The organism is Bradyrhizobium sp. HKCCYLS3077 (assembly GCF_051167555.1).
Classification (GTDB): domain Bacteria; phylum Pseudomonadota; class Alphaproteobacteria; order Rhizobiales; family Xanthobacteraceae; genus Bradyrhizobium.
Genome location: NZ_JBNPTH010000009.1, coordinates 172,638 through 230,157, shown reverse-complemented (window position 1 = coordinate 230,157; position 57,520 = coordinate 172,638). Strand labels below are relative to the sequence as shown.

Genomic DNA, 57,520 nt, shown 5'->3' with positions numbered 1-57,520 from the left:
GGCGGCTTCTCCAACCACAACTGTCATGTCCGCCGCCCACGGGTCTCGCCTTCGGCGAGCCCGAGGACAGGCTCCGGCGGGGCATCCAGTACGCCGCGGCCTCTCGGTTCAATCACGACTGTCTCGGCGTACTGGATCGTCCGCTTTCGCAGACGATGACAGCAGAGGTCGAGGCGGGCTGCTTGCCTCATACTCCGTCATTGCGAGCGTAGCGAAGCAATCCAGGGTGGTGGGCGGGACTCTGGATTGCTTCGCTACGCTCGCAATGACGCCGTCTTCCGGCAATCAGTCGTGATGCCCGGGTTTATCAAGCCTGCGCGGCGAAGGCCCGGGCATCCATGTCGTGCGTCGCCCTCGGCTCGCGGATGGCCGGGTCAAGCCCGGCCGTGACGGAGGAGAGAGTGGGCCTCGAACTTAGTCGGACGTTGATCGATGGCGGCCGTATAGGCCGCCATCGAAGCGGCAACCTTGCTCACGCCGCCGTTTTCGCCTTGCCGTCCTGGATCGCGCGCCAGATCTTTTCGGCCGTCAGCGGCATGTCCAAATGCTTCACGCCGTAGTCCGACAGCGCGTCGATCACTGCGTTGATGACTGATGCCATCGACCCCGCGCAGCCGGCTTCGCCGCAGCCCTTGGTGCCCAGCGGATTGCTCTTCGCCGGCACCGGGTGATTGTCGACCGTCATCATCGGCACGTCGGAGGCGCGCGGCAAAGCGTAGTCCATCAGCGATCCCGTGATCGGCTGGCCGCTCTCGTCGTAGCGCAGGTGCTCCATCATCGCCTGGCCGATGCCCTGGGCGACGCCGCCATGCAGCTGGCCGGCGACGATCATCGGGTTGATCACCGTGCCGAAGTCGTTGATCGCGGTGTAGCCGACGATGTGCGCCACGCCGGTGTCCGGCTCGATCTCGACCTCGCAGACATGGCAGCCGTTCGGGAAGGTCGACTCCGTCGCCGTCGAATTGTGGTCGACGTCGAGCGAGGCGGGCACGCCGTCGGGCATCTTGCCCTCGCGCATCCGCCGCGCCAGCTCCATGATGTCGATGCTGCGGTCGGTGCCGGCGATGGTGAATTGGCCGCCCGCGAACTCGATGTCGGCCTCGGAGGCCTCGAGCAGATGCGCGGCCGCCTGCTTGCCCTTGGCAATCACGAGCTGCGAGGATTCGACGATGGCCTGTCCCGTCGCGGTGATCGAGCGCGAGCCGCCGGTGCCGTTGCCGAAGCGGACGAGATCGGAGTCGCTCTGCTCCAGCCGGATCTTCTCGAACGGCACGCCGAGCTGCTCCGACAGCACCTGGGAGAACGGCGTCGCATGGCCCTGGCCGTAATCGAGCGTGCCGGTGGTGAGCGTCACGCCGCCATCGGCATCGAAGGTGATCTTGCTGAGCTCGCCCGACGGCGGCGCGGTGACCTCGAGATACGAGCCGACGGCGATCCCGCGCAGCTTGCCGGCCTTGCGGCTCTCGCGCTTGCGCTTGGCGAAGCCCGCATAATCCGAGACTTCGAGCGCCTTCTCGAACACGGCGGCGAAATCGCCGGAATCGTAGGTCACGCCCGACGCCGCCGGGAACGGCATCTGGCTCGGCTTGATGAAGTTGCGCTTGCGGATGGTGAGGCGGTCGATGCCCATCTCGCGCGCGGCCGTGTCGATCAGCCGCTCCATGAAGTAGTTGGCCTCGGGCCGGCCGGCGCCGCGATAGGCGCCCATGAGCGTGACGTTGGTCAGCACCGTCTTGATGTCGACGCCGAGCAGCGGCGTCTTGTAGACGCTGGCGAGGTTCTTGCCGGTGTTGAGCGACAGCGGCAGCGGCGCGACGCCCATGATGTAGGCGCCGAGATTGCCGTAGCCGGAGAGTCTCACGGCGAGGAACTTGCCGTCGGCGTCGAGCGCGAGCTCGCCATGGATGATCTGGTCGCGGCCCTGGCTGTCGGACAGGAAGGCGGTGGTCCGCTCGTCGCGCCACTTCACCGGCTTCCCGAGCTCCCTGGCAGCGTGCAGGATGCAGACATACTCGGGATAGGAGACGTTCTTCATCCCGAAGGAGCCGCCGACGTTCGTTGTCAGGATGCGGACCTTCTCCGGCGCGACGTTGAGGATCTTGGCCAGCGTCGCCTTGTTGCCGGACACGCCCTGGGTCGGCACCTGCAGGGTGAAGCGCTCGCTCTTGCCGTCGAACGCGGCGAGCGCCACGCGCGGCTCCATCGACACCACCGCGACGCGGGTGTTGACGATGTCGAGCTTGGTGATGTGCGCTGCCTTGGCGAACGCCTCGTCGATCTTGGCGGTGTCGCCATAATGGTAATCGAGCGCGACATTGTTCGGGATGTGGTCGTAGAGCTGCGGCGCGCCGGGCCGGGTGGCTTCCTCGGCATTGGTGACCGCGGGGAGTGGCTCGATATCGACCTCGACCGCCTCGGCCGCGTCGCGGGCCTGTGCGGCGGTCTCCGCGACCACGAACGCGATGGGGTCGCCGACGAAGCGCACCTTGTCGGTGACGAGCGCCGGGCGGTTGGTCTGCAGCAGTGGCGAGCCGTCCCGGCCCTTCAGCGGCAATCCGCAGGTGAACGGGCCATAATTGGCCGCGGCCAGGTCCGCGCCGGTCCACACGCCGAGCACGCCCGGCATGGCCTTGGCAGCCGTGGTGTCGATGCCCTTGATGATCCCGTGAGCGTGGCTGGAGCGGACGATCCAGGCATGCGCCTGTCCGGGCAGGTTGAAATCGTCGGTATATTTGCCGTGCCCGCGCACCAGCGTGTCGTCCTCCTTGCGCCGGACCGGCTGCCCGACGCCGAATTTCTGCAGCGCAATCGCGTTTTCGAGGGAGGCCGGGGCGGTGTGATCTTGCATGGAAGGGAATCCGGAGAGCTGGATGGAGCGCAAAACGGGCTGTTCCCAGATAGTGCAGCGCCCGCGGCCGGACAACGGTTGATTAGGAATGGTGCATCACGCCTGACGGAGGGGCTGTTGCGCCGGCGCACTCCACTGATAATGTCTCGGCAAAGAGAACTTCCATCTGGGCCGGCTCGGCCAGCGGAAAGACATTTGAATGATCAATGACACGCGGCTGCGGGAGAGTCCGACGCCGCGCGGGAACCTGGAGCCCGGCTTGCATCCGGGTCTGGACGTCGCGACACCGGCCTGCGCCAGCAACGGCAGCAGCGTGTACGCGGCCCTGGATCTCGGAACCAACAATTGCCGGCTCCTGATCGCCTGTCCCTCAGGCGACAGTTTTCGCGTGGTCGACTCGTTCTCGCGCATTGTCCGGCTGGGCGAGGGCATCTCGACCACCGGCTGCATCAGCGACGCGGCGATGGACCGGGCCATCGCGGCGCTCTCCATCTGCCGGGACAAGATCCAGTCGAAGAAGGCGCGGCGGCTGCGCCTGATCGCGACCGAGGCCTGCCGCGCGGCGGCCAACGCCGAGGGGTTCCGGACCCGGGTGGCAGCGGAAACCGGCATCGAGCTCGAGGTCATCGACCGAGAGACCGAGGCGGCGCTGGCGGTTAAGGGCTGCGCGCCGCTGCTCGACCCCGGCGGGCGCGGCGCGATCCTGTTCGACATCGGCGGGGGGTCCAGCGAGCTGGTGCGGATCGAGCGTGATCCGGCGGACCGGAATGCGGAACCACGGATCAAGGCCTGGATGTCGATCCCGCTGGGCGTGGTCACCCTGGCCGAGCGGTTCGGCGGCCGCGACGTGACGCCGGAGATCTATGCCGCCATGGTCGAGGCCGTGGCCGAGCATGTCGGCCCTTTTGCAGCCGAGAATGGCGGCGATCTCGACGGCATGCATCTGCTCGGCACCTCCGGCACGGTGACGACGCTCGCGGGCATTCATCTCAATCTCGCGCGCTACGATCGCCGTCGGGTCGACGGCATCTGGATCAATGATGCCGACATCACGGCGACGATCGGCAAGCTGCTGGCGATGAGCTACCAGGAGCGCGCCGAGAACAACTGCATCAGCATCGACCGCGCGGATCTCGTGCTGGCCGGCTGCGCGATCCTGGATGCCATCCGGCAATCGTTCCCGCTGCCGCGCCTGCGCGTCGCCGACCGCGGCCTACGCGAGGGCATGCTGGTCGAGATGATGCGCGAGGACGGTGCACTCAGGACGGCGTGAGTTCTTCACCCTCCCCTGAAGGGGGAGGGTCGGCTCCCATGAGCGCAGCGAATGGGAGTCGGGGTGGGGTGAGCCCAACGGGCAGTCTTTCTGTGGCTCACCCCACCCCGATCGCTCGCTTCGCTCCCGATCGACCCTCCCCCTCCAGGGGAGGGTGACGCTCGCAACGGCTGTTGTTGTTTGAGTAGCAAGCGATCCATCGACAATGGGTCGCAGGACCACCACAGAGACCCACATGGCAAAAGACACCACCGGCCGCATGCATGTGCAGGTCAAGACCGGGGGCAAGCGCAAGCTGTCCTCGAAACTCTGGCTGGAGCGCCAGCTCAACGATCCCTATGTCGCGCAGGCCAAGCGCGACGGCTATCGCTCGCGTGCGACCTACAAGCTGATCGAAATCGACGACAAATATCACATGCTCAAGCCCGGCATGACCGTGGTCGATCTCGGCGCCGCGCCCGGCGGCTGGAGCCAGATCGCGGCGCGGCGGGTCGGCGCCGAGGCGGGCAAAGGCAAGGTGGTCGCGATCGACCTGCTGGAGATGGGCGAGATCCCGGGCGTGACCTTTGCCCAGCTCGATTTCCACGCCCAGGATGCGCCGGAAAAGCTCCGCGCCATGATGGGCGGGCGCGCCGACGTGGTCATGTCGGACATGGCGGCCAACACGACAGGTCATCGCAAGACCGACCAGTTGCGCATCGTCGGCCTCGTCGAGCTCGCCGCGCATTTCGCCAGCGAGGTGCTCAAGCCCGGCGGCAGCTTCCTCGCCAAGACGTTCCAGAGCGGCGCCGACGCCGAACTCCTGGCCCAGCTCAAGCGCGATTACGCCACCGTGCGTCACGTCAAGCCGGCCGCGAGCCGGCAGGATTCGTCGGAGCGCTACGTGCTGGCGATGGGGTTCCGCGGCGGAGAGCCGACGGACCTGTTGTAATGGCGTCATTGCGACGGCCACGCCCTGGGGATACAGAGCAGGTGCAATGTCTGGTCTCGGGAATCGGCTTTGGGCCGGCGAGACCGATTCCGGAGATCCTGCATGCGTGTCCTGAACTGGAGCGTCCTCGCGCTGGGTTTGATGGTCGGGGGCGCCGTGTCGGACGCCGCGCAAGCCCAGGCGTACGATCCGCGCTATCCCGTGTGCATGAAGGTCTATGAAGGCGGCCGGTTCGGCGGCGGCGAGTGGATCGACTGCAGCTATACGTCGTTGCCGCAATGTCGCGCGACGGCCTCCGGCCGCTCGGCAATGTGCGACCTCAATCCGTTCTACGCGCCGCCGCCGCGTCGCGCGCACCGGCGTCATCATTGAAATCTTCGGTGACGCAACGGCCATTGCCGTGCCGTGATCGCGTCGAATAGTTGAGACACACCATCCAGCAGGCTGCCGCCATGTCGTACCGTTCCATCCTCGCGATCGCGACGCTCCTGCTGCTGGTGCCCACGATCGCGTTCGCCGCACCGTCGCACAAGCGCAAGGCGCAGCGCTGGCAGGGCTATGGCTTCCTGCCCGGCTACAGGCAGCCGCCCAACAACAGCCTCCCGCTCTACGCGGACAAGGAGGCGATGCGCAACGGGCCGCCGCGTGGCAGCCGCCGGAACTGGTACATCGACGGCACGCCGAAATACATGCTGTACAACGGCGAATGGCACTATTTCGGCCGTCCCGGCTTCTACCGCGGCCAATACAATGGCGGCAGCTTCGGGCCGTGCTGGACGCGAACGCCGATCGGCATGATCTGGACCTGCGGCTAGCGTCACAAGGGCAGCCCTTACGTGCGCTTCGCTGCAGGCGCACAAGCGGGGGCGAGCCGGTGCCGACATGCGCGCCGACCGATCCTGTCTGGACAGGGGCGGCTTTTCCCGCTGATATGCCGCGCATGAGAGGCAAGAGAAGAAACGCGAGCCGCTGGTTCGGCCCATCCCGGAGGACTGCTTTGACATCGTTCCGTACGCGCCTGTTCGGCGCCGCCGTCGCGCTGATGACCCTTGCCGGTGCGCCGGTCTCCGCCCAGCAACTCGAACTCAAGGTGATGGCGCCGGCCGCCCCCGGCGGCGGCTGGGACCAGACCGCGCGGGCGATGCAGCAGGCCTTCGTCGCGTCGGGCGTGGCGCGCAGCGTTCAGGTGACCAACGTGGCGGGTGCGGGCGGCACGGTCGGCATCGCGCAGTTCGTCAACGGCGCCAAGGGTGACGGCAACCAGCTGATGGTCAACGGCTTCGTCATGGTCGGCGCGCTCGCCATGAACAAGTCGCCGGTGACCCTGGAGCAGGTGACGCCGATCGCGCGGCTGACCGAGGAGATCCAGGTCATCGTCGTGCCCGCGAACTCGCCGATCAAGACCGCGCAGGATCTCGCGGCGGCGCTGAAGGCCGACATTGCCAAGGTCACCTTCGCCGGGGGCTCGGCCGGCGGCGTCGATCATGTGATGGCGGCGCTGTTCGCCGGCACCGTCGGGGCCGATGCCAAGAAGGTCAACTACATCCCGTTCTCCGGCGGCGGCGAATCGCTCGCGGCGATCCTCGGCGGCAAGGTCACCGCCGGTATCTCGGGTCTGTCCGAGTATGACGGGCAGATCAAGAGCGGCAAGCTGCGTGCGATCGGCGTGTCCTCGGAGAACCGCATTCCCGGCGTCGACATCCCGACCTTCAAGGAGCAGGGCATCGACCTCGTGCTCGCCAATTGGCGCTCGGTGGTGGCGGCGCCCGGTATCACGCCGGAGCAGAAGAAGACGCTGAGCGAGGCCGTCGAGAAGATGGTCAAGTCGGATGCGTGGAAGGACATCCTGAAGCAGAAGGGCTGGGATGACGCCTATCTCGCGGGTGACGCCTTCGCCGACTTCCTGAAGAAGGAGAATGTCCGCGTCACCGACGTGCTGAAGTCGGTCGGCCTCGTCAAGTCATGACGGACAGCGCCGGAACGGAGACGTCCCCGCGAGATGTCGACAAGTCTGGCATCGAAAAGGCCGGCATCGACAAGGCCGGCATCGTCATTGCGGCCTTGCTGGCCGCCGTCGCGCTGGTGCTGGTCTACGACGCCAACCAGATCCCGGCGACGACGATGTACGGCATGGGGCCGCAGGTCATGCCGGTCGTGATCGCGATCGGGCTCGGCATTCTCGCGCTGGCCAATCTGATCGACGCCATCAGGGGCAACCTGCCGCCGCGCGAGAGCGCGGATCCGGTCGCGGTGCTGCTGATCCTCGTCGGTCTCGCTCTGCTGATTGCCATCATCGGTTTCGGCGGCGGCTTCATCCTCGCCACGACGGCGCTGTTCGTCACGACATCGGCGGCGTTCGGCCGCCGCGCCTTTATCACTGATCTCGTCATCGGCGCGCTGCTGACGACCTTGATCTACATGGCCTTCGATCGTCTGCTCACCCTGAGCCTCCCCGCCGGTCCGCTCGAAAGACTGCTCTGATGGACACCTTCGCCGCGCTCGCGCATGGGATGGCGATCGCCGTCCAGCCCATGAACCTGCTCTATGCGCTGATCGGCGTCTTCCTCGGCACCGCCGTCGGCGTGCTGCCGGGCATCGGCCCGGCGCTCACCGTCGCGCTGCTGTTGCCGGTCACCTACAAGCTCGATCCCGGCGGTTCACTGATCATGTTCGCCGGCATCTATTACGGCGGCATGTATGGCGGCTCGACCACCGCGATCCTGATCAACACCCCCGGCGAGAGCGCCTCGATGGCGACCGCGCTCGAGGGCAACAAGATGGCCAAGGCGGGTCGCGGCGGCCCGGCGCTGGCGACCTCGGCGATCGGCTCCTTTGTCGCGGGCACGATCGCGACCATCGGCTTGGCTTTCCTGTCGCCCTATCTCGTCGACATCGCCGTGCGCTTCGGCCCCGAGGATTACTTCGCGCTGATGTGCGTCGCCTTCATCACGGTCTCTGCGACCTTCGGCGATTCACCGATCCGCGGCCTGACCAGCCTGTTCATCGGCCTGACGCTTGGCCTCGTCGGCATCGACAAGCTGACGGGACAGGCGCGGCTCGCCTTCGGCGTGCCCGAGCTGCTGGATGGCGTCGAGGTGACGACCTTGGCGGTCGGCCTGTTCGCGGTCGGCGAGGCGCTCTACGTCGCTTCGCGGCGGCATCACACCGAGGAGAAGATCGAGGCCGTCAAAGGCTCGCTGTGGATGACGCGCGAGGACTGGAAGCGCTCCTGGAAGCCGTGGCTGCGCGGCACGGCGTTCGGCTTCCCGATCGGGGCGCTGCCGGCCGGCGGGGCTGAAATTCCGACCTTCCTGTCGTATTCGACCGAGCGGCGTTTGACCAAATATCCTGATGAGTTCGGCAAGGGCGCGATCGAAGGCGTCGCCGGTCCGGAGGCTGCGAACAACGCCTCCGCCGCCGGCACGCTGGTGCCATTGCTGACGCTCGGCCTGCCGACATCCGCGACGGCGGCGATGATGCTCGCCGGCTTCCAGCAATACGGCCTCAACCCGGGACCGCTGCTGTTCGCCGAACGGCCCGATCTCGTCTGGGGCCTGATCGCGAGTCTGTTCATCGCCAACACGATGCTGCTAGTTTTGAATCTGCCGCTGGTCGGCCTGTGGGTGCGGCTCCTCAAGATCCCGACGCCCTGGCTGTACGCCGGCATCCTCGTATTCGCGACCATGGGCACCATCGCGGCGAAGCCGTCGGTAGTGGAGTTGTCGATGCTGGCGGGCTTCGGCGTGCTCGGTTTCCTGATGCGCCGCTTCGATTTTCCGATCGCGCCTGTCGTGGTCGGCCTGATCTTAGGCCCGATCGCCGAGAGCCAGTTGCGCCGCGCGCTGGCGATCAGCCTCGGCGATCCCATGACCCTGCTGCAATCTCCGATCTCCGCGACGTTGTTAGTTGTCGCGCTGATCGCACTCGTCGCGCCGTTCATCTTGAAGGGACTCGGACGCTTCAAGGCGAATGAGGATTGAGTGTGGCGCGGCCAGCAGGAACCGCGCCATTGCAGTGCAACATAACGTGACCGGGAGAAGGGACGAACATCGGATCCGGCTTGAAACGATGTCCGCGTGATCTGGTTTGCGCTTCAACCATCGAGACCGAGGCTTGGAACCTCGGATCAACTGGAGGAGGCGTCTTTCGGGGCGTGTCACCCCAAACCGAAAGAGACCCGATGACCGATCGCTTCGATGACGGTTTCAAGCCGGCCGCCGCACCTCCTCGATCCGCGCCGACGACACCGGCGCGTCCGCCGCGGCACCCTGTGATCCTGCGTGCCTCCGCCATCGGCGTCGCCGGCATCCTGTCGGCGCTGATGCTGACGGCGGTGGTGCCGCCGATCGTTGCCGACCAGTCCGACCGGGCCGTCGTCAACGCCCCCGTCATGCTGCTGACCTCGCCAATCGCGGGCCAGGTCGAGACGCTCACCGCGAAGCAGGGCGGCGAGGTGAACGCCGGGGATCGCTTGGCCGAGATCACCAATCCGCGGCTCGACCGCACCACGCTGATCTCGCTGGAGGAGAAGGCGGGAGACGCGCGCCAGAAGCTCGACGCCACCCGTGCGAAACATCAATCCGACATCAGCTATGTCGGCTCGCTCGACCAGGAGATCGCGAGCCAGGCCGAGCAGTTGAAGGCGCAGTTGCAGTCGCAGATCGAGGAACTCCGCGCACGCGTGGCGCAGTCCAACGCGCAGAGCAGCGAGAAGAAGGCGATCGTCGACCGGCAGAACCGCATGGTCGCGCGCGACGCCGCCAGCCTCGACATGGTCAAGCCGACCGAGCAGCAATATGCGGCGGCGCTGCACGACACCGACGCGCAGAATGCGAAACTGAACCAGAAGCTGACGCAGCTGAAGGCGCTGAACGCCGGCATCTATGTCGGCGAGGATCTGGTCGCGCTCAACATGCTTGCGCAGAAGCGCCGCGACATCGATCTCGATGCCCGGCGCATGGAGATCGAGGAGAAGCAGCAATCCGCCGTGCTCGGCGACCTCGAAGGCCTGATCAAGTCCGAGCGCGCGCGGCTGGCAAGGCTCGCGTCCGCCGACGTATTGTCGCCCGGTCCCGGCAAGGTGCTGGCGGTCGGGGCCGACACGGGACGCCACGTCAGTGCGGGCGATACGATCGCTTCCGTCGTCGATTGCGACAAGCGCTTCGTCGTCGCGATCTTCTCCTATCGGCAGGGTGAAGCGATGAAGCCGGGCACCAAGGTGCGGATCGACGGCGGCGGCTTTCATAGCGGCACCGTCAGTGCCGTGCTGCCGAAGACCAGCGACAAGGTCGACGAGCGCTTCGCCGTGCCGTTTCCGCAGACCGAGCGGCGCGAGCTCTATGTGATGATCACGCCGGATGCGGCCGAGGACATGCCTGCAGCGCAGCCGGCTTCCGCCGCGACGCCGGCCTGCACGGTCGGGCAGTGGGTGACCGTGACCCGCGACAACGGCATCGTACCGTCGATGTCGGTGACCTGGCGGCGGCTCGGCCACCTGGTGGCCTCGCTTACCGATCTTGATCCGTCCGAGCCGGATGAAGCCATACGGCGGGCCGGCGTCACCAAGCTCGACTCCGCCTTGCGGTCGCAACCGGTTCAACCGCCTGAGCTGGACGAGCACTGGCTTCCGGCGGCGCATGCGGGGTCTGCGCAATGAGGCTCGCATCCATGGTCATCATCGCGACGGCGCTGCTCGGCAGCGTCATGCCGCTGCGCGCCGAAACGCCTTTATGCGCAGGACTTGCACAGGCCGTGGGGCCAAAGCTCGCCGGTCATGATGCGGCATTCATCCGCTCCTACGAGCCGGGTGCCGATGAGGAGGGGCTGCCGCTCGGCCTCTCGACGACGGCCTTCACCTATGACAACGCGCTGGCGGCGATCGCGCTCGTCGCGTGCGGGCACGTCAACGAAGCTCGCGTGATCGGCAATGCGCTGGTGCACGCGGCCGGCAACGATCGCAGCTTCCAGGACGGCCGTCTCCGCAACGCCTATCGCGCCGGTCCCGTCGGCGCCGGCGCCGCGCTGCTGCCGGGGTGGTGGGATCACCAGAACAACATCTGGGGCGAGGACCCCGCGCAGGACGGCACCGCGACCGGCAATGTCGCCTGGGCGGCGCTGGCGCTGCTGACGCTGCATGAGGCGACCGGTGAGGCGGCCTATCTGTCGAGCGCGCGTCGGCTGATGGACTGGATCATCGTCAACGCGAGCCACGGAACAGACGGTTTCAGCGGCGGCTTCCACGGCTACGATCCGCAGCAGGTGCGCCTCACCTGGATGTCGACCGAGCACAATGCCGACGTCTACGCGGTCGCGTCATGGCTGCATCGTCTCACGTCCGAGCCGCGCTATCAGGACGCCGCGCTGACGGCGCGACGGCTGCTCGATCGCAGCTTCCGCGGCGATCACTTCCTGCTCGGCACCAAGCCCGACGGCGGCCTTGCCGATGCCAATCTGCTGGCGCTCGACGTGCAGCTCTGGCCGTGGATGGCGGTGCCCGATGCGCCCGCCTGGCGCAAGGCGCTCGGGTTCGCCGAAAGCAAGCTCGCGGTGGATGGCGGTTTCGACTTCAACGGCGATCGCGACGGCGTCTGGGTCGAGGGCACCGCACAGGCCGCACTGGCTTATCGCATGGTCGGAAACGCCGCGTCGAGCGAGCGGCTTGTCGCGGGATTCCGAGCCGACCGGACGGCGACGGGACTGCTGAACGCGACGCGCAACGCGCGTCTCACCACCGGGCTGTCGATCGATCCGACGGGCGCGACCACCATCCAGGACTTCTTCTATTACAAGCGGCCGCATCTCGGCGCCAGCGCCTGGGCCGTGCTCGCCGAGACCGGCTGGAATCCGTTCACCGGCGCGAAGGTGCCCTGATGTTTCCGACCGCCAGCAATGCACCGTCGGTCCTTTCGACCGACCTCGGCGTCCTGCTCGGGCTCCTCGTCACGGCCCGGCTGCTCGACCCGACGCGGCTCCGCGACCGCGTCCTGTTCGGCGCCACCACGGCCGCGTTCCTGCTGATCTACACGCTGTGGCGCTGGCACGACACGCTGCCGGCGTTCGATCTGACCTTGCAGGCGCTGTGGCCGCGATTGTTCATCACGCTGGAGATCATTGCGATCACCTATACGCTGATGTCGATCCTGATCCTCACCCGCAGCGTCGACCGCTCGGGGCAGGCCGATGCCGCGCGGCGCGCGCTGGCAGAGCGGGGCGAGCAGCCGGCCGTCGACATCTTCATCTGCACCTATGACGAGCCGATGGAGATCGTGGAGCGCTCGATCCTCGCCGCGCTGGCGCTCGACTACGCCAGCAAAACGGTCTGGGTGCTCGACGACACCCGCCGCGACTGGCTGCGCGCGTTCTGCGACGAGGTCGGCGCGTGTCATCTGACCCGGCCGAACAACAAGGGCGCCAAGGCCGGCAATCTCAACAACGCGCTCGCAGCCACAGGGCAGGAGTCGAACGCGCCTGTCATTCTCGTGCTCGACGCCGACTTCGCGCCGCGCCGCGATTTCCTGCAGCGCACGGTGGGCCTGCTGCTGTCCGAGCCGGACATCGCCGTCGTGCAGACGCCGCAGTTCTACTACAACCCCGATCCGATCCAGCACAATCTGCTGGCATCGGGCCATTGGGTCGACGACCAGCGCTTCTTCTTCGACGTGTTCCAGCCGGCCAAGGATGCGTGGGGCTGCGCGTTCTGCGTCGGCACGTCTTTCGTCGTGCGCCGCGAGCGGCTCGTGGAGATCGGCGGCTTCCCGCATGCGGCGATCTCCGAGGATCTCAATCTCACCTACACGCTGCTCAAGCGTGGCTTCCGTACGGTCTGGCTCAACGAGCCGCTCAGCTTCGGCCTGTCGGCGGAAGGCGTGCCAGAATACATCACCCAGCGCGCGCGCTGGTGCCTGGGCACGATCCAGGTCGCGCTGCTGCGCGACGGTCCGATGCGCAGCCGCGGCTACAGCTTCACCCAGCGCTGGCACTTCCTGCATGGCGTGCTCAACTGGCTGTGCAAGCCGTTCATGGTGCTGCTCCTGATCGCGCCGCCGATCTATTGGTTCGCAGGGTTGCCGGCGTTCGAGGCCGACTATCTCTCGTTCCTGCGCTACGGCGTGCCCGCGCTGCTCGGCACCATCATCTACATGGGCTGGATCTCGCGGTCCAAGACGTTGCCGCTGTTCATGGAGGCGACGCATGCGGTGACGTGTTTCGCCATCACGGCGACCCTGGTCAGCGCGGCGATCCGGCCGTTCGGCCGCCCGTTCAAGGTCACCGACAAGGGTGGCGACCGCTCCCAGCCGCGCGTGCATGGCAAGCTCGCCGCGATCTTCGGGCTGATTGCCGCGAGCTCGGCGGCGGCCATCGTCTGGGCCTTCGTATCGCCGAATGCCGCGAGCGAGATCTCGTCGATCGACTATTTCAACCTGCTGTGGGCCGGCATTGCGATGCTCATTTCCTTCATCGCGTTCCTGGTCTGCTTCGAGCTGCCGCGGGCTGAAGATCTGTTTCCGACGGACGAGGCAGGGTGGCTGGCACGCGGTGGCGAGGTCGTACCGTGTCGCGTCGAGGCGCTCGCGCTGTCGTCTGCGCGCGTGACTGGCTCGCGCCGTTGCAGTCCGGGAAGCGCGATGCCCGTCCATCTCGACGGTCTCGGCTGGATCGATGCCTCCGTCGAGGCTGTGTCGAAGACGTTGACGCACCTTCGCCTGCAGCCAACCGAAGCGCAGCGACGCCAGCTCGTGGTTCGCCTGTTCAGCTCCTCCTGCGGAGTCATCAGCGGTCGCGCCCGCCTGCGCGGCGCCCTCGCAGGTCTCGCCCGCCGTGGCTTCTTGGGACGGTGATAAGGCCGCACCTCGCTCACGTGCATCCGCTGCCGTAGGGGGGCAAAGCAGCCGCCGCAGGCGGCGGCGTGCCCACCGTCGATCCGCGCAGGCCGAGGGAGTCGGTGGGCACGGCGCCACCGCGAGCTCACATCAAGGACACAGCACGGCAGCGCCTTTGCCCACCCTACGCGCTACACGCCGCGGAATCATAGCGGGAGAGTACGCAATCTCTTCTCTGGTCATTCCGGGGGGCGCGTAGCGCCAGCCCGGAATCCATAACCACAGGCCGTCATGTGACGAGGATCAGGGCCACAGCGATCTCATGACCAGCCGTGGTTATGGATTCCGGGCTCGTGCTCCACGTGAGGCCGACGAGCGTCGGCCTCACGCTCCGCCCGCCCCGGAATGACGGTGGAGAGAGACGAGCGTATAAACTCAGCGCAGAGCTCTCGGACGCGTATCACCGTTGCGCTTCCTCGATCTTGTCGAGCACGCGTTCCGGCGCGATGTCCTTGGACGCGTCGCGCAGCTCGGGCTTGGCGTCCGGCTCGATGCCCATCTGCTTCGCCATCTGGTTCAAGAGCGTCACGACCTGCGTCAGCTCGTGCTCCGTCAGCAGGCTGATCTGCAGATCGAGGTCGGCGCGCTTGTCGGCTTCGCCGGCCATCCGGTTCTGCGAGATCAGCACGAAGGTCGAGAGGAAGATCGCCTCGACCGAGGCGATCATCGCCAGCACGACGAAGCTTTCGTCCCAGGCGGGCACGCCGGGCACCAGATGCAGGTTGGCGACGATCCAGAAGCCGAAGCCGAACAGATGCAGGTACACGAAGGTCATCGACCCCGTGAACCGCGTGATGGCGTCGGCAACCTTCTGCTGCGCGGTCGCCTCGGTCCGCTCGCGCTTGCGGCGGTCGACCAGCGCCTGAATGTTGCGTTCGAGGGCGGGAGTAAGCCCCGGGCCGGGTGCGGGATCGGGTGCGAGTTCTCGGGTCATGGCGGGGCAACGAGGCGCGCCCAGGACCGTTCCCGCAAGGAACGCCCCGCTTCGTGAGGCAACTTGGCCGGCCCGAGCGGATGGCCCGTCTCGCGCTCTCAGGAATGGGCGAACAGCGGCTTATGATTGATTAAGACTAACATTCGAATGCGCCACGTCTCGGCTGGAAGTGACGGCACAGCAAAGCCCGGTGCGGTATGTAACGACAAGACGGAATACCGCGCGGGCGTCGCAGGGATGATGGACCGGACGCGCTGCGCGAGGGCAGGGCCTGTCGGGCATGGATGCTGGAACGCAGAGGGCGTCGGCTGACACCACGCGCATGGTGTGGATCGATTACGCGCGCGGCATCGGCGTGATCCTGGTCGTCTACGGTCATGTGCTCGGCGGCCTGGTACGCCCAGGCATCTTTCCGGACGGCGCGCTGGCGCGCTGGATGGACTACACGCTCTACACGTTCCACATGCCGCTGTTCGTTTTCCTGGCCGGCCTGAATGTGCAGCACAGCCTGCGGAAGGGCGCGCGCTCCTTCCTCGAATCCAAGCTCTGGACCATCGCCTATCCCTACGTGCTGTGGTCGCTGATCCAGGGCGGGACCACGATGCTGCTGGCGCGGGATGCCAACATTCCGATCCATCCCGGCGATCTCGCTGCGATCTGGTATCGCCCGATCGCGCAGTTCTGGTTTCTCTACGCACTGATGCTCTGCCATTTGATCGCGGTGCTCGTCCCGTCACGGACGGTGCTGGTTTCACTGGCGGTCGCAGGTTTCGCGATTTTCCTCATGCTTCCTGTCCGGCCGGATCTCGCGCTGACCTTGCATCACCTGCCGTTCTATGTCGCTGGCCTGTACGGCGCCCGCCTGATGGCGGAATGGCGCCCGCGGGGCTGGCCGCTGCTGATCATGATCACCGCAGCGTTCGCCGCCGCGGTGGCGCTCGGCGGGGAGCTGTCCGGCATGGACGCCAACAGCCTTGCCTCGCTGCCCGCCTGCGTGCTCGGAATCGCCGGCATGGTCGTGCTGTGCCGGCTGCTCGACCCCACGCGTCACCGCTGGCTCGCCGCCGTCGGCGTCACGTCGATGACGATCTATGTGCTGCACATCCTCGCCGGCTCGGGCATGCGCATCATCATGCTCAAGGCGCACATCCCGACGTGGCCCTGGCTCTATCTGTTGGCCGGAACCGCGGCGGGTGTCGTGCTTCCTCTGATCGCCCATGTGGTCCTGCAGCGATTGCATCTGCTCGCGCTGGTTGGACTTGCGGCGCCTGCCAAGCGCAAGGCGCGATCTGCGGCGATCGCGCCGCGTGTCGCGTCCGATCAGGCCCCGGTCTGATGCTGCTGTCGGCCGACGGCGGGCTGGGACTGGCCGGCCGTCTGGTCGCTCGGGCAGGCCATCGCGACCAGCATCCAGAACAGCGCCGACACTTCGCCCGAGGAGATGCTGGTGAGCGGCAGCTGGATCAAGAGCGCGCTGATGGCGAGCGCGCCGAGCACGACGCCCTCGCGCGTTGGCAGCCGCCAGGCGGCACTGGTGGCCGTGAGACCAACCCAGATGTAGGCCGCGAGGCAGATCAGCCCGACCGGGATGCCCATCGTCACCCAGCTTGCGATGATCTGCCCGTCGATCGGCATCGTGCCGGCGACGCCGACGTCCAGGATGGTGAAGCCCGATCCCAGAACCATGCTGTTCGGTGCATTCCACAGCGTCACGAACTCTTCGAGCCGCTCGCTGCCGCTGCTGTCCTGCGACACGCTGCCGAGCGACTCCAGACGGGAGGTGATGACGTCCGCGAACGGCGTGAACAGCACGGTCACGACCACCGCGGCCAGCAGTCCGAGCGTCAGCGACGCGGAGCGCATTCGCGTGGCGGGAAAGAACAGGCAGAACAGGACGCCCACGGCGAGCGTGATCCAGCTGGTGCGATAGAGCGACAGCAGCAGGCCGAGCGCCGCCGGCGCCATCACGGCCATGGCCAGCCATCCCGGCCGCAGGAAGCCGACCAGCAGCAGGCCGGTGGCCGTGAAGGTCGCATAGCTGGCAGGACCGTTCATCGTGCTGAATACGCGCACCATATAGGGCAGCGGATAGCCGGCCGAGGTGATGCTGGCATTCACCATCCAGAACCGGTCCCAGTCCTGCGGATCGACATACTGCCAGATGCCGTAGAGTCCGGTGAGCGGCAGGACCAGCATGAACGCGCGCGTGATCGCGTCGATCAGGACGGTGTCGGATCTTGCCTGCTGCTGCAGCGCGATCGCATAGAGCACCGGCGCGGCCCATTTCATTCCGCCATTGGCGGCGTTGAACCAGTCGTTCTGGAACATCGACAGCGCGCCGCCGTAGAGGATGCAGGCCAGGATGATGAGCGGCGGCACCAGCCACGGATTGCGCGAAGCGGCCTTGTCCGCCGGCGAGAGGACGAGGCTCGGGATCGGCGCGAGGATGAACAGCAGGGGACCGCTCAGCATGATGCCCGAGGAGTCGAAGCCCGCGGAGACGTCGACCAGGCGACGCACGAACGGGGCGAAGGCAAACATGAGGATCGCCGACTGGACGTGAGCCGCGGCGTTGCGGCGCCATGCAAACCAACCCGTGAGGGCGCAGCCGAGGATGAAGACCGGTCGCACCAATCCGCCGAGGGCAGGGACAGCGAGGATCGTTCCCGCCAGCAGAAGCGCGGTCGGCCAGCAATCCATTGCCATGGCGGCGAGCGGCCGCGCGTCGATTCGGCTTTCCTTCATGGCAGCGGACTATAATGGAAAAGCCTGTTTGCGACCTGTCTCCGCGAGCGAGCGCGTCCAATGGTCCTGCGTCACAACCCCCGTCATTCCGGGGCAAGGCCGCCGGCCTTGAACCCGAAATCTCGAGATTGTCTTGCGTCCACCATGTCGAGATTCCCGGTTCAATCCTCAACGCGCAGCCGCGTCGCGGCTGCGCATTGAGAATTGCCCCGGAACGATGGTGGACGACGTGATCGTCCAATTCCTTGTTACAGAGCCAAACTCTCCTCGTTGATGGGCTGGAGCCGATGCGAAGCGTATCGATGTCAATCGTTGCCGGTCTGTGGTTGCTCTGCTGGGCCGTCCCAGCCGACGCCGCGGAAGTGCTGCCGCCGCGCGATCTCTGCCTGCCGACCACCTCGGCCAAGTCGCGCGACGGCAACTGCGTATCCTGCGCCGTGGGCGCGATCTCGACACGACCGAGCTTTCAGGCCCTGGTGGCGCAGGTGCGTGCGCGTGCCGCAGTCTTCGACGACATCGATCGCCGGATCGACGGTGCGAGCGACGATCCCGAGGTGCAGAACCTGCTGAAGGGGCGCAATCTCGCGCAGGTGCTCTACGGGTCGGACGCGGATTTCATCGCGGGCGGAAATGCATCGCGCTGTCTGCTGCCGGACAATGAGGAGGCGCGCAGCCAGGCCACGCCGGTTCCCTGCGAATCCATTCCGCGCGACGGGCTGGTGGTGCTGCTGACCGCAGGGCAATCGAACATCGCCAACAACGGTGCGCCGGATCGGAGCGGCAAGCTCTATCAGCCGCGTCACCGGTTCTATAATTTCGACCGCTTCGACGGCCGCTGCTACGTGGCGCGCAACCCGTTGCTCGGGACCACGAGCGACGGAGAGAACGTCGCCACCCGGCTCGGGGACGAACTGATTGACCGCGGGCTTGCGAAGACCGTCGTGATTGCGCCTGCCGCGATCGGCGGCACCTATGTGGAGGAATGGCGCGCCCGCGGCGGCAAATATTTCGAGGTGCTGCTGTCGACCCTTGCAGGGCTGCGCGACGTGGGTCTCGAGCCGAGCGCGGTGCTCTGGCATCAGGGCGAAGGTAATGCCTTTGCGTTCGCGACCAACGGGGCGGAGGACGGCACGCACTTGCAGGTGACCGCGAAGATGAAGGAGGCGGCACGGCTGTCCTACCTGCGCAATGATCTCGAGATCATTGCGGGCCTGCGCGCCGCCGACGTGACCGCGCCGATCTTCGTGGCCAAGGCGACGCTCTGCGGCACCATTCCTGACGAGATCATCCGGTCCGCGCAGGCCGCCGTGCCGAACCCCTCGCTCGGGGTCTATCCCGGTCCGGACACCGACCAGATCGGGCTGCCGCTGCGCCACGACCGCTGTCATATGAGCCGCGCCGGCACCGAGCAGCACGCAAAGATGTGGGCCGATCGCCTGGCCGACTACTGGAAGTCCGCGCCGCGGAAGCCCTGAGCCGCGGCACTCAGCCGAGCTTCTGATCCCGCGCGTCGTGCGTGGTTTCGCTGGCCGATTTCGTCGCGGCCTTCTCGGCGCCTTTCTCTGCGCCCTTGCGACTCGCGATCGCCGCGACCTTGCGGCCCGAGATCTCGCTGCCGGCGTCATCCGGCATCTGCCAGAAGAAGAACGACGACAGCGCCGAGGTGATCGCGACGACGATGAAGGCCGGCGCGAAGGAGGTGGCGGTCAGCTCGCTCGCGCCATGCGCCCACATCGTGGTCTCCACCGAGAACGCGCCGACGGCGACGCCGGCGGAGATCGCGAGCTGCTGGTTGACGCTGGTGAGCGTGGTGGCGCGGCTCATCTGCGCGGTCTCGACCTCGGCATAGGCCACCGTGTTGATCGCGGTGAATTGCAGCGAGCGGAAGAAGCCGCCGACGAACAGGATGATGACGATCAGCAAGAGCGGCGTCGCCGGCGTGAACAGCGCGCAGGCGGCGAGGAAGACCGAGCTGACGACGGCGTTGACGGTCATCAAATGGCGGAAGCCGAAGGCCTTGATCAGCCGCGCCGCCAGCGCCTTCATGCCCATCGCGCCGGCCGAGGAGCCGAACGTCACGAGGCCGGACTGGAACGGCGACAGGCCAAAGCCGAGCTGCATCAGGAGCGGCAGCAGGAAGGGCAGGGCGCCAATGCCGAGCCGGAACATGAAGCCGCCGACGATCGAGGCCCGCAAGGTGGGCAGCCGCAGCAGCGAGAAGTCGAGCACCGGCGAATTGGTGCGCCAGGAGTGCCGGACATAGAGCGTCATCGAGATCGCGCCGATCGCGACGAGACTGCCGACCACCGACCACGGCAGCAGGTTGAGGCCGGCGACTGAGAGGCCGAAGGCGAGGCCGGCGAGGCCAATGCCGGCGAGCACCATGCCATAGAGATCGAACGGCTCTGGATTGTCGCTCTTGATCGGATCGATGAAGCGCAGCGCCATGATGATGCCGACGATGCCGATCGGGATGTTGATCAGGAAGATCCAGTGCCAGGAGAAATAGGTGGTGATGAAGCCGCCGACCGGCGGCCCGATCACGGGCCCGATCAGCGCGGGGATCGTCACCCAGGCCATCGCGCCGACCAGCGCGCTCTTGTCGACGGAGCGCAGCAGGACGAGACGGCCGACCGGGGTCATCATCGCGCCGCCCATGCCCTGCAGGATGCGCGCGAACACGAAATTCTCGACGGAGTTGGCGAGCGCGCAGCCGATCGAGCCGATCATGAACACCGCGACCGCGATGGAGAACACGCGCCGCGCGCCGAACCGGTCGGCGGTCCAGCCGCTCGCCGGGATGAACACCGCGAGCGACAGCAGATAGGAGGTGATCGCGAGCTTCAAGGTCAGCGGGCTGGTGCCGATATCCCTGGCGATCGCCGGCAGCGAGGTCGCGATGACCGTGGAGTCCATGTTCTCCATGAACAGGGCGGTGGCGACGATCAGCGGAATGATTCGTTGCTTGTTCATCGAATCCTGGGGAGGGCAAGGAGGCGGAGCCGGCGCCGGGGCTTTAACACCCTGCGACGAACGGGGCCATTGCGCTGCTGGCATGGCCCCCCAAATGCAGCGCGACGCTGTCGCGTCCTGTGTTTTTGGGAGATGTGCCGATGATCTACCTGCTCGCCGCGTTGGTGCCGCCGCTGGGTCTGCTGCTCAACGGGCAGCTGTTCGCGGCCATCTTCAACCTGCTGCTGTGTGTGGTCTGCCTGGTGCTCGGCCTGTTCTTCCACGTGCTGCTGCTGGTGCCCTCGGCGCACGCCCTGATCGCCGTGCACATGCGGCGGGAGGACCGGCGCCACCGCGAGGTGGTCGACGCCATCCGCCGCTACGGGCCGCCGCCGGGCGCCTGGCGCTAGCGGCGGAACTTCTGCCCCGGAATCGGGGCTTTGGCGACGTTTTGTTGCGCATCTGGGGCCGATCCGGGCCGTCTTTCGCAATCGCGGGAGGAGGGCGGATCGGCCCTTTGATTCGTCACAGGCCCATGCTATCGACCCGCGTCAACCCCACCGATGGGCTCCGATTCGACGGCGAGGCATGGTCTCGACGGCGGCGCCGCTCATCCTTAGATCCCATCGCGGCCGGTGAGGCCGCAGACAAGGAGTTGACGATGGCGACCGTGCAGACACTTCGCGAAGCCTTCACCTTCGACGACGTGCTCTTGAAGCCGGGCCTGTCCGATGTGCTTCCCTCCGAGGTCGACATCCGCTCGCGCGTGACGCGCGAGATCCCGCTGAACATTCCGATCATGGCGTCCGCCATGGATACCGTCACCGAGGCGCGCATGGCCATCGCCATGGCGCAGGCCGGCGGTGTCGGGGTGATCCATCGCAATTTCGATCCCGAGGGCCAGGCCGCCCAGGTGCGCCAGGTCAAGAAGTTCGAATCCGGCATGGTGGTGAACCCGCTGACGATCTCGCCGGACGCGACGCTCGCCGACGCGCTGGCGCTGATGAAGGATTACGGCTTCTCCGGCATCCCCGTGGTGACCGGCGGCAGCAAAGGCATCCCCGGCAAGCTGGTCGGCATCCTCACCAACCGCGACGTGCGCTTCGCCACCGATCCGCGGCAGAAGATCTCCGAGCTGATGACGCATGAGAACCTCGTCACCGTGCGCGAGGGCGTCGGCCAGGACGAGGCCAAGAAGATCCTGCACAAGCACCGCATCGAGAAGCTGCTCGTCGTCGACGATCAGTATCGCTGCGTCGGCCTGATCACTGTCAAGGACATGGAGAAGGCGGTCGCGCATCCGCTCGCCTGCAAGGACGCGCAGGGGCGGCTCCGTGTCGCCGCCGCGACCACAGTGGGCGAGGGCGGTTTCGAGCGCACCGAGAAGCTGATCGAGGCCGGTGTCGACCTCGTCGTGGTCGATACCGCGCATGGCCATTCCTCGCGCGTGCTGGAAGCGGTCAACCGTATCAAGCGCATCTCCAACGCAGTGCAGGTGATCGCCGGCAACATCGCCACCCGCGACGGCGCCCAGGCGCTGATCGATGCCGGCGCTGACGCCGTCAAGGTCGGCATCGGCCCGGGCTCGATCTGCACCACCCGCATCGTCGCCGGCGTCGGCGTGCCGCAGCTCACCGCGATCATGGATGCGGTCGAGGCCGCCAAGAAGGCCGACGTGCCGGTCATCGCCGATGGCGGCATCAAGTTCTCCGGCGACCTCGCCAAGGCGCTCGCCGCCGGCGCCGATGTCGCCATGGTCGGCTCGCTGCTCGCCGGCACTGACGAGACCCCCGGCGAAGTGTTCCTATGGCAGGGCCGCTCCTACAAGGCCTATCGCGGCATGGGCTCGGTCGGCGCGATGGCGCGCGGCTCGGCCGACCGCTACTTCCAGCAGGACATCAAGGACACCTTGAAGCTCGTGCCGGAGGGCATCGAGGGCCAGGTGCCCTACAAGGGCCCGGTCGGCAACGTCATGCATCAGCTCGCCGGCGGTCTCCGTGCCGCCATGGGCTATGTCGGCGCCAAGACGCTGGAGGACTTCCACGCCAAGGCCGAGTTCGTCCGCATCACCGGCGCAGGCCTGCGCGAAAGCCACGTCCACGACGTGACGATCACGCGCGAGAGCCCGAACTATCCGGGCGGGGCGTAGGCTCGACGGAGTTCGCGGCCGTCCTTCGAGACGCGCGCCCAAGTGGGCGCGCTCCTCAGGACGAGGAGTCTTGGCGCAGCGAAGCTTTCAACCCTCATGGTGAGGAGCGCCGCCTCTTGCGGCGCGTCTCGAACCATGAGGCCACCAAATCTGCCGATTACAACCAACAAAGAAGAGGAAACACCATGTCCCAAGCCAAGCGCATCGTTCTCGCCGCGCGTCCCGTCGGCGAGCCCAAGCCGTCCGATTTCCGCCTCGAGGATTTTGCCGTGCCGACGCCCGGCGCCGGCGAGGTGCTGCTGCGCACGATCTGGCTGTCGCTCGATCCCTACATGCGCGGGCGCATGAGCGACGGGCCGTCCTATGCCCAGCCGGTGCCGGTCGGCGGCGTGATGGAGGCGGGGACCGTGTGCGAGGTCGTGGCCTCCAACAATCCCGGCTTCAAGCCCGGCGACATCGTGCTGGCGCGCGCCGGCTGGCAGACGCATGCGATCTCCGACGGCAAGGGCTTGTCCAAGGTCGACCCGAGCCTCGCGCCGATCTCGACCGCCGTGGGCGTGCTTGGCATGCCCGGCATGACCGCCTACACGGGCCTCCTGGACATCGGCCAGCCCAAGGCGGGTGAGACCGTCGTCGTTGCCGCCGCCTCCGGCGCGGTCGGCTCGGCCGTGGGCCAGATCGCCAAGATCAAGGGCGCCCGCGCCATCGGCATCGCCGGCGGCAAGGACAAATGCGACTACGTTCGATCCGAATTCGGCTTCGACGACTGCCTCGACCATCGCGATCCCGATCTCGCCGCCAAGCTGAAAGAGGCGTGCCCGAAGGGCATCGACGTCTATTTCGAGAATGTCGGCGGCCCGGTGTTCGAGGCGGTGTTCCCGCTGTTCAACGCCTTCGCCCGCATGCCCGTCTGCGGCCTGATCGCGCATTACAACGACACCCAGTCGGCCTCGCCGAAATGGGCCGGCGCGCTGATGCGCAACGTGCTGACCAAGCGGCTCCTGATCCGCGGCTTCATCGTCTCCGACTTCGCCTCGCGCCATGGCGACTTCCTCAAGGACATGTCGTCCTGGGTCCGCGACGGCAAGGTCAAGTACAAGGAGCACGTCACCGAGGGCCTGGAGAACGCGCCGGAGGCGTTCATGGGCCTGCTAAAGGGGGCAAACTTCGGCAAGCAGCTGGTGCGGGTTGGGCCGGATAAAGCCTGAGCCACACTTGATGTGATTCTTCAGCGCGACCGCAAAATCACGGGAACCACAGCCCCTTATCGGGAGTCCTGAGGGAACCGGTTCATCAGAGGGCCCGGCAATCATGCCGGGCCTTCGTCATTCCAAAGGGGGATTTTCGATGTCGCTGCCCATGGTGCTGCTGCCCGTCTTCGTCGAGGTCGCGCTCACCTTCGTGCTCCTGTTCTGGAATAAGAGGCGCGGCCAAGCCACGGACGCCGCCGACGAATTCGGCCTGCCGACCCTGTTCTATGCCCTGATCGCGATTGCGCTGCCGCTGCGGCATGCCGATCTGGTGATCGTGCTCCTGTCCTGGGTGTTCGTCGTCACCCGCTTCGTCAATGCCGGCTTTGTGCGCGGGGCAGACAAGCGCGGGCTCGCCTGGACCGCCTCGGCGCTGGTGCTGCTGGCGATGTGGCTGTATTTCGCCCTGAAGATGCTTCTCCTGATCTAGAACGGAATACCGTAATGACCCCCGCCGCCCGGCTGTCCGCCGCCATCGACATCATCGAATCCATCGAGGCCAACAGGGCACCGGCGGCCAAGGCGCTGAAGGATTGGGGCACCAGCCACCGCTTCGCCGGCTCCGGCGACCGCGCCGCCATCGCGGGGCTGGTCTGGGACGTGCTCCGCCGCCGCGCCTCCAGCGCCTTTGTGATGGAGGACGACACCGCGCGGGCGCGGGTGCTCGGCATGCTCAAGCTCGAGCGCGGGCTGGACGTGCCCACCATCGCCGCGATGTGCGACGGCAGCCGCTTCGCGCCGCCGCCTCTCACCGCCGCCGAGGAGAAGGCGCTGGCCTCGCGCACCACCGAGGGCGCGCCGCCGCCGGTCGCCGGCGACTATCCCGACTGGCTCGACCCGTATCTCGCCGCCGTGTTCGGCGACGACCGCATCGCGGAGGCCATGGCGATGGCCAGCCGCGCGCCGCTCGATTTGCGCGTCAACGCGCTGAAGGCCAAGCGCGAGAAGGTGCAGGCCTCTCTGAAGCATCTCGGCGCCCAGCCGACGCCGTGGTCGCCGCTCGGCCTGCGCATCACGCTCGGGGCCGACGCGCGCAATCCCGGCGTTCATGCCGAGGAGGATTTCATCAAGGGCGCCATCGAGGTCCAGGACGAGGGCTCGCAGCTCGCAGCACTCTTCACTGCGGCCAAGCCCGGCGAGCAGGTCATCGACCTCTGCGCCGGCGCCGGCGGCAAGACCTTGGCGCTCGCGGCAATGATGGGTGGCAAGGGCCGCCTGATCGCCACCGACGCCGACAAGCGCCAGCTCGCCCCCATCCACGAGCGGCTGTCGCGCGCCGGCGTCCACAACGCCGAGATCCGCACGCCCAAGGGACCTATTAAGGGCGACGCCGACCCGCTCGCCGACATCAAGGCCTCCGCTGATCTGGTCGTCATCGACGCCCCCTGCACGGGCGCCGGCACCTGGCGCCGCAACCCCGACGCCAAATGGCGCATGCGCCCCGGCGCCCTGGAGATCCGCCGCAAGGACCAGGCCGAGGTGCTGGAGCGCGCCGCGGGCCTGGTCAAGCCCGGCGGCCGCATCGCCTACATCACCTGCTCGGTGCTGCAGCCGGAGAACGGCGACCAGGTGCGCGCCTTCGTCTCCCGCCACCCCGAATTCACCATCCAGCCCCCCGACCAGACCGCCACCGTGCTCTGGGACAAGGCCGAGGCGTTCGCCGAGGCCGCGCTGAAGTCGGACGAAGGCTGGCTGATGACCCCCCGCCGCACAGGGACGGACGGGTTTTTCGTATCGGTGTTGAAGAAGGCCTAAGCCCATCCGCCGTCCGCCGGTCCCTCCGCGGTCAAGCTCTCTCCGCCGTCATTGCGAGCGTAGCGAAGCAATCCAGGGGCTCGGGTGGGACTCTGGATTGCTTCGCTTCGCTCGCAATGACGGGCGGGGCGACCGTGCCCCCACCGCGGCGCCGCTGAATCTGATCTGCGTCTGAGCCGAGCGGGCGCCCCACGCACACTGCGCTCCCTTCCCCCTTGTGGGGGAGGGTTGGGGAGGGGGGTACCCAGCATAGACTGCCGCCGGGGACCCCCACCCCCAACCCCTCCCCGCCTAGCGAAGCTTCGCTTCGCGCGGGGGGAGGGGAGCCTACTGCGCCCGGCGCAATGGCGTTGCCGCCCGCTGCCAAGGACGTCGTCATTCCCTGGGAATCACGGCCTCACACGCCCGTTCCAAGGGTTGCGGGACTCGTGCTCTCGGCGTAATTCCTTGCCATGACAGCCCCAGCCAACAACACCCCGACCGCCGCCGCCACCGACACCTCCGTGGCCGCGCTCCACGACAAGATCCTGATCGTCGATTTCGGCAGCCAGGTCACGCAGCTGATCGCGCGCCGGGTGCGCGAGGACGGCGTGTATTGCGAGATCGTGCCGTTCCAGAAGGCGGAGGCCGCCTTCCGGCAGATGAACCCGAAGGCCGTGATCCTCTCCGGCGGCCCCGAATCCGTCCACGAGGCAGGCTCGCCGCGCGCCCCGCAGCTGATCTTCGATTCCGGCGTCCCCGTAATGGGCATCTGCTACGGCCAGATGACCATGGCAGCCCAGCTCGGCGGCACCGTCGAGGGCGGCCACCACCGCGAGTTCGGCCGCGCCGACGTCGAGGTCAAGACCAACAGCCTGCTGTTCGACGGCGTCTGGCAGCCGGGCGAGCAGCACCAGGTGTGGATGAGCCATGGCGACCGCATCACGCAGATGCCGCCGGGCTTCTCGGTCGCCGGCGTCTCGCCGAACGCGCCCTTCGCCGTGATCCAGGACGAGACGCGCAAGTATTACGGCCTGATGTTCCATCCCGAAGTGGTGCACACGCCTGACGGCGCCAAGCTGATCCGCAACTTCGTCCGCAACATCGCCGGCCTCGGCGGCGACTGGACCATGCACGCCTTCCGCGAGGAGGAGATCAAGAAGATCCGCGCGCAAGTCGGCAAGGGCAAGGTGATCTGCGGCCTCTCCGGCGGCGTCGACTCCGCCGTCGCCGCGGTGCTGATCCACGAGGCGATCGGCGACCAGCTCACCTGCGTGTTCGTCGATCACGGTCTGCTGCGCCTCAACGAGGCCGAGACCGTCGTCGATCTGTTCCGGCACCACTACAACATCCCGCTGGTGCATGTGGACGCCTCACAACTTTTCCTCGGCGAGCTCGCCGGCGTCACCGATCCGGAGCAGAAGCGAAAGACCATCGGAAAACTCTTCATCGACGTGTTCGAGGCCGAGGCCAAGAAGATCGGCGGCGCCGATTTCCTGGCGCAGGGCACGCTCTATCCCGACGTGATCGAGAGCGTCTCCTTCACAGGCGGCCCCTCGGTGACGATCAAGTCGCACCACAATGTCGGCGGCCTGCCGGCGCGCATGAACATGAAGCTGGTCGAGCCCTTGCGCGAATTGTTCAAGGACGAGGTCCGCGTGCTCGGCCGCGAGCTCGGCCTGCCCGACGTCTTCGTCGGCCGCCACCCGTTCCCGGGCCCCGGCCTCGCCATCCGCTGCCCCGGCGAGATCACGGTCGACAAGCTCGATATCCTGCGCAAGGCCGACGCCATCTACATCGACGAGATCCGCAAAGCCGGCCTCTACGACACCATCTGGCAGGCTTTTGCGGTGCTGCTCCCCGTCAAGACCGTCGGCGTCATGGGCGACGGCCGCACCTACGACTACGTCGTGGGCTTGCGTGCCGTCACTTCGACGGACGGCATGACCGCGGATTTCTATCCGTTTGATATGAAGTTCCTGGGCAATACCGCGACGCGCATCATCAACGAGGTGAAGGGCGTGAATAGGGTGGTGTATGACGTGACCAGCAAGCCGCCGGGGACGATTGAGTGGGAGTGATAAGCTTATATCTGGTCCCGCATAAGCGGAACTGATTGACCCGATAAAGTACGGGACTTGAGGCTATTGGCTCGCCCCAGCCCCAAGAGTGAGTGGAGGAGAGTGCACGTTCCGGTAGTGTAATTCTTGTATTTCATCGTGATATCGGTAAGTCTTCCTCAAAAGGGGGGGCAAGTTGGGCAACGGGAGCAATCAGTTCACTGCTGCTGCATCCGCGGTCGGGTACCTTTATCAGGCTCGGCTAGCACTTTTATTATGTATTCCGCATGTGAATAGTGGTGTGCAAGTCGAGGTTTCGATAGAGCGCCTTGATGATGTGTCCTTCGAGACAGGCGGTACGCCTTTCGAACTGCTTCAAACCAAGCATCATATTCATAGCGTTGCTAATCTAAGTAACGCGAGTCCTGATCTATGGAAGACGCTGCGGGTTTGGGCGCAGGCGGCGAAAGATGATCCATCTTTGCCGTCTCGCACAAGACTCGTGCTCATAACAACAGCAACCATCCCCCCACAATCGGCAGCCGCCTTACTTCGTGCACCGGGAGCCTATCCGTCAGGAGAAAAGCGTGATCCGAAATTGGCAAACGAAATACTGACTGAAATCGCGCAAAAGTCAGAAAACGCGGCGCTGGCGCCAGCATTCGCGGCATTCCTCGCGTTGGCGGATCCGATGCGATCGTCACTGTTGAGCGCGGTGGAGGTTCTCGACAGCCAGCCGATAATTAGCGAGCTAACTGGCGAACTAGAGCGCAGTCTCAGATTGGTCGCCCCCTCCGGTAAAGCGGCCGCGGCGCGCGAAGCTCTCGAGGGATGGTGGTGGCCTACGATATGCGCCGCGCTGACGAAGAGCCCCTCTCAGCCGATTCCGATCGGCTTAGTCGAGGCTAAGCTTGACGATATTCGGGATTCATTGAAGCGGGATGCCTTGATCGCAGACTTCGAGAATGCCGAGCCTGATGAAGCGGATTACGCGGAGTACGACGGCTTTGCTTTCGTGCATCAATTGCAGATTATTGGCCTTGGTGGAAATCGTCTGCGTTTCGCGAAGCGCGACTTTTATAGAGCGTTTGCTCAGCGTTCTAAATGGACTCGTGAGCACGTGGTGCTAGACGATGAGGTAAAGCAGTTTGAACAAAGGTTGGTCGAGGAGTGGCAGCCTCGATTTGAAGCTATGTGCGATGAGTATAGTGGGGCATCGCCAAAAGAACGATCGCTAAAGCAGGACGGACAGGCGCTCTACCAATGGGTTGAAAACGAAGCTCGTTTTCCATTTCGCTCCTTGACAGCACGCTTTCTGAATGTCGGATCTTATCATATTCTAGCCAACGTTCTTCGAGTTGGCTGGCATCGGGATTACATCTCACTGTGCGGCGGGGAGGAGTGAGGTGGTCGGGCGCACGAGCTTTGAACTAGCTTGGCGGGATAGGCCGCAAGAGGAGGCAGCTCATTTTAATCCGGCATTTTGCGGGGAGCTGCTCTTTAGAGCCGTCAATGAATTTCGTCAGCGCTCTGATCTATCCATGCCGCTTCCGTACACATTCGTTATCTTGCCGTTGGTCCTTCATCCCGTTACCCGGAGGGCGCTTCCCGGTCGAGCTGATACTGCCTTCGCTTCCTGGGCCGCTGAAAATGAAACTACGCTAAGTGTGCTTCCGGATCGGATACTGCGCCTAAGGCCCGTAACGAGAGAGTCGCTCCTTTTCTTGTCCCAGCACGAGGCAATAGGGATCGGCCCAGACGGAGTAATAGTTGGAGCGCGACCTATTAGGTTGAGTGCGAAGCCTTCATCGACAACAGATGAAGTTCATGAGATCCGGAGGGCCGCCGGGCTTTTGGGGCGTTGGCTTAGCAATCAAGGTGGCCCTGCTGCAGTCTTGCAAACATTCGGGGTGCGAGTTTGAGCTTTCAAATCAGAGCCATTGCAATCTACTCCAACGACGGTGAACGCCGGGATGTGCGTTTCAATCTCGGTGCGCTAAATATTGTCACGGGTGCGTCAAAGACGGGGAAGTCGGCTCTATTGGATATTGTCGATTATTGTTGGGGGCGCTCAGAATGCACGATCGCCGAGGGTGAAATCCGGCGGAGCGTTTCCTGGTTTGCCGTTCTTTTCGATCGCGACGGCGAGGGTATTCTAGTTGCAAGGAAGAATCCCGGCCCTGCGGGTAAGGCCAGCGATGAAATTTACTTTGAGCGCAACGCGGATGACTTGCCGGAAACCAGTGCTTCGCTAGTAAAAAATTCTACTGCAGAAGGTGTGCGGCAAAGGCTTTCGGCTATCCTGGGCATAGCAGAAAACTTGTACGTTCCTCAGCCTGGAATGACGAGGCTTCCTCTTGAGGCATCAGCCAGTCAGGCGATATTTTTCTGTCTTCAGAATCAAGACGAAATTGCAAACCGCCGCTTGTTGTTCCACCGGCAGGGCGAGGAGCGCATTCCGCAAGCAATTAAGGACACCCTACCGTACTTCGTCGGAGCGATGGGGGAGGACCATTATTTGAAGCAAAAGCGGTATGAGGACGCTCGCCGCCGACTGAGGAGCTTGGAGCGTCAGTTTGTTGATGCGCGAATGATTGCCGACGAAGCGTCTGGAACTGCCCGCAATCTTTTGCAGGAAGCTAAACGGGTTGGTTTGCTGCCGCTCGACGCCTCATCAGAATCGCTTGCTGGAATCCGGAGCCTCTTGAGCGAAGCGGCTGAGCCGCGATCCCTTGGATATGCGACGATGGATGATCCGTCATCTGACTTGACGGACTTGGAGCAGCGGCGTCGTCGCATTCGATCTGAACTGCAGGAGCTGCGGGACGAAATTAAGGATTTGCAGCGATTGGCTCGAGAGGCGACCGAATTCGAGGTTGAAGCTCGCGAGCAGCACGCGCGGCTGGCTTCTATCGGGCTGGTTGGGCACGGAGCGGATGGAAGCGGGATCTGTCCTCTGTGCGAAAGTCAACTGGATGTTCCCGTCCCCTCCGTGGAGGAAGTTAAGCGTTCGCTCCATCGGTTAGATCAGCAGCTTAGCAGTGTACGCCGTGACAATCCCCGCCTTCAGGGGCGTATTGCAGAACTTGAAGCGAGACGAACAACATTGGAGGAAGAGTTGTTCGCCGTCCAACGAGATATAACGACGCGAATTGCCGACAATGAGCGTCTTCGTATTGAGCAAGACCAATTCACGGAACAGGCGCGCGTGGCAGGACGCATCGGATATTATCTTGAGAACGCACTTACGTTGTCTGACGGCGAGGGGCTGCGCCTGCAGATTGCGAGGGTAAGGGCTGAGGTGGTTGAGTTAGAGGCTGCGTTGGATCAGGAGGCCATGGAGGAGCGGCTAACTACCGCGCTTGTTTTGGTAGGCCGCGATATCACCGCTTACGCTGGCCGGCTCCAGCTGGAGCACGGTGAAAACAGTCTTCGATTGGATAGAAAGAATCTTACGGTCGTTGCTGATACCGTGCACGGACCTCTATCGCTGCCTCAAATCGGTAGTGGAGAGAATTGGGTTGGTTATCATGTGGCGGCACATCTGGCTTTGCATAAGTACTTTCGTGCCCTAGATCGGCCAATCCCAGCCTTCCTCATGCTGGATCAACCCTCTCAAGCGCACTATCCAAAAGAGAAAGACTTGGGCGAGGTGTCGGGCATTGAGGATGAAGATCAAGTTGCGGTAACGCGATTGTATAGGTTGATGTTCGAGTACTGTATGTCTTTGGCCCCTAAAATGCAGATCATTGTCGCAGACCATGTCGATCTCTTGCAGGATTGGTTTCGTGAGTCGACGGTTCAACGTTGGCGCGACGGCATCAAGCTAGTGCCAATGACTTGGTTGCGATAAGTCTGTATTCCCATCGATTTCGCTATTTGAGAATAGCTATCTTGACAAAAACGCCTTCATCGTTCAGCTGACCATCCGCCCGACGGGCAATCCCCGCATGCCCCGCATGCATCAACTGCCCGTCGTGCCAGTTTGTCGCGCACTTCTCCCTTGTCACGTCGGGCAAATCACCTTCACATTCTCCCGCATCCCGGCTCGCTGAAGAGGGACGTTTCGCGATCGTCATGAAGCGTCGAGCCGGAGATGCGACGGGCGCGTTGCTCTGCAGCCGGGTGTCGCAGCCCGTGCCGACGAACGGAGCGAGGCGACGGCGAAGTGGTGTGGTCCTGGTCTCCCGACGCTGAGACCAAGCCGGTGGTGATGATCCGCTGGCGACGGGGGCAAGACAGCCGGTCCCCGGGGAGAGCGCCTATAACCCGCAAAACCGTCGCGCAGGGAAGGCCGGATATTGGGCTGAACCTGTGGTTCTACCGCGTGCTTATTTGCTGCACGCGGACCGCGGGTATCAGTCGGTACCCGGTCTTCCCTGCGCCTCTTCTTTGTTGGGAGAGGTCGATCGATCGCACAACTCGGGCGCATGCGGCCGCGAGACGGCTCCGCCATGCCTGCTGTTTGACACGTGGAGAAAGCTGGCCGTGACGATGCCCCGTGCCGGCATTGCACGAGAGTGCCGAACGGCGATGACGAGGCCATCTTGCTCCGAGGGAAACGCCGAAAGGCTCCCGCGGCAAGACGCGACCGTTGGTCGTTAGCGACAATTGTCGGGCCGGGTGCCAACGGTGATGAGCTCTGGTCGTGTTCGAGGGAAGCTGACGTCATTTCTCGCTCAAGGCCGCGACCGGCTGCCACGCGGTGTCGCCGGCATCGGCGAGCATGCGCCTGCTGCGCTCCAGCATCACGGTCGCGGGGCCGTCGTGGGGACGGTCCATCAGCACCTGCGCAAATCCGGCCACGGCGCCGGCGAAGTCGCGAACGCGATAGCGCGCCAGAGCGCGCTCATATTGGACGATCCAGGGCGGATGCTGGCCAGTCGGTGCATCGGCTGCGGGCGCGACCAGCTCATAGGCCGCCAATCCCTGCTCGCGGCCATAGACGCCGATGCGGTCGACCTCGCGGACGATGATCGATCGGCCGACGCTGTTCGCGGTGGCCTCTCCCATCAGCGCCGTCGTGCCGTAGGCCTTGTTGGCGCCTTCCAGCCGGCTGGCGACATTCACGGCGTCGCCGATCACGGTGTAGTTCAGCCGCAGCTCGGAGCCGATATTGCCGACCAGCATCCGGCCGGTGTTGATGCCGATGCGGATCCGCAACGCCTGTCCGAGATCGTCGACGAGACCGGCCTCGGCGATGGCGCGCTGGCAGGCGAGCGCCGCGAGACAACATCGCAAGGCGTGATCGGACTGCGGCTGTGGCGCGCCCCAGAAGGCCATCACGGCGTCGCCGATGAACTTGTCGATCGTGCCGCCATGCGCGACGACGACCTCGGAGACCAGGTCGAGATAGCGCGACAGCAGCCCGACGATGCCATCGCCCATGCGCTCCGACAGGCCGGTGAACCCGGCGATGTCGATGAACATCACACTGAGCTCCTGCAGCGTTCCGCCGGGCTTCGCCTCGACGCCCTGGCGCAGCAGTCCGCGGACCAGATCGGTCGGAATGAACTTGCGGAACGCCGAGAGGCCCGACGCCATTTCGGCGATGGCGCCCGACAGGCTGCCGATCTCGCGCAGCCGCGATGGATGGCGGCGCACCGCTTCGAGCGCGAACGCCTCGACGTGGCGCAATTCGCCGACGACCCGTGCGAGCGGGACGGCGATCATGGAGCGCACCAGGATCGCCGAGGCGATGGCCGCGAGCGCGGCGCCCGCCACCAGCATGAGGATCAGCCGGTGCAGGGTGGCCTGTACGGGCCCGAGAAACTCGGCTTCGGGAAGCACCGTCGCCAGCCGCCAGCCCGGGAACGGCAGCGGCGTCACCGTGGTCTCATAGGCCTCGGCCGCATCGACGAGACGGCTGCGCCAGGCCTCGTCCATCTTCTGCGCGATGGCCATGCCAACCGCCTGACGCGCCAGAGGCAGCAGCGCCGGCTGCTCAGCCTGCGCGGGGTTGATCTCGTCAGCCTTCGCGTCGGGCGACGCCACCAGCGCACCGCTGCCGTCGAAGATGAAGGCGGCTCCGGTACGGCCGACCTCCAGCTGAGAAAGGAAGCGCGACAGCCGCGTATACTCGATGATGATCGCCAGCACGCCCTGCCGTTCCTGGTACACGTCGATCGGCCCGGCGAACGCAATCGCCGCGCGCTCGCCGGTCGGATGCTCCGCGATCTTGAACCAGGACGGACCGTCGGCCGCGATCGCGGCCTTGAACCAGGCCTGGTCCGTGACGCGGAAGCCGGTCGGTACGAAGCGGCGGCTGGCGAATTCGATGTCGCCGGGCACGACATCATACTCATCGATACGGCGCTCGCCCGCATGATCGGTCAGCGAGATTTCCATCATCTCCAGCCGGCGATCGCCGAGCTTGTGCGCGGCGAAGAACGAGCCGTCGGGCCAGCCGAACGCCGCCCAGGAGATCGTCGGATGCGACTGCAGCTGCGAGAGAAACACGAACTCGCGCTTGTCGGCCTCGCGGGTCTCGAGCACATTCTGCAGAAACAGGGTGCGGATCGCGGTGTGCGCCGCGTGCGCCTGGTCGACGATCGATGCGACCTCCTTGCGGACGGCGGCAACGATCTGGTCGTTGATGGTCGAGGCCAGCTGGCGGCTGGTCGCGTCGGCCGTGCGCCACCACACCAGGCTGCACGCGACCGCGGTGAGCAGGATGGCGGCCAGCACCATCGCCGAGACCACCACGCGAATGCTGACGGTAACTCCGTAGGCGGTGGACCGAGCTTTCCGATGCGACGTGTGCGGAGCCATCGTCCATCCTCCATGCCCGGCCGACATGCCTTGATCGCCTTACGTCCCGACGGCTCCGCCCGTTACGTCAGGTCTCTGCACGCTCTGCGCCGAGCAGGCCAATGCGCATTGGCTCCCGCGGCCATAGACACAAGGCATTGGCGCACGGCCATCGGCTCCGGACTAATCCATACCGGCGCAGCACGACGCGGGCGCATATCGAATGTCTCACGGATCTGTGATCGGACCGTTGCTAACGGCGGTCGCGATCGCTCCGAAGGAGACAGTGCAATTCGCCGGTCCGGGCGAAGCAAACCGAGAGGAGACTTGAATGTCCACGAAGACCACCATCACGTCGCTCGCGCTGGCGGGCGCCGTCTCGACCGCACTTGCCACGCTCGCTGCCGCCGGGCCGCTGACGAAGGCCGAGGTCGATGCCGCCGTCGCCGCGAAGAAGGAGAAATGTTTCGGCGTCGCCTTGAAGGGCCAGAACGACTGCGCTGCCGGCCCGGGCACGACCTGCCAGGGCACCTCGACGACAGACTACCAGGGCAACGCCTGGAAGTTCGTCGCCGGCGGCACTTGCGCCAACATCGAGCTGCCCAACGGCAAGCGCGGATCGCTGAAGCCGATCTGAGCTGGTGACCAACAGGGGCAGGGGAGAACAGCATGACAGATGCGGTCGCGTTGCCGGAATCTATCCCCATGCCCCTGTGCTTCCCTCCGCCGCTCGGGGGTGTGGCAGGGACCTGCTTCAAGCATGAGCATCTCCCCGCCATTCTCGGAGAGCCGCCGCAGCGCGGCTTCTTCGAGGTCCATGCCGAGAACTACATGGGCGCCGGCGGCCCGCCGCATCGTGCGCTGGAGCATATCCGCCGCGATCATGCGCTGTCGCTGCATGGTGTCTGCATGTCGATCGGCGGTCCGTCCCCGATCGATCGCGACCATCTCGCCCGGTTTCGCGCGCTCGTCGCGCGGTATCAGCCGACGCTCGTCTCCGAACATCTGGCATGGTCGACGCACGCCAGCAGCTTCTTCAACGACCTGCTGCCGTTGCCCTACACCGCGGCAACGCTGGCGCGGGTCTGCGACCATGTCGACGAGGTCCAGGAGGCGATCCGGCGGCCGATCCTGCTGGAGAATCCCGCCACCTACGTCACCTTCACTGATTCCACGATCAGCGAAACCGATTTCCTTCGCAGCGTGGCGCAGCGCACCGGCTGCGGCCTGCTGCTCGACGTCAACAATGTCTTCGTCTCCGCGACCAACCACGGCTTCGCGGCACTGGACTATTTGAATGATTTTCCGCTCGCGATGGTCGGCGAGATCCACCTCGCCGGCCATGCCGAGCAGCGCGACGACGATGGCGATGTGCTGCTGATCGACAGCCATGACGGACCGGTGGCCGATGCCGTCTGGAAGCTGTTCGAGCTCTTGATCGCCCGGAGCGGACCGCTGCCGACCCTGGTCGAGTGGGACAGCAACATCCCGGAATGGCAGGTGCTCAAGGCCGAGGCGGCCGCAGCGCAGCGCATTCTCGATCGAGCCGCCGAGGGCACGCGCCATGCAGCCTGACGCATCGTTCGACTACGCGGGGGCATTTGCCGCGGGCCTGCTCGCACCGGGCGCGGCGGCGCCGGCCGGCGTCACCGGGCCGGGCGGAAGGCCGGCAGGCCGCCGCTATGACGTGTACCGCAACAACGTCACCGTGAGCCTGGTCAATGCGCTGGCTGCGATCTATCCGGCGGTGCAGCGGATCACGGGCGAGGCGTTCTTTCGCGAGATGGCGCGCAGTCATCTGCGGCAGACCCCGCCGACATCACCGCTGCTGTTCGCGTATGGCCGAGACTTCCCGCGCTTCATCGAGGCCTATCCGCATGCGGCGGAGCTGCCGTGGCTCGCCGATGTCGCGCGGATCGAGCGTACCTGGCTGGACGCCTATCATGCCGCCGACGCCGCGCCGCTGGCGCCGGCAATGCTGTCGATGATCCCGCCGGATCGGCTCGCCGACGCCGTGTTCATTCCGCATCCCTCCACGCGGCTCGTCCGCTCGACCTTTTCCGCAGTCACGATCTTTGCCGCGAACCGGACGGCCGAGCCGACAGGGCGCATCGATGCGTCGAGCGCCGAGGACGCTCTCGTCGTCCGTCCGGAATTCGACGTCGAGGTCCGGCGGCTGCCGGCTGGCGGCGCGATCTTCGTCGCCAACCTGATCGACGGCCGGCCGCTCGGCGAAGCTGCTGCGCTGGCTTTCGAGGCCGATCCGCGGTTCGACCTCGCCGCCAACATCGCAGGCCTGATCGAGGCCGGCGCCTTCACATCCGTCACGTCGGGACATCCATGATGACTACAGAGCAGCGGTTTGCAGCCGGTTCGAACCTTCCGTCACTCGGCGCGCTCGCCGACCGAGCGAAGCAGCTCGTGCAGATGATCGCGCCGCCTTCCGTGGCGCAACTGGTGCTGCGGGTCGCGCTGGCGGTGCCGTTCTGGCGATCGGGGATTCTGAAATGGGACGGCTTTCTCAAGCTGAGCGATACCGCCGTGACCCTGTTCACCGACGAGTTCATGCTGCATCTGCCCGGCGGTCCCTATCATTTTCCGGCGCCAGGCGTGATGGCCTTCATGTCCGGCTGCGGCGAGGTCACGTTGCCGGTGCTGCTCGTGCTCGGTCTGGGGACGCGGTTCGCGGCACTGGGCCTGCTGTTCATGACCGCGATCGTCGAGCTCACGGTGCCGGACGGCTGGCCGCTGCATATCACCTGGGCGGCCATGGCGCTTGCGCTCATGGCCCATGGCGGCGGGCGCGTCTCGCTCGATCATCTCATCTGCGCCTGGCGCAGCCGATCCTGATCGAAGCCAGGCTGGCGCTGCTCTTTGCCGTCGCGACGGCGCGCGGAGGAGTCGTCACTCCGCCGCGATCGGCATCTCGTCCATGTGCTCGTGCAGGACCACGCCCGAGAGCGCGTCGAACTCGCCGACCCACGGCTTCCGCTGCAGAACGGATTGGGTATGGGCGTAGCCGGCGTCCCAGCGCTGCATGATGCCGGAGGGGCTGAAGTCGATGTCCTTGGTATGGGTCTCGTGGTCGAGCTGCGGCGCGAGCAGGCGGACCACATGCATCCGCGTCGAACAGCCGTAGCTCACGAGCTCACGGACACCCGGATCGTTGCGTTCGCTCTCCGGCAGACGCGCCGCGAGCTGATTGATGACATGGCGGAGGCGGTGTGCCTGTTGCTGCCGCGCAATCTGGCTCACGATGCGGCTGGAGTATTGCACGTCCTTGTGACGGTTCAGCACCTCGGCCATCGTCGTCGGCTCGGCGCCGACCGGATTCCAGAGATGGACGGCGAAGATCAACGAGTTCCTGCGCGGATTGTCGTCGAACACGGCTTCGGTCGGCGTGTTCGAAAGAATGCCGCCGTCCCAGTAAAGTTCGCCGTCGATGCGGATGGCGGGGAATGCCGGCGGCAACGCGCCCGAGGCCATGATGTGCTTCACCGTGAGCTCGCCGTCGCGGCTGTCGAAATAGCGCATCTGGCTGCTGCGGACATGCGCCGCGCCGACGGTCAGGCGAGGCGCGCAGCGATTCAGCAGATCGACATCGACCAGATCGGTCAATGTCGTCTCCAGCGGGGCCGTCGAATAGAAGCCGGCATAGTCGGCGCCGAGCGGATAGGAGAAGCCGGCATGGGCGAGCGGGTTGGGACGAAAGAAGCCGGGAATGCCGCTGGTGATCGTCGACCAGTAGGACAGGCGTTCGTTGAACCCCGGAAAAGCGGAACGCAGAGTCCAGACAGGATTTTGCTCCATTCGCTTCCAGAATTCGCGCAGCCGCGACAGCCGCCGGTCCGGCGCATTGCCGGCGATCAGGCTGGCATTGATGGCGCCGATCGAGGTGCCGATGATCCAGTCCGGCTCGATGCCTGCTTCATGCAGCGCCTGGTAGACGCCTGCTTGGTAGGAGCCGAGGGCACCGCCGCCCTGCAGAACCAGCACGGTCTGGCTCGGCTCGTTGTTGGCCGCGTTTGCAGCGTGTACGGCTTTCATGTGCAGCTCCCTCGCCATGTCTGATTTAGGTTCTGAGACCATGGGACGTCTCAATGCGCGGTCCATCCGCCGTCGACCGGCAACGCTATTCCCGTGATCGAGGCCGCGGCTGTGCTCGACAGGAACACAGCGACGCTGCCGATTTCATCGACCGTCGCGAAACGTTTGTTCGGCTGCTGGGCCAGCAGCACGTCGCGGATCACCTGGTCGCGCGAGATGCCGTGGGCCTTGGCCTGTCCGTCGATCTGCGCCTCGACCAGCGGCGTGGAGACATAGCCGGGACAGATCGCGTTGCAGGTGATGCCCGCTTCGGCCGTCTCCAGCGCCGTCACCTTGGTCAGGCCGAGGATGCCGTGCTTGGCCGCGATATACGCGGCCTTGAACGGCGAGCCGACCAGGCCATGAGCCGAGGCGACATTGATGATCCGTCCGAAGCCGTTCCGGCGCATCGCCGGCAGCGCCAGGCGCGTGGTGTGAAACGCCGACGACAGGTTGATCGCGAGGATCTGATCCCATTTCTGCGGCGGAAACTGTTCGAGCGGCGCGACATGCTGGATGCCGGCATTGTTGACGAGAATGTCCAGCCGGCCGAAGCGAGCGGTGGTCGTTTCGATCATCTCGGCGATGGAGTCGGGGGCCGTCATGTCGGCCGGGGAGTAGGTCACTTCGACCCCGCATGCGGCCGCGATCTGCTCCCGGGTCGTTTCGATCTCCGTCGCATCGCCAAAGCCGTTCAGCACGATGTCGGCGCCAGCCCCAGCGAGCGCGCGTGCGATGCCGAGCCCGATGCCCCTGGTCGAGCCGGTGACCAGCGCTACCCTGCCGGCCAGGGTGCCGGTGGTAACCGGTGACGGCATTTGCGCAGTAACGTTCATGGCCGATCCCTCGTAGATGTCGGGGTGTCCGATGTCGCTCACAGTCTGAGGGGCCGGCGGATGAGATGGAAATGCTGCATGGCTTCCGAAACGATACGCGAGCGCTATTGCGGCCCGGATGTCCTTCAGCCCGGTTTTTGCTATTCAGTCACGAGACACAGGAGCAGGGAGGCGATCGATGGAAATGCACCAGGTCCGCTACTTCCTCGCCGTCGCACGGCTGCTCAACTTCACGCGGGCCGCCGAGGAGTGCAACGTCACGCAGCCCTCGCTGACGCGCGCGATCAAGCAGCTCGAGGCGGAGCTCGGCGGCGACCTGTTCCGGCGCGAACGGCCGTGCGCCCAGCTGACCGAGCTTGGCCAGCGCATGCACCCACTGCTGCAACAGTGCTATGAGGCCGCGCTCGGCGCCCGGTCGCTGGCGTCCTCGTTCAAGAGCGGCGAGGTCGGGGCGCTGCAGATCGCGCTCACGCATTCGATCGATCTGGCGTTGTTGATCCCGCATCTCGAACAGATCAAGCGGCAGTTCAACCGGCTGGAGTTTCGCTTCCTTCGCGGCGACAGCCGCGAGGTCGCGGACTATCTGAAGAAGGGCGAGGCCGAACTCGGTCTTGCCGCCGAGATCGACGAGAGCTGGGATCGGCTCGATGTCTGGCCGCTGTTCACCGAGCATTTCGAACTCGTCGTGCGGACGGATCATCCTCTCGCCGGCCGCAACCCGGTCGAGATCGATGATTTGCGGGCCGAGCAGCTGTTGAGCCGGACCTATTGCGAGCACCGCAACCGGATTTCCGACAGTCTGCGCGAGCACGGCCTCGACATCGACCGCAGCCATGAGATCAGCTCGGAGCGCGACCTCATCGCGCTCGTCCAGGCCGACATCGGCATTGCGATGATGCCCCACACCTCGCTGGTGCCAGATACGCTGAAGCGCACCGCGATCGCAGGTCTCGATGCACGGCGGACAGTGAATCTCTACGGCGTCGCCGGCCGTCAGCGCACGGCTGTGGCCTCGGCCGTCATGCGGATGCTTCGCGGCGCCGACTGGCGCGGCATTGCGGGCTGAGACGAGCGCTCAGCTTGCCCTGCTTAGCGCCGCGACGAGGTCCTCGACATCCATGCGCCGGCGGAAATCGGGATCGACGAAGCGCGACGCCACCGTGCCGTCGCGGCCGACCACGAACACGGCGGGGATCGGGAGCATCCAGCTATCATTGCCGTGAAACCTTGCGAGGTCCTGGTGCGACAGCAGCTGCTGGATCTCGTGGCCGAGCCAGATCGCGAGGTTCAGCGACAGCGCATAGCCGTTGTCGAGATCGGTCAGCACCGGAAAGCCCGCGCCGCAATCGGACTTGAACCTGACCGTGTACTCCTGGGTCTCCGGCATGATGGCGACCAGCTGTGCGCCCATGGCTGCGATCCGCGGCTGGGCCTCGATCACGGCGCGGACGTTGAGCCGGCAATACGGACACCAATGGCCGCGGAAGAACATCACCGCCACCGGGCCCTGGGCCAGCAGGGATGAGAGCGCCACGAGGCGTCCGTGCTCGTCGGGCAGGATGAAAGGGGGCATCGCTTCGCCGGGCCTTGGCGCATTGGCGCCGCCGCCGTTCTCCCCGAGCCGCTCGACCAGCCGGTCCACGGCCGCAGCATAGGCGGGGAAGATCTCCCGCCCTGCGTCGGCATAGGCGCGCAGCTGTTCGTTCAGAGGGCCATCCATCTCGCGGCAGCGCTCAAACGCGAGCTTGAGCCGTTCGGCATCGGCGGGAGAGAGAGCGGTCATGGTCGGCTCCGGCAAGAGCTGCAGAATAGGGCGGCCGCGCCGTTCCTGAAAGGGCGCCGACGCGCTCCGTGCGGCAAACCACGCTAGCGATCGACTTCGGCGGTCGGAAATGCCGATGTCCAATCAGTTCGATAGCCGCTGCCAATCGCGATCGAAGCTCGGAGCGGCGCGTTCGTCCCGATACGGATAGCTCCACGCTATCGTCCCGGAACACACTCGGCATTTCAGGAAACCTCGGCCCGCGATGACAATGCCATCACTGCCTTCCAGGCACCATCAACCGAGGAGACTCCCGATGTTCCAGCACGTCCCCCTTACGCGCGCATTGTCGCTCGGCCTCGCCGTCTTCGGCGCGGCCGTCCTGATCGCGCAGCCCTCGTTTGCCGGCGAATGTCCGGCGGACAAGATGAAGCCGAATGCGCGCACCATGGTCGATGATAAGCCCGTCGGCGTGACCGACGTGACGCTGGGATCGATCGATCTGGAGAAGCAGCCCGCCAACATCAAGGGCCGCGAACTGCGTTTCCGCAAGCTGACCATCGCGCCCGGCGGCATCGTGCCCTGGCACAGCCATGACGACCGGCCGGCCCTGATTTTCGTGCAGCAGGGCGAGATCGTCGAATACGCCTCCAACTGCGTCGATCCGATCGTGCACAAGGCCGGCGACATCCGTCCCGAGGTGCATGGCACCTCGCACTGGTGGAAGAACCTCGGCACGGAGACCGTCATTCTCTATGTCGGCGACGTGCGCCGCGATCCGCACGATCACAACATGTGACGACCTGGACGCAACGCATTCGTCTCGTCGAACGGCTCGTTGCCCGACGTGACGTCCCGGCACCGCGTGCGGGGCGTCACATTGTCCCCTTCGTTCAGGAGCGCCTCCCATGATGACGGACATGTCCGCGGCATCGATGACGCGAGCCGCACGAGCTGTGGTCGGTCATCCGCCCAACGCTGTACGGCGCTCGCTCATCATTGGACTGACCGCCTTTCTCACCGTGGTCGATCTGTTCGCGACCCAGGCGATCCTGCCGGTGCTGACGCGCCATTACGGCGTGACGCCCGCGGCGATGGGCTTTGCCGTCAACGCCTGCACGATCGGCATGGCCGTCGCGAGTTTCGTCGTCGGCCTCTTCAGCCCGTGGATCAATCGCCGCGCCGGCATTCTGCTGAGCCTCATCCTGCTTGCCGTGCCGACCAGCCTGCTGGCGGTGGCTCCGGGCCTGACGACCTTCACGGCACTCCGTGTCATGCAGGGTCTGTGCATGGCCTCTGCCTTCGCGCTGACGCTGGCCCATCTCGGCGAGCAATGCAGCACAGCCGATGCCGGCAGCGCCTTTGCGGCCTACATCACCGGCAATGTCGCGAGCAATCTCGTCGGCCGCATGATTGCTGCGGCGGGGGTCGATCACCTCGGGCTGGCCTGGAACTTCCTGCTGTTCGCCGCCCTCAACCTGGCCGGCGCCGTGCTGGTGTCTGCGACGATCCACGGCGTTGCGCCGATCAGCGAGGCCAAGACCGGCGAAAGCCCCTGGAGGGCTCTCGCTGCACACTGGCGCCATCCGCGTCTGCGCGCGGCGTTCGGCATCGGCTTCTGCATCCTGTTTGCTTTCATCGGCACGTTCACCTTCGTCAACTTCGTCCTGGTGCAGCCGCCGCTCGCGCTCGGCATGATGACGCTCGGCGTCGTCTACTTCGTGTTCGCGCCCTCGGTGGTCACGACGCTGCTGGCGGGCCCGGTCGCGGCCCGGTTCGGCACCCGCGTCACGCTCTGGGCAGCGCTGGCCCTGGCCGCGTCCGGCCTGCCGCTGCTGCTCACCGCGCACCTCGCCCTCGTGCTGGGCGGCATGGTGCTGGTGGCCGTCGGCACCTTCTTCGCGCAGGCGGCCGTGACCGGCTTCGTCGGGCGAGCAGCGAGCGAGAATCGCGGCATCGCCAGCGGCAGCTATCTCGCCTGCTATTTCTTCGGTGGCCTCGCGGGCAGCGCGCTGCTCGGCCAGCTGTTCGACCGCCACGGCTGGACCGCCTGCGTCGCTGGAATAGCGCTTGCGCTCGGCGTGGCCGCCGCGCTGGTGTCTTGGCTCAAGGAGTAGCTGGACCTGCGATCCCCGGCCATTCCCGGGTGAGGACCCCCGCCTCGCATCCTGTGTCGTTCGGGCAGAAGCGGGGGTCCAGGCGTTCGGATCGGGCTGACTTGGCGCGGACGATCTCAGCCGAAGCTCGCCTTGATCTCGGCGGCGACCGTGGCGGCGTTCTCGTCGAGGACGAAATGGCCGGCATCGAGCCAGACGAGGCGGGCGTCGGGCAGGTCGGCGAGATAGGCCTCGGCGCCGGCGGGAACGAAGAACGGATCGTTCTTGCCCCAGACGATCAACGTCTTCGGGCGATAGGCGCGGAAGGCCTGGTGCCAGCTGTCATACAGCGCGACGTTGGTCTTGTAGTCCTCGAGCAGGTTCAGATGCGCCGCATCATGGCCGGGGCGATCGAGCAGCGCCTGATCATGCGTCCAATTGTCGGGGCTGATGGCCTCCACATTGCGGGCGCCGACCTGATACTGGTACTTCGTCGTCTCGGCGGCAAGCAGCCTGCGGGCGGGGGCCTCGCTGGCCGCATCGCGCTTCTCCCACAGCGGCAGGAAGACTTGCGCTGGCATCTCGCCCACACCGGCCATATAGGCATTGGTGTTCTGGATCACGAAGCCGGTGACGGCCTTGGGGTTGCGCGTGAACAGCCGGAAGCCGACGGGGCCGCCATAGTCCTGCATGTAGAGGATGTAGGAGCTCAGTCCGAGCTGCTCGATCAGCCCGGCGACATGTGCGGTCAAATTCTCGAAGCTGTAGTCGAACGCGGCAACCGATGGCGCATCCGACTGGCCGAAGCCGATGTAGTCGGGAGCGATCACGTGAAACCGGTCCGCCAGCAGCGGGATCAGGTCTCGGAACATGAAGCTGCTGGTGGGAAAGCCGTGCAGCAGGAGGATGGCCGGATGTGTCGGATCGCCGGCTTCGCGATAGAACATTTGGCGATCATGGACGGTGGCGAACTTGTAGAGAGTCACGGGGGAAGCTCCGATGAAGGGGTGACAGGCGCTTGGCGCGTGAGGACAGCCGGGACCGTCCTCACGCCTTTGGGGGGCCCTTGGGGGTCAGGCGGCCTTGCTGGCTTCGACGACCGGGAAGTCGATCTCGGTCTTGAACACTTCGTTGAAGAAGTTGGTCCAGCTGTTCAGAGCGACGTGCTGCACGATCTCGATGACCTCTGCGTCGGTGTAGCCCGCGAGCTTCACGGCAGCAAAATCGGCATCGGTGACATGACCACGATTCTGCGCGACCTGCGCCGCGAAGCGAACGGCTGCGTCGGCCCTCGGATCCTTGGACGCGCCGTTGCGGTTGGCGGTGATCTCCGCGTCGTCCAGCCCGGCGAGGTTGCGGCCGAGATAGGTGTGGGCCGAGAGGCAGTAGCTGCAGCCGTTGATTTCGGCCACCGCCAGGGCGATCCGCTCACGCGTCGCAGCGGGCAGCGAGCCCTTGCCGAGCGCGCCGGACAAAGCGAGATAGCCTGAGAGCGCCTGCGGGCTGAGCGCGATGGCGCGGAACATGTTCGGCGTGCTGCCGAGCTGCTTGGCGACGCCTTCAAGCAGCGGACGCGAGGCTTCGGGCGCGTCGGCGATGGTGGCGGGGGTCGGGATGCGGGTCATCTGGTGGTCCTTTCGTGGCAGCCGTGCTGGCTGATGACCCCCATCTACGTTCTTCCATTTTTGAGCAGTAGACGCTAATTTCGAGAGCCGAGGTTTCAATTATTGGAAGAATGATGGACCGCTTCGAAGCGATGCGGACGCTGGTGGCGGCGGTGGATGGCGGCAGCCTCTCGGCGGCATCCCGTGCGCTCGGCGTGCCCCTGCCGACGGTCAGTCGCTGGATGTCCGAACTGGAGGCGCATCTCGGCGCGCGGCTCTTGGTGCGGACCAGCCGCAAGCTGATCCTGACCGAGGCCGGCGAAGCCTTCGCGGCCGTGGCGCGGCGCCTGCTCGACGACCTGGCCGAGGCGGAGCGCGCGGCCAGCGGCGAGTATCGCGAACCGCGCGGCGAGTTGCTGGTGACGGCGCCGATCATGTTCGGCAAGCTTCATGTCGCGCCGCTGGTCCATGCGTTTCTCGCCGCCTATCCGCCGGTCAGCGTGCGGCTGATCCTGTCGGACCACGTCATCGATCTCGTCGACGCGCATGTCGACGTCGCGGTCCGCATCGGCCGCATGCCCGACAGCCAACTCATCAGCCGCCAGGTCGGCCATGTGCGCTGGATCCTCAGCGCCAGTCCGGATTACCTCGCCCGCCGCGGCGAGCCCGACGACCTCGAGGCGCTGCGCGATCATGATTGCATCGCCTTCGAAGGATTGCAGACCTACCGGAGCTGGACGTTCGGCAGTGGCGCCAGCGAACGCACGGTGCCGATCAAGCCGCGGTTTTCGGTCAACACGGCCGACGCCGTGGTGGAGGCAGCGGCGGCCGGCCTCGGTGTCGCGCGCCTGATGTCCTACCAGGTCGCGCCGGCGATCGCCGACGGCCGGCTGGTGCAGATCCTGCACCGTCAAGACGATCGCCCGACGCCGGTCAATCTCGTGCACCAGCCGCAGCCGGTCCAACCGCTCAAGCGCCGGGCTTTTCTGGACTATGTTGCGCCGAGGCTGAGCCTTGCGCTGGAGAAGATCGAAGAATCCCTTGGGAAGGCATGAGCCCAACTGGGCGCTGCGATGCGGTGGTCTGTATGGAACTAACAAACGACTTGTTGCTGTGCCGGCAACAGCATCCGATAGTTGATGAACAGAAGATCGGCATGACCCCGCAAAATATTTCTGTGAAATCAAGACCAAAGGAATTCGTCGGTCTTGCGCTGCAAGGGCCGCGAGGAGCTCATGGTCTTCCGGGCAGGCGCCTAGGCGCCCAACGGCTTGCCGCGGCGGGTCTTCCGCCCTACAATGACTACTGTAGTCATATCTAAAAGTGGGAGAACCATGCGCGAGATTCAGCTTCGGGATGCCAAGGCCAACCTCTCCGCCGTGGTCGATGAGGCGATGGAGGGCAAGCCGTCGGTCATCACGCGTCACGGCAAGCGCGAGGCAGTCGTTTTGAGCTATGAGGAGTGGGAACGCCTATCTCACGTGCCGAGCTTTGGACGGCTGTTGATGGCGGCGCCGCTAGCGGCGGTTGATGGGCCGGAGCGCAATCCGTCTCCGGCACGAACCGCCGATTTCTGACGTCGTGTATCTCGCCGATACCAACGTCATTTCGGCGGCGGCGCCAGGACACCCTGTCCCTGCCGCGCTGGTCGATTGGATGGATGCGCAATCGGCGTCGCTGTTCATATCGGTCGTGACGGTCGCGGAGATCGAGGACGGGATCGCGAAGCTGCGGCGGTACGGCGCCACGCGCAAGAGTGCCGACATCGCCGCGTGGTTGGAGACGGTCGTACATCTCTACGCTGACCGCATTCTTCCTTTCGACATCGAGGCTGCCCGGATCGCCGGCGCCTTGACGGATCGGGCGCGGGGGCTCGGTCATGCGCCGGGATTTGCCGACATCATCATCGCCGCGACCGCGCGCCGGCATCAACTGACCATCCTATCCCGCAACCTCCGCCATTTCGAGCCGCTGGGTGTCGCTGTGCGCGATCCGTTCGCGGCGTTGCCGTGAACGTGGCGGGATGAGGTCGTTGCTACAACAGTGCATGTAACTTGCTCCTCGACCCGCATGTCCGGACGTCGGCAGTTCAGGACTCGCGCGAGGTCATTGCTGCGTCTTTCGCGCGAGATAACGGACGCATTTGGTGCGTTCCTGACCGCCCGGACGACTTTCAACCCTCACCCTGAGGAGCACGCCGCAGGCGGGCGTCTCGAAGGGCGAGGCCCCGGCTGTGGCCTCATGGTTCGATACGCGCCGCCACGAGCAATCGTCGCGGGGCAGGCTGCGGAGAACGGCGCTCCTCACCATGAGGGGAGAGTACCGAAATCTACGCAGCACGTGGGCCCCGAGCAGCGTGTTCATGGAGAGAGCGAACGCTAGGTAGCGCTGCGTTGACGTCGGGTGGTGTCGCTGATCGGCTGACTAATCATCCACCCGACGGGCAATCCTCGCATAGCCCACATGCACCAACTGCCCGTCGTGCCAGTTTGTCGCGCACTTCTCCCTTGTCACGTCGGGCAAATCACGCCCACATTCTCGTACATCCCGGCTCGCTGAAGAGGGACGTTTCGCGATCGTCATGAAGCGTCGAGCCGGAGAGGCGGCGGGCGCGTTGCTCTGCAGCCGGGTGTCAAAAGCCCGTGCCGACGAACGGAGCGAGGCGACGGCGAAGTGGCGTGGTCCTGGTCTCCCGACGCTGAGACCAAGCCGGTGGTGATGATGATCCGCTGGCGACGGGGGCAAGACAGCCGGTCCCCGGGGAGAGTGCCTATAACCCGCAAAACCGTCGCGCAGGGAAGGCCGGATATTGGGCTGAACCTGTGGTTCTACTGCGTGCTTGTTTGCTGCACGCGGACCGCGGGTGTCAGTCGATACCGGGTCTTCCCTGCGCCTCTTCTTCGGAAGGAGAGGTCCATCGATCGCAAAGCTCGGGCGCATCTCGCCGCGGGAGTGCTGAGCCATGCCTGCCGTTTGAAACTTATAACGCGCATCCGTGCGATCTCGCCTGCGAGGCGGGCCATCGCACAGGTGATCTGAAGCCCCTCCGCGGCGTGGGCGAAGGTCAGTCATGCCGCACTGTTCAACGGCACCGCTTCGCTCCGGAACAGCTCCGCATGGGTTCCACCCCGGGGAGAATCGTCGGGTTCCCGCGAAGACACCGAACAAAAACTGCATGCTTCTGATCTTCCGTTGCCTGGTACACGACGTGCAATTTACAAGCATTCCGAGTCGAGCGCGATCGCCGCGATCGTGGACCTTTGCAAGACGTGGTTGACAACATGGCGCGAATGCCAGCGACGGGCCCATCAACGTCCCGCGATTTCTGTTTTCACGAGCGACGATGTGTGCCTTCGTGGCGCGCCGCGCTGCTGGCGAGCGCAAGCTGGCTCATCATCGACACCAGCGCCGGCTACGCTCAGACCTACATCACGAACTATCAGACGATCTCCAGCCCCAACCAGTTTGGTTCACCGATCTACCTGCAGGGCGGACAGCTGAGCGCGGTCTCCTCGCTCGCGAGCATTGCAGCCTATATCAGCGTCGACGACAACCAGTCCGGCACGCTTTCCGTCCAGAACGGCGGCTCCGTGACCGTCTTTCTGGGACGGCTGGGCACTAACGCCTCGTTTCACTTGGGCTCCGCGAGCGAGCAAGGCACGATCGTCGTCAACTCCATATCCAACTACGGGCAGCCCACGGTGCATATTGACGGGGGCTATGTGCTGTCCGGATGGCAATTCGCCGTTGCGCTCGGCGGCTTCGCGAGCACCACAGTGGCCGCAACCGCCTCGCTCGACTTCAATGGCAATGCAGGTCAGGTCCGCAACCTGCAAGGGAGCGGCAACATCGGCAACCTCGGCGCCCCGATCACCGTGGACGGCGGCAACTATGCCGGCAGCATCACGGGCGCAAGCCTGCTCACATTTCTGCACACCACCACTTGGACGGGGACGGCAGGTTCCATCCAGGCCTATCTGGTCGACAGCGGCGCAACACTGACAACGTCGGGCGGCGCGACGATGAGCGCCACGGCTCCGCTGACGGTCGACGGAACATATAATCTGAACACCAGCGAAACCGTCGGCTCGCTTGCGGGGGCGGGCAATTTGGTGATCGCCGCTGGGCAGACGCTGACCGCGGGCGACGACAACACCAGCACCACCTTTTCCGGCGTCATAGACGGCGCGGGCGGCCTGACCAAGAATGGCACCGGCACCCTCACCCTGAGCGGCACCAATAGCTACAGCGGCAATACGACGCTGAACGGCGGCACGCTGCGGATGGGCACGGCGAACGCCATCGCCGCGACGAGCGCGCTCATCGTTTGGGGCGGCACGTACGATCTGAATCATTTCGGCCAGAGTGTCGGCGGCATCAACGGCAACGGCGGGACCACCGTTGCCCTGGGCACGGCAACGCTGACGCTCGGAGGGGCCAACAACAATACTGGCTATTTCGGCAACATCACCGGTAGCGGCGGCCTGGTCAAGACAGGGACGGGCGTCCAGGATCTCTACGGCATCAACAGCTATTCCGGCGCAACTGTCGTGGACGGGGGCGTTCTGCGCGTCACCAGTAGCGGCACCCTGCTGAATACGCCGACGATCGACGTTTACAACAGCGGCACCTTCAGCCTCGGGACCGCCAATGGGCTGTCAAACTCTGTCGGGATCACCCTGCATGATGCCGGCTCGAGTCTAGCGCTCGGCGTCGATCAGACCATCGGGTCCCTGGCCGGTGGCGCCGGATCCTTCGTTCATCTGAGTTCAGGAAGCCTGACTACGGGGACCAACAATGGCAGCGGCGTGTTCGCCGGCGAGATCGACGGCAACGGCGCGCTGACCAAGGTCGGCACCGGCGCACTCACGCTTTCCGGGAGCAACAGCTACACCGGTGCGACCACCGTCAGCGCGGGCTCGCTGTATGTCAACGGTTCAATCGCCAATTCCTCGGGCGTTACTGTCGCCGCGGGCGCACTGCTTGGCGGCTCCGGAACGGTGTCGTCGACCGTGGTGAACGGGACGCTGTCGGCCGGCAACTCGCCGGGCACGCTGAGCGTCGCGGGAGATCTCACGCTTCATTCGGGAGCGACCTCGATCTTCGAGCTGAACACGCCAGGCGTGGTCGGTGGCAGCAATCCAGCGACCGGCAACGACCTCGTCAATGTGAGCAACAACCTCACGCTCGGCGGCACCCTCGACGCACGGATTGCCGCGGCCGGCTTCTATCGCCTGTTCACCTATGGCGGCACGCTGTCTGGCGATTTCGCGGCCAAGGTGCTGACGTCGACCACCTCAGGCTTCACGATCGCCACCGCGCAGCTTGAGACCACGATTCCCGGCCAGGTCAATCTGTCAGTGCTCGGCATCGGACAGAACCTGCAGTTCTGGGACGGCGCCGACAGCACCGGCAATGGCACCGTCAACGGCGGTGCGGGCAGCTGGAGCGCCACCGGCACCAACTGGACCGGCAGTCCCGGACAGGCGGCGATCAACGGCCTCTGGGGCGGATCGGTCGGCGTGTTCGCTGGCGCAACGGGCGGCGTGGTGACGGTCGCCGGCCGTCAGAGCTTCGACACGCTGCAATTCTCCACCAACGGCTACACGCTGAGCGGCGGCTCGCTGGCAATCGCGCCCGCCAGCGGCAATGCCAGCGTCTTCAATGTCGACAACAACATCTCCGCCACGATCGCATCGACGGTCGTCGATGGCAGCGGCACCGCGTTGAGCAAGGCCGGTGGCGGCACGCTGGTGCTCACCGGCAGCAACAGCTACAGCGGCGGTACGTTTCTCACCGGCGGCACCGTGTCGGTCTCGTCGGACACCAATCTGGGCCTTGCCAGCGGCGCACTGACATTCAGCGGCGGAACCTTGCAGGTCACCGGAACGTCGTTTTCGGGGACCTCCCGTGCGATCACGCTCGCAGCCGGCGGCGGCGGGTTCGACATCGCCGACGTGGCGAACACGTTCATGCTCAACCAGGCGCTCTCCGGGGCCGGTGGCCTGACGAAATCCGGCGCAGGCACGCTGGTGCTCGCGGGCGCCAATACTTATCAGGGCGGCACCACTATCAAGGGTGGCGTGCTCCAGGTCTCCGCGGACAACAATCTCGGCGCCGCCGGCAGCGCCATCAGCTTCGGCGGCGGCGCGCTGAGCACGCTGAGCAGCTTCACCAGCGCGCGCGGCCTGGCTTTCACGGGCGCAGGCGCGATCGACACCGCAGCCGGCACGGTCGTCGGTTTCGACGGCGTGATCAGTGGCAGCGGCTCGTTCACCAAGAGCGGCGACGGAAAGCTCACACTCGGCGGCGACGGCAGCGGGTTCAGCGGCGCGACCACGGTTGCCGCCGGCACGCTGGCGGTGAATGGCGTGCTCGGCGGCACGCTCGCGGTGGACGCCGGGGCGCGGCTGCAAGGCAATGGCACGGTCGGACCGGTGACGCTCGCCGCGGGTGCAACCATTGCGCCGGGCAACTCGATCGGTACGCTCAATGCCGCAGGCAGTCTCGTCTTTTCGCCCGGCTCGATCTACGAGGTCGAGGTCAACGCCGGTGGACAACACGACACCATCGTGGCGAGCGGACTGGCGACCTTGTCCGGCGCCCACGTCAATGTCCTCGCCGGAAGCGGCAATTACGGGCTGCACACCAACTACACGATCCTCACCGCAGCGGGCGGGCTCTCCGGCACCTTCGCGGATGTCAGCTCCAACTTGGCCTTCCTGACGCCGAGCCTCAGCTACGATGCGCAGAGCGTGACCCTGACGCTGACCCGCAACAGCACGGATTTTGCTGCTGTCGGAGACACGCCGAACCAGCGCGCCATCGGCGCGGCCATCGACCACCTCGGCAGCGGCAACGCCGTATGGAGCGCCGTGCTGCAGACGGACGAAGCCACAGCGCGTCACGCCTTCGACCAGTTGTCCGGCGAGATCCATGCCTCGAACCGCGCCGTGCTCCTGCAGGACAGCCACATCGTGCGCGACGGAGTGATGGACCGCCTGCGCAGCGCGTTCGCGACCGCAGGCGCACCGTCCCTGCCGATGATGGCCTATGCGGCTGCCGACGCCGCGCAGCCGGCGGGTACGCCCACTCACGACGTCGTGCTCTGGGGCCAGGCGCTCGGCGCGTGGGGTCATCTCCACAGTGACGGCAATGCCTCGCGCGTGAGCCGCTCCACCGGCGGCGTGCTTGCGGGCGCCGATGCCCGCGTCGGCGACAGCGACTGGCGCGTCGGATTCGTCGGAGGCTACAGCCAGACGCGACTTGACGTGACAGCGCTCGGAGCCTCGGGCACGAGCGACAACGCCCATGTCGGTCTCTATGCGGGGACCGAATGGAGCGCACTGGCGCTCCGCGCGGGCTTGGCTAGCAGCCGGCAGAACCTGGCTGCGAGCCGGACCATCGCGCTGCCCAATTTCGCCGATCGGCTGACCTCTTCGTACGGCACCTGGACCACGCAGGTGTTTGGTGAGCTGGGCTATCGCATGCAGATGGGTCGCTTCGATCTCGAACCGTTCGCCGGCGCTGCCTACGTCAATATCGCGAGCGATGCCTTTCGCGAGGCGGGCGGCGCTGCTGCGCTGACTGGACATAATCCAACGGCACAGACGACATTCACCACACTCGGCACGCATGCCGCGACCGGCTTCGATTTCGCCGGCGTCTCCACCACGGCCCGTGCGACCGTCGGATGGCGCCACGCGTTCGGCACCGTCGCACCAATCACGATGGTCAGTTTCGGGGACGCCGTTCCCGTCGCCATCACTGGAACGCCGCTTGCCCGCAACACCGCCGTGGTCGAGGCCGGGCTCGACGCGCGGATATCGGCGCAGGCGACGGTCAATCTCTCCTACACCACACAGGTGTCGCAGTCTCTCCGCGACCAGTCGTTCCGCGCCGGGCTCAATCTGAAGTTCTAGTCGGATGAAGGGTGCGCGGGCTGTTGAAATGTTCGGCGTCAATCAAACGAATCTCCGCTATTTCACCTGGGCTACGCTTAGTTCGGTCCGGACAGAGTCGCCCTCTCGACCAGCGTAAAATCTGAGCGAGCCTTTGGCATTGCCGGTTTTAACTACAACGTGCTGCTTCTTCTGATCGCGATCGAAGACAATTTCCGCCATTGAGGTGCTGACCGTCGCCCCGCGCAGCGCAGGCGGACAGCACGCGTCGGTTCAGCTTGATCTCGGTATCGGTCAGCGGCCGACGGGCAACGCGCGCATGTCCGGCATGCCCCGCATGCGCTAACTGCCCGTCGTGCCAGTTTGTCGCGCACTTATCACTTGTCACGTCGGGCAAATCACCTGCACATTATCGCGCATCCCGGCTCGCTGAAGAGGGACGTTTCGCGATCGTCATGAAGCGTCGAGCCGGAGAGGCGGTGGGCGCGTTGCTCCGCAGCCGGGTGTCAAAAGCCCGTGCCGACGAACGGAGCGAGGCGACGGCGAAGTGGCGTGGTCCGGGTCTCCCGACGCTGAGACCAAGCCGGTGGTGATGATCCGCTGGTGACGGGGGCAAGACAGCCGGTCCCCGGGGAGAGCGCCTATAAGCCGCAAAACCGTCGCGCAGGGAAGGCCGGATATTGGGCTGAACCTGTGGTTCTGCCGCGTGCTTATCTGCTGCACGCGGACCGCGGGTATCAGTCGATACCCGGTCTTCCCTGCGCCTCTTCGTTGGAGGAAGAGGTCGATCGATGACAAAGCTCGGGCGGATCTCGCCGCGAGACGGCGAAACCATGCCTGCTGTTTGACACGTGGAGACATGCGGCGGGAGGGAGCGCGAGAGGATCGCGGGCGCTCCGATTGAGAAGGCCGCGGGGCAGACGGGAGCGATATGACAGCCGTGCCTTCGCTCCTCGCCGGAGCGCTACGACGACATCCGCAGCAGATGGCGCACGGCGGTTCGATCCCGTCGCAGCCGTCGCGTACGAACCGGAACAATCCGAAGCTCGTTTGCAAGCGGAGTCATCGCTGAATTGAGCAGGGGCTCGGCCCATAAAGTCGACCTCGTTGGAAGGGAGGGGATTGTCGATCTGGCGCACCATCATCGAAGGCCACAGCGCCGGGAACCCGGGCTTCGATCACGACGGACCCCGCGCTACGGTGGGCGTTCGCCTTGCCGCGCAAGGGCGGCAAGAGGGGGCGCGGCGATTGCGACCCATATCTTGATATGATGGGCTCCGGCGGGGGAAGCCGTCATACCATGATGGGCTGGGCACGCGGATGCGGCAGGAGACAAGATTGGCGCAGGCAATGACCATCTGCATCGTGGACGACGATGATGACGTGCGGGAAAGCATCTCCAGCTTCCTCCGCTCGGTCGGGCTGCGGGTCGCCGGTTTTGCCAATGCCGAGATGTTCCTGTCGTCCGCGACCATCGCTGACGCTGCCTGCTTGATCACGGATCTGCACATGCCCGGGATGACCGGGCTGGGGCTGCATCGCGAGCTGTTGCGCCGCGGCATCCGGATGCCGGTGATCGTGATGACGGCCTATTCGACGCCGGAGGCCCGCGCGGAAGCCGATCATCTCGGCGCGGCCGGGTTCGTCGAGAAGCCGGTCGATCCCGAACTCCTGCTGCAGGACGTCGAGGCGATCCTGCGGCAGGCCACGGCCGGCGAGGACCGGCCGGATCCATCGGGCCCGGCGTCATGACGCGGCCGCCGAACGGGCAGGAGCTGCCGCTGATCTGCGTCGTCGACGACGACGAAGACGTTCGCAATTCCCTCAGCAGCCTGCTGCGCTCGGCCGGCTACCGGGTGAGCGTGTTCGCCGGGCCGGCCGAATTTCTCGCCTCCGATGCCGGCGACGCCGCATCCTGCCTGATCCTCGATATCCGGCTCGGTGAAGCCGATGGCCTCGAATTCCAGCAGGAGCTGGTCGCCAGCGACGCGGCGATCCCGATCATCCTGATCTCCGGGCATGGCGACATTCCCATGACCGTCAGGGCGATGAAGGCGGGCGCGGTCAACTTCCTGCCGAAACCGTTCGACGACACCGCGCTGCTGGACTCCGTCGGCGAGGCCGTCTCGCGGGCACGGGAGCGCCGCAGCGAGGCCGATCGCGAGAACAGCGTCCGCGTGCGCTGGGACGCGCTGACCTCGCGCGAGCGCGAGGTCATGCAGCTCGTCACCGCCGGGCTGATGAACAAGCAGGTGGCCTGGGAGCTGTCGCTCAGCGAGATCACCGTCAAGATCCACCGCGGCAACATGATGCGCAAGATGCAGGCGAAGTCGCTCGCCGAGCTGGTGCGCATGGCGGACCTGCTCGGTGTTCGCGCGGAGCGCCGCGAGGCCTGAGGCCATCACGCCGATCGTGGATTGCGACGCCGCCGGCGTGCGTTTGCGCAAACGTCCGTGCGGATCGGATACGGCCGCGCCGTGCTCATGCCTAGATCGACGGGAGCGCCGCGCGTGCCGCCCCGCCGATCTCCATCATGAAGGACCTGAAGTCATGCCATCGCCCGTCCGCCCCGACCTCGCCAGCCCGACCGACCTGTCGTCCGATGCGACGCGCGACATCACCGCGGCGCTGCGCGCGCTGCTGGCCGATGTTTTCGCGATCTACCTCAAGACCAAGAATTTTCACTGGCACATGTCCGGTCCGCATTTCCGCGACTATCATCTGATGCTCGACGAGCAGTCGGACCAGATCTTCGCCATGACCGATCCGCTTGCCGAGCGCGCGCGGAAGCTCGGCGGGATGGCGCTTCGCTCGATCGGACAGATCGTCCGCAGCCAGCGCATCGCCGACAATGACGCCGATTACGTCGATCCGCTGGACATGCTGGCCGAGCTGCGCAGCGACAATCAGCAGCTGACGCGCGAGCTGCGCCGCGTGCACGAGCTCTGCGATGAGCATGGCGACGTCGCGACCGCGAGCCTGATCGAGAACTGGATCGACGACGCCGAGCGCCGCGTCTGGTTCCTCTACGAAGCCGGCCGCACCGGCCACAATTCGCGGGGGTGACTGAGATCGAACACGTTGCCTTCAACGCCTTGCGGGCAAGCCGTTCAATCCGCCGATCCGAGCTCGAACGACAGCGTGCTGCCGCCCCCGGGCTCGGATTGCGCGATCAGCTGCCCGCCATGCGCCTCGACGATCGCGCGCGCGATCGTCAGGCCGAGGCCGGTCCGGTCGGGCCGGGTGGAAAACAACGGATCGAACGCGGCGTCGCGCACCTCCGCGGCCATCCCCGCGCCGCTGTCGGCGATGCTGCAGCGGACGGTGTCGCCAAGGTCGGAGATCGCGATCGTGAGCACCCGGTCGCCGGCCGCATCGGCCATCGCGTCGATGGCGTTGGCGACGAGGCTGAGCAGAACCTGCTGCAACTGCTCGCGATCGGCGCGCACATGTTTCGGCGTCGCAGGGACTCCGCGGTCGACCACGATCCGGTGCCGCGCGAGATCCTTGGCGACGCTCCGCAAGACCGCGTCCAGCGCATCCTCGATCAGCACGGCAGCCAGTGCGGGACTCTCGTGAGCGGCGACCGTTCGCAGCGAGCGGGCGATTCGCGTCGCGCGCAGCGCGGAGTCGCGGATGCGTTCCAGGCCGCGGATCGCCTCGGCAATGTCGGCCTGGGGACGCCTGAGCCAGCGCAGCGCAGCCTCGGCGTCGAACACCAGGCTGGTCAGGGGATGCTGGAGCTCACGCGAGATATGAGCGGCGTAGTGGTGCAGGGCCGCGGTCGCATCGGTCGCACCGGCCCGGCGCTCGCCGTCGCGCGCATCATCGGAGCGGCGGTCAGCCGTCGGCGCGCATGGGCCGGGCGGGTTCGTGCCGTCGGACCAGCGCCCGGACAGCCCGCTGGGCATCTGCCGGGCGGAAATGGGCGCGTCTCGCATCCATGGGCTCCTTTTCTGCTTGAGGGGCGAGGCTCCGGCTCAGCCGCTCACCCATCCTCGGCGATGACGATGGCCCGCCCTGAGGTCCTGCGTCTTGAACGAATTGCCGATTGCTGGACTGAAATCGGAGCGGTTTGGCCGGCGGGGTCAGCGCCGCAATTGATCCCGCCAGGCTCTCGGCGTCGCGCCGGTTTCGCGCGAGAACACGCGGGTGAAATGGCTCTGGTCGGCAAAGCCGCAGGCCATCGCCACATCCGCCAGCGACAGCCGCCCCTCGGCCATCAGCTGCTTGGCCTGCTCGACCCGCATCTTGAGCAGCCAGCGATGCGGCGTCGTGCCGGTCGCCTCGGCGAACTGACGCGCGAAATAGCTCGGCGTCAGTCCGCATTCGGCCGCGATCTCCGCGATCGAGATGTCGCCGTTCAGGCGGCTCGCGATCAAATCCTTGGCCCGCCGCAGGCGCCATCCCGCAAGTCCCTTGGCGACCGCCCGGGGCTCGATCGCGACCCCATAGGTGCCCGCGATGTGGCTGCACAGCGCGATCATGGTGTGATCGAGGAACAGCTGGTTGACCTCCGCCGGCCGGTCGAGCGCGGGCAGCATCGCCAGCCCCAGATGCATCAGGACCGGATCGAAGAAGCCGTGGCCGCTCTCGACGCGCAATTCGTCGGCCGCCGACATGCCGCCGGCGGCGGCGAGGTCTGCGAAATAGCGTCGCGGAATATGAAAGTGAACGAAGTCGAACGGATCCTCCAGCTTGGCGTCGACGCCGTTCCGGAGATCGAAGAA

General features: G+C 65.7%; 48 protein-coding genes (1 of these 48 running past the window's edge). 35 read left to right on the top strand and 13 right to left on the bottom strand.

The features are described 5' to 3' along the window. Positions 1-472: 472 nt before the first annotated feature. Entirely contained in the window at positions 473-2,848 is a 2,376-nt protein-coding gene (locus tag ACQR0Z_RS31180) for a xanthine dehydrogenase family protein molybdopterin-binding subunit (protein WP_434921186.1), read from the bottom strand. Positions 2,849-3,047: 199 nt separating this feature from the next. Here ACQR0Z_RS31180 and ACQR0Z_RS31175 point away from each other — a divergent pair, with 199 nt between their 5' ends. From ACQR0Z_RS31175 to ACQR0Z_RS31130, 10 genes are all read left to right on the top strand, one after another. After that, on the top strand, positions 3,048-4,121 hold the full coding sequence (locus ACQR0Z_RS31175) for a Ppx/GppA phosphatase family protein (protein ID WP_434876839.1): 1,074 nt from the start codon (positions 3,048-3,050) through the stop codon (positions 4,119-4,121). A gap of 235 nt (positions 4,122-4,356) precedes the next feature. Further along, positions 4,357-5,052 carry an RlmE family RNA methyltransferase gene (locus ACQR0Z_RS31170; RefSeq protein ID WP_434921185.1) on the top strand — a complete coding sequence of 232 codons (696 nt, stop codon included), beginning with the start codon at positions 4,357-4,359 and terminating at the stop codon, positions 5,050-5,052. Between the two features lie 102 nt (positions 5,053-5,154). Beyond that, entirely contained in the window at positions 5,155-5,424 is a 270-nt protein-coding gene (locus ACQR0Z_RS31165) for a DUF3551 domain-containing protein (RefSeq protein WP_434921184.1), read from the top strand. An 80-nt stretch (positions 5,425-5,504) separates the two neighbouring features. Next, a complete protein-coding gene (locus ACQR0Z_RS31160) occupies positions 5,505-5,867 on the top strand; it encodes a hypothetical protein (RefSeq protein ID WP_434921183.1) in 363 nt (120 codons plus the stop codon). Positions 5,868-6,094: 227 nt separating this feature from the next. Beyond that, entirely contained in the window at positions 6,095-7,018 is a 924-nt protein-coding gene (locus ACQR0Z_RS31155) for a Bug family tripartite tricarboxylate transporter substrate binding protein (RefSeq protein ID WP_434857805.1), read from the top strand. Then, positions 7,015-7,533, top strand: coding sequence for a tripartite tricarboxylate transporter TctB family protein (locus tag ACQR0Z_RS31150; RefSeq protein WP_434921182.1), 519 nt, complete (start codon positions 7,015-7,017; stop codon positions 7,531-7,533). Before ACQR0Z_RS31155 ends, ACQR0Z_RS31150 begins: the two co-directional genes overlap by 4 nt. Further along, the gene (locus ACQR0Z_RS31145; RefSeq protein ID WP_434876843.1) at positions 7,533-9,032 is read left to right on the top strand and encodes a tripartite tricarboxylate transporter permease; all 1,500 of its coding nucleotides are present in this window, start codon (positions 7,533-7,535) and stop codon (positions 9,030-9,032) included. The genes ACQR0Z_RS31150 and ACQR0Z_RS31145 overlap by 1 nt, the downstream gene beginning before the upstream one ends. Before the next feature lie 200 nt (positions 9,033-9,232). Further along, a complete protein-coding gene (locus ACQR0Z_RS31140; protein ID WP_434921181.1) occupies positions 9,233-10,708 on the top strand; it encodes an HlyD family secretion protein in 1,476 nt (491 codons plus the stop codon). Next, complete coding sequence (locus ACQR0Z_RS31135) at positions 10,705-11,922, top strand: hypothetical protein (RefSeq protein WP_434921180.1); 1,218 nt, start codon at positions 10,705-10,707, stop codon at positions 11,920-11,922. Before ACQR0Z_RS31140 ends, ACQR0Z_RS31135 begins: the two co-directional genes overlap by 4 nt. Further along, complete coding sequence (locus ACQR0Z_RS31130; protein WP_434921179.1) at positions 11,922-13,889, top strand: glycosyltransferase family 2 protein; 1,968 nt, start codon at positions 11,922-11,924, stop codon at positions 13,887-13,889. The genes ACQR0Z_RS31135 and ACQR0Z_RS31130 overlap by 1 nt, the downstream gene beginning before the upstream one ends. A gap of 442 nt (positions 13,890-14,331) precedes the next feature. Here the strand turns inward: ACQR0Z_RS31130 and ACQR0Z_RS31125 are convergent, their stop codons facing one another. Next, positions 14,332-14,865: a DUF1003 domain-containing protein gene (locus ACQR0Z_RS31125; protein ID WP_434857488.1), complete on the bottom strand. Its 534-nt coding sequence runs from the start codon at positions 14,863-14,865 to the stop codon at positions 14,332-14,334. A gap of 322 nt (positions 14,866-15,187) precedes the next feature. Here ACQR0Z_RS31125 and ACQR0Z_RS31120 point away from each other — a divergent pair, with 322 nt between their 5' ends. Then, the gene (locus ACQR0Z_RS31120) at positions 15,188-16,201 is read left to right on the top strand and encodes an acyltransferase family protein (protein WP_434921178.1); all 1,014 of its coding nucleotides are present in this window, start codon (positions 15,188-15,190) and stop codon (positions 16,199-16,201) included. Here ACQR0Z_RS31120 and ACQR0Z_RS31115 read toward each other — a convergent pair. Next, entirely contained in the window at positions 16,186-17,610 is a 1,425-nt protein-coding gene (locus tag ACQR0Z_RS31115) for an O-antigen ligase family protein (protein WP_434921177.1), read from the bottom strand. The genes ACQR0Z_RS31120 and ACQR0Z_RS31115 overlap by 16 nt on opposite strands. Positions 17,611-17,912: 302 nt before the next feature. On the opposite strand from ACQR0Z_RS31115, the gene ACQR0Z_RS31110 reads away from it, so the two are divergent. After that, entirely contained in the window at positions 17,913-19,085 is a 1,173-nt protein-coding gene (locus ACQR0Z_RS31110) for a sialate O-acetylesterase (protein ID WP_434857485.1), read from the top strand. Between the two features lie 10 nt (positions 19,086-19,095). Here the strand turns inward: ACQR0Z_RS31110 and ACQR0Z_RS31105 are convergent, their stop codons facing one another. Beyond that, positions 19,096-20,583 carry a DHA2 family efflux MFS transporter permease subunit gene (locus ACQR0Z_RS31105; RefSeq protein ID WP_434921176.1) on the bottom strand — a complete coding sequence of 496 codons (1,488 nt, stop codon included), beginning with the start codon at positions 20,581-20,583 and terminating at the stop codon, positions 19,096-19,098. 140 nt (positions 20,584-20,723) lie between these two features. On the opposite strand from ACQR0Z_RS31105, the gene ACQR0Z_RS31100 reads away from it, so the two are divergent. From ACQR0Z_RS31100 to ACQR0Z_RS31060, 9 genes are all read left to right on the top strand, one after another. Continuing rightward, the gene (locus ACQR0Z_RS31100; RefSeq protein WP_434921175.1) at positions 20,724-20,972 is read left to right on the top strand and encodes a hypothetical protein; all 249 of its coding nucleotides are present in this window, start codon (positions 20,724-20,726) and stop codon (positions 20,970-20,972) included. A 251-nt stretch (positions 20,973-21,223) separates the two neighbouring features. After that, positions 21,224-22,711, top strand: coding sequence for an IMP dehydrogenase (gene guaB, locus ACQR0Z_RS31095; protein WP_315719632.1), 1,488 nt, complete (start codon positions 21,224-21,226; stop codon positions 22,709-22,711). A 185-nt stretch (positions 22,712-22,896) separates the two neighbouring features. Continuing rightward, on the top strand, positions 22,897-23,919 hold the full coding sequence (locus ACQR0Z_RS31090) for an NADP-dependent oxidoreductase (RefSeq protein WP_434921174.1): 1,023 nt from the start codon (positions 22,897-22,899) through the stop codon (positions 23,917-23,919). Positions 23,920-24,058: 139 nt separating this feature from the next. Continuing rightward, a complete protein-coding gene (locus ACQR0Z_RS31085; RefSeq protein WP_434921173.1) occupies positions 24,059-24,391 on the top strand; it encodes an MAPEG family protein in 333 nt (110 codons plus the stop codon). A gap of 14 nt (positions 24,392-24,405) precedes the next feature. Continuing rightward, on the top strand, positions 24,406-25,716 hold the full coding sequence (locus ACQR0Z_RS31080) for an RsmB/NOP family class I SAM-dependent RNA methyltransferase (RefSeq protein WP_434921172.1): 1,311 nt from the start codon (positions 24,406-24,408) through the stop codon (positions 25,714-25,716). A 452-nt stretch (positions 25,717-26,168) separates the two neighbouring features. Then, positions 26,169-27,776, top strand: coding sequence for a glutamine-hydrolyzing GMP synthase (gene guaA / locus ACQR0Z_RS31075; protein ID WP_434921171.1), 1,608 nt, complete (start codon positions 26,169-26,171; stop codon positions 27,774-27,776). A 280-nt stretch (positions 27,777-28,056) separates the two neighbouring features. After that, positions 28,057-29,160, top strand: coding sequence for an ABC-three component system protein (locus ACQR0Z_RS31070; protein WP_434921170.1), 1,104 nt, complete (start codon positions 28,057-28,059; stop codon positions 29,158-29,160). A gap of 1 nt (position 29,161) precedes the next feature. Then, positions 29,162-29,677, top strand: coding sequence for a three component ABC system middle component (locus ACQR0Z_RS31065; protein ID WP_434921169.1), 516 nt, complete (start codon positions 29,162-29,164; stop codon positions 29,675-29,677). Next, on the top strand, positions 29,674-31,608 hold the full coding sequence (locus ACQR0Z_RS31060) for a DUF3732 domain-containing protein (RefSeq protein WP_434921168.1): 1,935 nt from the start codon (positions 29,674-29,676) through the stop codon (positions 31,606-31,608). The genes ACQR0Z_RS31065 and ACQR0Z_RS31060 overlap by 4 nt, the downstream gene beginning before the upstream one ends. Before the next feature lie 22 nt (positions 31,609-31,630). Here the strand turns inward: ACQR0Z_RS31060 and ACQR0Z_RS31055 are convergent, their stop codons facing one another. Further along, positions 31,631-31,834 carry a hypothetical protein gene (locus ACQR0Z_RS31055; protein ID WP_434921167.1) on the bottom strand — a complete coding sequence of 68 codons (204 nt, stop codon included), beginning with the start codon at positions 31,832-31,834 and terminating at the stop codon, positions 31,631-31,633. A gap of 589 nt (positions 31,835-32,423) precedes the next feature. After that, positions 32,424-34,445, bottom strand: coding sequence for an adenylate/guanylate cyclase domain-containing protein (locus ACQR0Z_RS31050; RefSeq protein WP_434921242.1), 2,022 nt, complete (start codon positions 34,443-34,445; stop codon positions 32,424-32,426). A 391-nt stretch (positions 34,446-34,836) separates the two neighbouring features. Here ACQR0Z_RS31050 and ACQR0Z_RS31045 point away from each other — a divergent pair, with 391 nt between their 5' ends. From ACQR0Z_RS31045 to ACQR0Z_RS31030, 4 genes are read left to right on the top strand one after another with little or no spacing between them, the layout of a single operon-like run. Further along, the gene (locus tag ACQR0Z_RS31045) at positions 34,837-35,142 is read left to right on the top strand and encodes a BufA1 family periplasmic bufferin-type metallophore (RefSeq protein ID WP_434831343.1); all 306 of its coding nucleotides are present in this window, start codon (positions 34,837-34,839) and stop codon (positions 35,140-35,142) included. A 32-nt stretch (positions 35,143-35,174) separates the two neighbouring features. Continuing rightward, the gene (gene bufB, locus ACQR0Z_RS31040) at positions 35,175-36,080 is read left to right on the top strand and encodes an MNIO family bufferin maturase (RefSeq protein WP_434921166.1); all 906 of its coding nucleotides are present in this window, start codon (positions 35,175-35,177) and stop codon (positions 36,078-36,080) included. Next, complete coding sequence (locus tag ACQR0Z_RS31035) at positions 36,070-36,849, top strand: HvfC/BufC N-terminal domain-containing protein (protein WP_434921165.1); 780 nt, start codon at positions 36,070-36,072, stop codon at positions 36,847-36,849. The genes bufB and ACQR0Z_RS31035 overlap by 11 nt, the downstream gene beginning before the upstream one ends. Further along, on the top strand, positions 36,849-37,355 hold the full coding sequence (locus tag ACQR0Z_RS31030) for a DoxX family protein (RefSeq protein ID WP_434921241.1): 507 nt from the start codon (positions 36,849-36,851) through the stop codon (positions 37,353-37,355). Before ACQR0Z_RS31035 ends, ACQR0Z_RS31030 begins: the two co-directional genes overlap by 1 nt. 54 nt (positions 37,356-37,409) lie before the next feature. On the opposite strand, the gene ACQR0Z_RS31025 is transcribed toward ACQR0Z_RS31030, so the two are convergent. Beyond that, positions 37,410-38,552: a patatin-like phospholipase family protein gene (locus ACQR0Z_RS31025; RefSeq protein WP_434921164.1), complete on the bottom strand. Its 1,143-nt coding sequence runs from the start codon at positions 38,550-38,552 to the stop codon at positions 37,410-37,412. A 50-nt stretch (positions 38,553-38,602) separates the two neighbouring features. Next, the gene (locus ACQR0Z_RS31020) at positions 38,603-39,427 is read right to left on the bottom strand and encodes a 3-hydroxybutyrate dehydrogenase (protein ID WP_434921163.1); all 825 of its coding nucleotides are present in this window, start codon (positions 39,425-39,427) and stop codon (positions 38,603-38,605) included. 178 nt (positions 39,428-39,605) lie between these two features. On the opposite strand from ACQR0Z_RS31020, the gene ACQR0Z_RS31015 reads away from it, so the two are divergent. After that, positions 39,606-40,493: a LysR family transcriptional regulator gene (locus tag ACQR0Z_RS31015; protein ID WP_434921162.1), complete on the top strand. Its 888-nt coding sequence runs from the start codon at positions 39,606-39,608 to the stop codon at positions 40,491-40,493. Positions 40,494-40,502: 9 nt separating this feature from the next. Here ACQR0Z_RS31015 and ACQR0Z_RS31010 read toward each other — a convergent pair whose 3' ends face one another. Next, positions 40,503-41,210, bottom strand: a complete 708-nt coding sequence (locus tag ACQR0Z_RS31010) for a peroxiredoxin-like family protein (RefSeq protein ID WP_434921161.1) — start codon at positions 41,208-41,210, stop codon at positions 40,503-40,505. Positions 41,211-41,505: 295 nt separating this feature from the next. Here ACQR0Z_RS31010 and ACQR0Z_RS31005 point away from each other — a divergent pair, with 295 nt between their 5' ends. Then, positions 41,506-41,988 (top strand): cupin domain-containing protein, encoded by a 483-nt coding sequence (locus ACQR0Z_RS31005; protein ID WP_434921160.1) that lies wholly within the window; start codon positions 41,506-41,508, stop codon positions 41,986-41,988. Between the two features lie 112 nt (positions 41,989-42,100). After that, a complete protein-coding gene (locus ACQR0Z_RS31000) occupies positions 42,101-43,306 on the top strand; it encodes an MFS transporter (RefSeq protein WP_434921240.1) in 1,206 nt (401 codons plus the stop codon). A 116-nt stretch (positions 43,307-43,422) separates the two neighbouring features. Here ACQR0Z_RS31000 and ACQR0Z_RS30995 read toward each other — a convergent pair whose 3' ends face one another. Together ACQR0Z_RS30995 and ACQR0Z_RS30990 are read right to left on the bottom strand one after the other, a co-directional pair. Then, positions 43,423-44,271: an alpha/beta fold hydrolase gene (locus tag ACQR0Z_RS30995; RefSeq protein ID WP_434921159.1), complete on the bottom strand. Its 849-nt coding sequence runs from the start codon at positions 44,269-44,271 to the stop codon at positions 43,423-43,425. Positions 44,272-44,358: 87 nt separating this feature from the next. Continuing rightward, positions 44,359-44,910 carry a carboxymuconolactone decarboxylase family protein gene (locus ACQR0Z_RS30990; RefSeq protein ID WP_434921158.1) on the bottom strand — a complete coding sequence of 184 codons (552 nt, stop codon included), beginning with the start codon at positions 44,908-44,910 and terminating at the stop codon, positions 44,359-44,361. Between the two features lie 113 nt (positions 44,911-45,023). Here ACQR0Z_RS30990 and ACQR0Z_RS30985 point away from each other — a divergent pair, with 113 nt between their 5' ends. From ACQR0Z_RS30985 to ACQR0Z_RS30955, 7 genes are all read left to right on the top strand, one after another. Further along, positions 45,024-45,944: a LysR family transcriptional regulator gene (locus tag ACQR0Z_RS30985; protein ID WP_434921239.1), complete on the top strand. Its 921-nt coding sequence runs from the start codon at positions 45,024-45,026 to the stop codon at positions 45,942-45,944. A gap of 279 nt (positions 45,945-46,223) precedes the next feature. Further along, complete coding sequence (locus tag ACQR0Z_RS30980; RefSeq protein ID WP_434921157.1) at positions 46,224-46,466, top strand: type II toxin-antitoxin system Phd/YefM family antitoxin; 243 nt, start codon at positions 46,224-46,226, stop codon at positions 46,464-46,466. 4 nt (positions 46,467-46,470) lie between these two features. Continuing rightward, positions 46,471-46,902: a type II toxin-antitoxin system VapC family toxin gene (locus ACQR0Z_RS30975; protein ID WP_434921238.1), complete on the top strand. Its 432-nt coding sequence runs from the start codon at positions 46,471-46,473 to the stop codon at positions 46,900-46,902. 1,334 nt (positions 46,903-48,236) lie between these two features. Next, on the top strand, positions 48,237-52,811 hold the full coding sequence (locus ACQR0Z_RS30970) for an autotransporter domain-containing protein (protein ID WP_434921156.1): 4,575 nt from the start codon (positions 48,237-48,239) through the stop codon (positions 52,809-52,811). A 1,317-nt stretch (positions 52,812-54,128) separates the two neighbouring features. Further along, positions 54,129-54,542, top strand: a complete 414-nt coding sequence (locus ACQR0Z_RS30965; RefSeq protein WP_434876870.1) for a response regulator transcription factor — start codon at positions 54,129-54,131, stop codon at positions 54,540-54,542. Beyond that, positions 54,539-55,186 carry a response regulator transcription factor gene (locus tag ACQR0Z_RS30960; RefSeq protein WP_434876871.1) on the top strand — a complete coding sequence of 216 codons (648 nt, stop codon included), beginning with the start codon at positions 54,539-54,541 and terminating at the stop codon, positions 55,184-55,186. Before ACQR0Z_RS30965 ends, ACQR0Z_RS30960 begins: the two co-directional genes overlap by 4 nt. Before the next feature lie 154 nt (positions 55,187-55,340). Beyond that, positions 55,341-55,856, top strand: a complete 516-nt coding sequence (locus ACQR0Z_RS30955; protein WP_434876872.1) for a Dps family protein — start codon at positions 55,341-55,343, stop codon at positions 55,854-55,856. Between the two features lie 44 nt (positions 55,857-55,900). Here ACQR0Z_RS30955 and ACQR0Z_RS30950 read toward each other — a convergent pair whose 3' ends face one another. After that, positions 55,901-56,731 carry a sensor histidine kinase gene (locus tag ACQR0Z_RS30950; protein WP_434876873.1) on the bottom strand — a complete coding sequence of 277 codons (831 nt, stop codon included), beginning with the start codon at positions 56,729-56,731 and terminating at the stop codon, positions 55,901-55,903. A 147-nt stretch (positions 56,732-56,878) separates the two neighbouring features. Next, positions 56,879-57,520 carry the 3' portion of a helix-turn-helix domain-containing protein gene (locus ACQR0Z_RS30945; protein ID WP_434876874.1) on the bottom strand. The gene runs 267 nt beyond the window's last position, so the window shows 642 of its 909 coding nt (coding positions 268-909); the start codon falls outside the window, past its right edge; its stop codon occupies positions 56,879-56,881.

Coding starts and splice junctions, on each gene's coding strand:
- ACQR0Z_RS31180 (WP_434921186.1), bottom strand. CDS start 2,848: ATGCAAGATCACACCGCCCCGGCCTCCCTCGAAAACGCGATTGCGCTG.
- ACQR0Z_RS31175 (WP_434876839.1), top strand. CDS start 3,048: ATGATCAATGACACGCGGCTGCGGGAGAGTCCGACGCCGCGCGGGAAC.
- ACQR0Z_RS31170 (WP_434921185.1), top strand. CDS start 4,357: ATGGCAAAAGACACCACCGGCCGCATGCATGTGCAGGTCAAGACCGGG.
- ACQR0Z_RS31165 (WP_434921184.1), top strand. CDS start 5,155: ATGCGTGTCCTGAACTGGAGCGTCCTCGCGCTGGGTTTGATGGTCGGG.
- ACQR0Z_RS31160 (WP_434921183.1), top strand. CDS start 5,505: ATGTCGTACCGTTCCATCCTCGCGATCGCGACGCTCCTGCTGCTGGTG.
- ACQR0Z_RS31155 (WP_434857805.1), top strand. CDS start 6,095: ATGACCCTTGCCGGTGCGCCGGTCTCCGCCCAGCAACTCGAACTCAAG.
- ACQR0Z_RS31150 (WP_434921182.1), top strand. CDS start 7,015: ATGACGGACAGCGCCGGAACGGAGACGTCCCCGCGAGATGTCGACAAG.
- ACQR0Z_RS31145 (WP_434876843.1), top strand. CDS start 7,533: ATGGACACCTTCGCCGCGCTCGCGCATGGGATGGCGATCGCCGTCCAG.
- ACQR0Z_RS31140 (WP_434921181.1), top strand. CDS start 9,233: ATGACCGATCGCTTCGATGACGGTTTCAAGCCGGCCGCCGCACCTCCT.
- ACQR0Z_RS31135 (WP_434921180.1), top strand. CDS start 10,705: ATGAGGCTCGCATCCATGGTCATCATCGCGACGGCGCTGCTCGGCAGC.
- ACQR0Z_RS31130 (WP_434921179.1), top strand. CDS start 11,922: ATGTTTCCGACCGCCAGCAATGCACCGTCGGTCCTTTCGACCGACCTC.
- ACQR0Z_RS31125 (WP_434857488.1), bottom strand. CDS start 14,865: ATGACCCGAGAACTCGCACCCGATCCCGCACCCGGCCCGGGGCTTACT.
- ACQR0Z_RS31120 (WP_434921178.1), top strand. CDS start 15,188: ATGGTGTGGATCGATTACGCGCGCGGCATCGGCGTGATCCTGGTCGTC.
- ACQR0Z_RS31115 (WP_434921177.1), bottom strand. CDS start 17,610: ATGAAGGAAAGCCGAATCGACGCGCGGCCGCTCGCCGCCATGGCAATG.
- ACQR0Z_RS31110 (WP_434857485.1), top strand. CDS start 17,913: ATGTCAATCGTTGCCGGTCTGTGGTTGCTCTGCTGGGCCGTCCCAGCC.
- ACQR0Z_RS31105 (WP_434921176.1), bottom strand. CDS start 20,583: ATGAACAAGCAACGAATCATTCCGCTGATCGTCGCCACCGCCCTGTTC.
- ACQR0Z_RS31100 (WP_434921175.1), top strand. CDS start 20,724: ATGATCTACCTGCTCGCCGCGTTGGTGCCGCCGCTGGGTCTGCTGCTC.
- guaB (WP_315719632.1), top strand. CDS start 21,224: ATGGCGACCGTGCAGACACTTCGCGAAGCCTTCACCTTCGACGACGTG.
- ACQR0Z_RS31090 (WP_434921174.1), top strand. CDS start 22,897: ATGTCCCAAGCCAAGCGCATCGTTCTCGCCGCGCGTCCCGTCGGCGAG.
- ACQR0Z_RS31085 (WP_434921173.1), top strand. CDS start 24,059: ATGTCGCTGCCCATGGTGCTGCTGCCCGTCTTCGTCGAGGTCGCGCTC.
- ACQR0Z_RS31080 (WP_434921172.1), top strand. CDS start 24,406: ATGACCCCCGCCGCCCGGCTGTCCGCCGCCATCGACATCATCGAATCC.
- guaA (WP_434921171.1), top strand. CDS start 26,169: ATGACAGCCCCAGCCAACAACACCCCGACCGCCGCCGCCACCGACACC.
- ACQR0Z_RS31055 (WP_434921167.1), bottom strand. CDS start 31,834: ATGACGATCGCGAAACGTCCCTCTTCAGCGAGCCGGGATGCGGGAGAA.
- ACQR0Z_RS31050 (WP_434921242.1), bottom strand. CDS start 34,445: ATGGTGCTGGCCGCCATCCTGCTCACCGCGGTCGCGTGCAGCCTGGTG.
- ACQR0Z_RS31045 (WP_434831343.1), top strand. CDS start 34,837: ATGTCCACGAAGACCACCATCACGTCGCTCGCGCTGGCGGGCGCCGTC.
- bufB (WP_434921166.1), top strand. CDS start 35,175: ATGACAGATGCGGTCGCGTTGCCGGAATCTATCCCCATGCCCCTGTGC.
- ACQR0Z_RS31035 (WP_434921165.1), top strand. CDS start 36,070: ATGCAGCCTGACGCATCGTTCGACTACGCGGGGGCATTTGCCGCGGGC.
- ACQR0Z_RS31030 (WP_434921241.1), top strand. CDS start 36,849: ATGACTACAGAGCAGCGGTTTGCAGCCGGTTCGAACCTTCCGTCACTC.
- ACQR0Z_RS31025 (WP_434921164.1), bottom strand. CDS start 38,552: ATGAAAGCCGTACACGCTGCAAACGCGGCCAACAACGAGCCGAGCCAG.
- ACQR0Z_RS31020 (WP_434921163.1), bottom strand. CDS start 39,427: ATGAACGTTACTGCGCAAATGCCGTCACCGGTTACCACCGGCACCCTG.
- ACQR0Z_RS31015 (WP_434921162.1), top strand. CDS start 39,606: ATGGAAATGCACCAGGTCCGCTACTTCCTCGCCGTCGCACGGCTGCTC.
- ACQR0Z_RS31010 (WP_434921161.1), bottom strand. CDS start 41,210: ATGACCGCTCTCTCTCCCGCCGATGCCGAACGGCTCAAGCTCGCGTTT.
- ACQR0Z_RS31005 (WP_434921160.1), top strand. CDS start 41,506: ATGTTCCAGCACGTCCCCCTTACGCGCGCATTGTCGCTCGGCCTCGCC.
- ACQR0Z_RS31000 (WP_434921240.1), top strand. CDS start 42,101: ATGACGGACATGTCCGCGGCATCGATGACGCGAGCCGCACGAGCTGTG.
- ACQR0Z_RS30990 (WP_434921158.1), bottom strand. CDS start 44,910: ATGACCCGCATCCCGACCCCCGCCACCATCGCCGACGCGCCCGAAGCC.
- ACQR0Z_RS30985 (WP_434921239.1), top strand. CDS start 45,024: ATGGACCGCTTCGAAGCGATGCGGACGCTGGTGGCGGCGGTGGATGGC.
- ACQR0Z_RS30980 (WP_434921157.1), top strand. CDS start 46,224: ATGCGCGAGATTCAGCTTCGGGATGCCAAGGCCAACCTCTCCGCCGTG.
- ACQR0Z_RS30960 (WP_434876871.1), top strand. CDS start 54,539: ATGACGCGGCCGCCGAACGGGCAGGAGCTGCCGCTGATCTGCGTCGTC.
- ACQR0Z_RS30955 (WP_434876872.1), top strand. CDS start 55,341: ATGCCATCGCCCGTCCGCCCCGACCTCGCCAGCCCGACCGACCTGTCG.
- ACQR0Z_RS30950 (WP_434876873.1), bottom strand. CDS start 56,731: ATGCGAGACGCGCCCATTTCCGCCCGGCAGATGCCCAGCGGGCTGTCC.